At 70.1% G+C, this 57,671-nt stretch carries 45 protein-coding genes and 4 pseudogenes (1 of these 49 running past the window's edge); 21 read left to right on the top strand and 28 right to left on the bottom strand.

The features are described 5' to 3' along the window. A protein-coding gene (locus LPA42_RS19065) for an MFS transporter (RefSeq protein WP_077939616.1) crosses the window boundary here: on the top strand, positions 1-447 show its end. 1,002 nt of this gene lie to the left of the window's left edge; the window shows 447 of its 1,449 coding nt (coding positions 1,003-1,449); its start codon lies beyond the left edge, outside the window; its stop codon occupies positions 445-447. Between the two features lie 15 nt (positions 448-462). Here the strand turns inward: LPA42_RS19065 and LPA42_RS19060 are convergent, their stop codons facing one another. From LPA42_RS19060 to LPA42_RS19050, 3 genes are all read right to left on the bottom strand, one after another. Further along, positions 463-1,647: a hypothetical protein gene (locus LPA42_RS19060; protein WP_077939615.1), complete on the bottom strand. Its 1,185-nt coding sequence runs from the start codon at positions 1,645-1,647 to the stop codon at positions 463-465. Continuing rightward, entirely contained in the window at positions 1,644-3,071 is a 1,428-nt protein-coding gene (locus LPA42_RS19055; RefSeq protein ID WP_077939614.1) for a hypothetical protein, read from the bottom strand. Before LPA42_RS19055 ends, LPA42_RS19060 begins: the two co-directional genes overlap by 4 nt. Before the next feature lie 224 nt (positions 3,072-3,295). Next, a complete protein-coding gene (locus LPA42_RS19050; RefSeq protein WP_077939613.1) occupies positions 3,296-4,282 on the bottom strand; it encodes an aldo/keto reductase in 987 nt (328 codons plus the stop codon). A 129-nt stretch (positions 4,283-4,411) separates the two neighbouring features. Here LPA42_RS19050 and LPA42_RS19045 point away from each other — a divergent pair, with 129 nt between their 5' ends. The 3 genes from LPA42_RS19045 (at position 4,412) to LPA42_RS19035 (ending at position 6,899) form a co-directional block, all read left to right on the top strand. Further along, the gene (locus LPA42_RS19045) at positions 4,412-5,260 is read left to right on the top strand and encodes a helix-turn-helix transcriptional regulator (protein WP_077939612.1); all 849 of its coding nucleotides are present in this window, start codon (positions 4,412-4,414) and stop codon (positions 5,258-5,260) included. Between the two features lie 145 nt (positions 5,261-5,405). Next, positions 5,406-6,260 (top strand): SDR family NAD(P)-dependent oxidoreductase, encoded by an 855-nt coding sequence (locus LPA42_RS19040; protein ID WP_077939611.1) that lies wholly within the window; start codon positions 5,406-5,408, stop codon positions 6,258-6,260. A gap of 27 nt (positions 6,261-6,287) precedes the next feature. Then, on the top strand, positions 6,288-6,899 hold the full coding sequence (locus LPA42_RS19035; protein WP_077939610.1) for a TetR/AcrR family transcriptional regulator: 612 nt from the start codon (positions 6,288-6,290) through the stop codon (positions 6,897-6,899). Between the two features lie 107 nt (positions 6,900-7,006). On the opposite strand, the pseudogene LPA42_RS19030 reads toward LPA42_RS19035, so the two are convergent. Further along, a pseudogene (locus LPA42_RS19030) lies at positions 7,007-7,822 on the bottom strand (SMP-30/gluconolactonase/LRE family protein); the annotation flags it as partial. 148 nt (positions 7,823-7,970) lie between these two features. Next, on the bottom strand, positions 7,971-8,669 hold the full coding sequence (locus tag LPA42_RS19025) for a DUF4304 domain-containing protein (RefSeq protein ID WP_158229479.1): 699 nt from the start codon (positions 8,667-8,669) through the stop codon (positions 7,971-7,973). A 320-nt stretch (positions 8,670-8,989) separates the two neighbouring features. Here LPA42_RS19025 and LPA42_RS19020 point away from each other — a divergent pair. Further along, positions 8,990-9,292, top strand: a pseudogene (locus LPA42_RS19020) (AAA family ATPase); the annotation flags it as partial. A gap of 631 nt (positions 9,293-9,923) precedes the next feature. Here the strand turns inward: LPA42_RS19020 and LPA42_RS19015 are convergent. Beyond that, positions 9,924-11,582: a CocE/NonD family hydrolase gene (locus LPA42_RS19015; protein WP_198956727.1), complete on the bottom strand. Its 1,659-nt coding sequence runs from the start codon at positions 11,580-11,582 to the stop codon at positions 9,924-9,926. Positions 11,583-11,638: 56 nt separating this feature from the next. Continuing rightward, positions 11,639-12,619 carry a zinc-binding dehydrogenase gene (locus tag LPA42_RS19010; RefSeq protein ID WP_077939606.1) on the bottom strand — a complete coding sequence of 327 codons (981 nt, stop codon included), beginning with the start codon at positions 12,617-12,619 and terminating at the stop codon, positions 11,639-11,641. Between the two features lie 96 nt (positions 12,620-12,715). Here LPA42_RS19010 and LPA42_RS19005 point away from each other — a divergent pair, with 96 nt between their 5' ends. Beyond that, complete coding sequence (locus LPA42_RS19005) at positions 12,716-13,372, top strand: TetR family transcriptional regulator (protein WP_198956726.1); 657 nt, start codon at positions 12,716-12,718, stop codon at positions 13,370-13,372. Positions 13,373-13,407: 35 nt separating this feature from the next. Here LPA42_RS19005 and LPA42_RS19000 read toward each other — a convergent pair whose 3' ends face one another. Together LPA42_RS19000 and LPA42_RS18995 are read right to left on the bottom strand one after the other, a co-directional pair. Next, complete coding sequence (locus tag LPA42_RS19000; RefSeq protein WP_144082775.1) at positions 13,408-13,698, bottom strand: hypothetical protein; 291 nt, start codon at positions 13,696-13,698, stop codon at positions 13,408-13,410. Positions 13,699-13,739: 41 nt separating this feature from the next. After that, on the bottom strand, positions 13,740-14,558 hold the full coding sequence (locus LPA42_RS18995; protein WP_077939605.1) for a helix-turn-helix domain-containing protein: 819 nt from the start codon (positions 14,556-14,558) through the stop codon (positions 13,740-13,742). A gap of 197 nt (positions 14,559-14,755) precedes the next feature. Here LPA42_RS18995 and LPA42_RS18990 point away from each other — a divergent pair, with 197 nt between their 5' ends. Beyond that, positions 14,756-15,691 (top strand): SDR family NAD(P)-dependent oxidoreductase, encoded by a 936-nt coding sequence (locus LPA42_RS18990; protein WP_077939604.1) that lies wholly within the window; start codon positions 14,756-14,758, stop codon positions 15,689-15,691. Positions 15,692-15,698: 7 nt separating this feature from the next. Here LPA42_RS18990 and LPA42_RS18985 read toward each other — a convergent pair whose 3' ends face one another. Then, the gene (locus LPA42_RS18985; RefSeq protein ID WP_141722295.1) at positions 15,699-15,944 is read right to left on the bottom strand and encodes a hypothetical protein; all 246 of its coding nucleotides are present in this window, start codon (positions 15,942-15,944) and stop codon (positions 15,699-15,701) included. Between the two features lie 661 nt (positions 15,945-16,605). Here LPA42_RS18985 and LPA42_RS18980 point away from each other — a divergent pair. Beyond that, the gene (locus tag LPA42_RS18980; RefSeq protein WP_077939602.1) at positions 16,606-18,711 is read left to right on the top strand and encodes a UvrD-helicase domain-containing protein; all 2,106 of its coding nucleotides are present in this window, start codon (positions 16,606-16,608) and stop codon (positions 18,709-18,711) included. Between the two features lie 541 nt (positions 18,712-19,252). On the opposite strand, the gene LPA42_RS18975 is transcribed toward LPA42_RS18980, so the two are convergent. From LPA42_RS18975 to LPA42_RS18925, 11 genes and pseudogenes are all read right to left on the bottom strand, one after another. After that, on the bottom strand, positions 19,253-21,904 hold the full coding sequence (locus LPA42_RS18975) for a M14 family zinc carboxypeptidase (RefSeq protein ID WP_228986730.1): 2,652 nt from the start codon (positions 21,902-21,904) through the stop codon (positions 19,253-19,255). 390 nt (positions 21,905-22,294) lie between these two features. Then, on the bottom strand, positions 22,295-22,552 hold the full coding sequence (locus tag LPA42_RS18970) for a hypothetical protein (RefSeq protein ID WP_198956724.1): 258 nt from the start codon (positions 22,550-22,552) through the stop codon (positions 22,295-22,297). Then, entirely contained in the window at positions 22,549-23,058 is a 510-nt protein-coding gene (locus tag LPA42_RS18965; protein ID WP_198956723.1) for a hypothetical protein, read from the bottom strand. The genes LPA42_RS18970 and LPA42_RS18965 overlap by 4 nt, the downstream gene beginning before the upstream one ends. 447 nt (positions 23,059-23,505) lie before the next feature. Next, positions 23,506-24,312, bottom strand: a complete 807-nt coding sequence (locus LPA42_RS18960) for a metal-dependent hydrolase (RefSeq protein ID WP_228986729.1) — start codon at positions 24,310-24,312, stop codon at positions 23,506-23,508. Continuing rightward, entirely contained in the window at positions 24,243-24,539 is a 297-nt protein-coding gene (locus tag LPA42_RS18955; protein WP_228986728.1) for a hypothetical protein, read from the bottom strand. The genes LPA42_RS18960 and LPA42_RS18955 overlap by 70 nt, the downstream gene beginning before the upstream one ends. A 564-nt stretch (positions 24,540-25,103) precedes the next feature. After that, positions 25,104-28,775 carry a hypothetical protein gene (locus LPA42_RS18950; RefSeq protein ID WP_144082774.1) on the bottom strand — a complete coding sequence of 1,224 codons (3,672 nt, stop codon included), beginning with the start codon at positions 28,773-28,775 and terminating at the stop codon, positions 25,104-25,106. Between the two features lie 5 nt (positions 28,776-28,780). Beyond that, the gene (locus tag LPA42_RS18945; protein ID WP_228986727.1) at positions 28,781-31,534 is read right to left on the bottom strand and encodes a hypothetical protein; all 2,754 of its coding nucleotides are present in this window, start codon (positions 31,532-31,534) and stop codon (positions 28,781-28,783) included. A gap of 38 nt (positions 31,535-31,572) precedes the next feature. Next, positions 31,573-36,036 carry a DUF6603 domain-containing protein gene (locus LPA42_RS18940; protein WP_077940434.1) on the bottom strand — a complete coding sequence of 1,488 codons (4,464 nt, stop codon included), beginning with the start codon at positions 36,034-36,036 and terminating at the stop codon, positions 31,573-31,575. A gap of 10 nt (positions 36,037-36,046) precedes the next feature. Further along, positions 36,047-37,921, bottom strand: coding sequence for a ComEC/Rec2 family competence protein (locus LPA42_RS18935; protein WP_144082834.1), 1,875 nt, complete (start codon positions 37,919-37,921; stop codon positions 36,047-36,049). A gap of 1,234 nt (positions 37,922-39,155) precedes the next feature. Further along, positions 39,156-39,415: pseudogene (locus LPA42_RS34530) on the bottom strand (hypothetical protein); the annotation flags it as partial. A 74-nt stretch (positions 39,416-39,489) separates the two neighbouring features. Then, complete coding sequence (locus LPA42_RS18925) at positions 39,490-40,272, bottom strand: transposase family protein (RefSeq protein WP_077940432.1); 783 nt, start codon at positions 40,270-40,272, stop codon at positions 39,490-39,492. A 281-nt stretch (positions 40,273-40,553) separates the two neighbouring features. Here LPA42_RS18925 and LPA42_RS18920 point away from each other — a divergent pair, with 281 nt between their 5' ends. Then, positions 40,554-40,904: a nucleoside triphosphate pyrophosphohydrolase gene (locus LPA42_RS18920; RefSeq protein ID WP_077940431.1), complete on the top strand. Its 351-nt coding sequence runs from the start codon at positions 40,554-40,556 to the stop codon at positions 40,902-40,904. On the opposite strand, the gene LPA42_RS18915 is transcribed toward LPA42_RS18920, so the two are convergent. Further along, positions 40,877-42,217 carry a methyltransferase domain-containing protein gene (locus tag LPA42_RS18915; RefSeq protein ID WP_077940430.1) on the bottom strand — a complete coding sequence of 447 codons (1,341 nt, stop codon included), beginning with the start codon at positions 42,215-42,217 and terminating at the stop codon, positions 40,877-40,879. The genes LPA42_RS18920 and LPA42_RS18915 overlap by 28 nt on opposite strands. Before the next feature lie 18 nt (positions 42,218-42,235). Continuing rightward, a complete protein-coding gene (locus tag LPA42_RS18910) occupies positions 42,236-43,258 on the bottom strand; it encodes a LysR family transcriptional regulator (protein WP_198956792.1) in 1,023 nt (340 codons plus the stop codon). Between the two features lie 192 nt (positions 43,259-43,450). On the opposite strand from LPA42_RS18910, the gene LPA42_RS18905 reads away from it, so the two are divergent. The 4 genes from LPA42_RS18905 to LPA42_RS18890 are packed head-to-tail and all read left to right on the top strand — an operon-like array spanning position 43,451 to position 46,721. Beyond that, positions 43,451-44,011, top strand: a complete 561-nt coding sequence (locus tag LPA42_RS18905) for a hypothetical protein (protein ID WP_077940429.1) — start codon at positions 43,451-43,453, stop codon at positions 44,009-44,011. Positions 44,012-44,015: 4 nt separating this feature from the next. Next, positions 44,016-44,633 (top strand): HIT family protein, encoded by a 618-nt coding sequence (locus tag LPA42_RS18900; RefSeq protein ID WP_077940428.1) that lies wholly within the window; start codon positions 44,016-44,018, stop codon positions 44,631-44,633. 13 nt (positions 44,634-44,646) lie between these two features. Further along, positions 44,647-45,576: a hypothetical protein gene (locus LPA42_RS18895; RefSeq protein WP_077940427.1), complete on the top strand. Its 930-nt coding sequence runs from the start codon at positions 44,647-44,649 to the stop codon at positions 45,574-45,576. Beyond that, on the top strand, positions 45,573-46,721 hold the full coding sequence (locus tag LPA42_RS18890; protein ID WP_077940426.1) for a cysteine desulfurase family protein: 1,149 nt from the start codon (positions 45,573-45,575) through the stop codon (positions 46,719-46,721). Before LPA42_RS18895 ends, LPA42_RS18890 begins: the two co-directional genes overlap by 4 nt. 1,492 nt (positions 46,722-48,213) lie before the next feature. Here the strand turns inward: LPA42_RS18890 and LPA42_RS18885 are convergent. Continuing rightward, positions 48,214-48,408 (bottom strand): hypothetical protein, encoded by a 195-nt coding sequence (locus tag LPA42_RS18885; protein ID WP_077940425.1) that lies wholly within the window; start codon positions 48,406-48,408, stop codon positions 48,214-48,216. Then, on the bottom strand, positions 48,405-48,842 hold the full coding sequence (locus LPA42_RS18880; RefSeq protein ID WP_077940424.1) for a hypothetical protein: 438 nt from the start codon (positions 48,840-48,842) through the stop codon (positions 48,405-48,407). Before LPA42_RS18880 ends, LPA42_RS18885 begins: the two co-directional genes overlap by 4 nt. Positions 48,843-49,468: 626 nt before the next feature. Here LPA42_RS18880 and LPA42_RS18875 point away from each other — a divergent pair. The 6 genes and pseudogenes from LPA42_RS18875 (at position 49,469) to LPA42_RS18850 (ending at position 54,247) form a co-directional block, all read left to right on the top strand. Next, positions 49,469-49,957, top strand: coding sequence for a hypothetical protein (locus LPA42_RS18875; RefSeq protein WP_228986726.1), 489 nt, complete (start codon positions 49,469-49,471; stop codon positions 49,955-49,957). A gap of 625 nt (positions 49,958-50,582) precedes the next feature. Further along, positions 50,583-50,873 (top strand): hypothetical protein, encoded by a 291-nt coding sequence (locus LPA42_RS18870; protein ID WP_077939501.1) that lies wholly within the window; start codon positions 50,583-50,585, stop codon positions 50,871-50,873. A gap of 524 nt (positions 50,874-51,397) precedes the next feature. Then, positions 51,398-51,514 (top strand): annotated as a pseudogene (locus LPA42_RS18865) (DUF6244 family protein); the annotation flags it as partial. Between the two features lie 63 nt (positions 51,515-51,577). Beyond that, positions 51,578-52,612: a serine/threonine protein phosphatase gene (locus LPA42_RS18860; protein ID WP_228986739.1), complete on the top strand. Its 1,035-nt coding sequence runs from the start codon at positions 51,578-51,580 to the stop codon at positions 52,610-52,612. Between the two features lie 282 nt (positions 52,613-52,894). Further along, positions 52,895-53,440 carry a hypothetical protein gene (locus LPA42_RS18855; protein WP_144082763.1) on the top strand — a complete coding sequence of 182 codons (546 nt, stop codon included), beginning with the start codon at positions 52,895-52,897 and terminating at the stop codon, positions 53,438-53,440. A gap of 204 nt (positions 53,441-53,644) precedes the next feature. Beyond that, the gene (locus LPA42_RS18850) at positions 53,645-54,247 is read left to right on the top strand and encodes a hypothetical protein (RefSeq protein ID WP_077939499.1); all 603 of its coding nucleotides are present in this window, start codon (positions 53,645-53,647) and stop codon (positions 54,245-54,247) included. A gap of 262 nt (positions 54,248-54,509) precedes the next feature. Here the strand turns inward: LPA42_RS18850 and LPA42_RS18845 are convergent, their stop codons facing one another. The 3 genes from LPA42_RS18845 to LPA42_RS18835 all read right to left on the bottom strand — a co-directional run bounded on the left by LPA42_RS18845 (position 54,510) and on the right by LPA42_RS18835 (position 56,300). Further along, positions 54,510-54,827 (bottom strand): hypothetical protein, encoded by a 318-nt coding sequence (locus tag LPA42_RS18845; RefSeq protein WP_144082762.1) that lies wholly within the window; start codon positions 54,825-54,827, stop codon positions 54,510-54,512. Between the two features lie 574 nt (positions 54,828-55,401). After that, positions 55,402-55,896 carry a DDE-type integrase/transposase/recombinase gene (locus LPA42_RS18840; RefSeq protein ID WP_158229467.1) on the bottom strand — a complete coding sequence of 165 codons (495 nt, stop codon included), beginning with the start codon at positions 55,894-55,896 and terminating at the stop codon, positions 55,402-55,404. After that, the gene (locus tag LPA42_RS18835) at positions 55,812-56,300 is read right to left on the bottom strand and encodes an IS3 family transposase (RefSeq protein ID WP_158229466.1); all 489 of its coding nucleotides are present in this window, start codon (positions 56,298-56,300) and stop codon (positions 55,812-55,814) included. The genes LPA42_RS18840 and LPA42_RS18835 overlap by 85 nt, the downstream gene beginning before the upstream one ends. A gap of 205 nt (positions 56,301-56,505) precedes the next feature. On the opposite strand from LPA42_RS18835, the gene LPA42_RS34525 reads away from it, so the two are divergent. Both LPA42_RS34525 and LPA42_RS18825 read left to right on the top strand, forming a co-directional pair. Then, positions 56,506-56,760, top strand: a complete 255-nt coding sequence (locus LPA42_RS34525) for a helix-turn-helix domain-containing protein (RefSeq protein WP_077939497.1) — start codon at positions 56,506-56,508, stop codon at positions 56,758-56,760. Then, positions 56,753-57,556 (top strand): IS630 family transposase, encoded by an 804-nt coding sequence (locus LPA42_RS18825; RefSeq protein WP_308291153.1) that lies wholly within the window; start codon positions 56,753-56,755, stop codon positions 57,554-57,556. Before LPA42_RS34525 ends, LPA42_RS18825 begins: the two co-directional genes overlap by 8 nt. The last annotated feature ends 115 nt before the right edge of the window (positions 57,557-57,671 follow it).

The following is a 57,671-nucleotide window of genomic DNA, read 5'->3' as shown; positions in this document are numbered from 1 at the left end:
GCCGCCGGGGCCCTGGCGGGATCCCTGGCGCGCCCGGCGGTCGCCCGGCGCCTCGGGATGCCCCGGAGCCTGGTGGCCGGCAGTCTGCTCTCCGCCGCGCCGCTGACGGCCGTCGCGGTCGCGGCCGGTCCGACGGCGGTGGTCGTGAGCGTCGTGCTCGTCGCCTCGCTCCTGTCCGGGGTGGGCCGCTCGGTGCAGGACATCAGCGTGGCCGCCACCTTCGTCTCCACCGTGCCGGTGCCGCTGCGCACCCAGGTCCGGGGGGCCTACCAGACGATCAGCTTCGGGGTACGCCCGGTCGGCGCGGTGCTCGGCGGGCTGGTGGGGCAGTCGGTCGGGCTGCGGCCGGCGGTCGTCCTCGCGACGGCCGGTGGCCTGCTCGCGTTCCTCTGGGCGCTGCCGTCCCTGCGGTCCCCGCACGGGCCGCGAGGGACACCGGAAGCCTGACGGCGGCGCGACACGTCAGGCCCCGCCCCTGCCGGTGCCGCGCACCGGGACTTCACGCCGACGACTGGAATCGATGATGTCGCGGCGGAGCAGGCGGCCGAATCCGGCGCGGTCGAGTCGTCGGACCAGCCCGTCCCGGTCGGTGCGGAGCGCGACGGCGGTGGCGTCGAGGTCCCAGTCGGTGGCGGCGAGCTGAGACAGCAGGTGTCCACGGCGGGTCTGCGCGGCTGACAGCCGAAACGTCTTGAGGTACGCCAACGCGCCGGCCTCGTCGGTGATGGTCTCGCCGATGTGGTTCTCGGCGTCGGGGTCGAAGGCGGGCAGGAACCGGGACAGGGTGAAGCGGCCCATGCGCTGAACCGGGGTGCTGGTGAGTCGCTCGGCGGTGAGCAGCCCGTCGGCCATGAGGACGTGCGACGCCGCCCAGTCGGCGTTCACCCGGGCCAGTTGCGCGCGCAGGTCGGCGATGCTGGCGATGCGGGTGTCGTCGAGACGGAAGGTGAAGTCCGGTACGGCTGGATACAGCTGGGTGTAGTGGAACAGCAGTTCGCCGTAGAAGTCCTGCAACAGTGTGGGGTGCAGGGCGCGGTAGTCGTCCGGGTGCGGGACGACGAACGCGGCGGCGAGCGCGTCGGCGACGTAGAGCAGCATGCCGCACTGGTCGGGGTGGATCTCGAAGACGCGTAGTGCCTCGTCGAGGCCGGTGATGGTGGCGCCGGTGTAGCTGGCCTCCACGCGGGGGGACAGCCCCCGGGTGACGGCGTCGCGGGTCCATTCCTGCCAGGCGACGGGCGGGCCGCCGAACTGCAGCGTGAGGTACCCCTCCATGGCCAGGTGCAGCGGCAGGAACCGCAGCCGTTGCCTGTCCTCACGGCGAGCCATGCGGCGGCGCGACGCCAGCCGGATGCCGGTGGGAGCGCCGGTGTCGGCGGGGTCACGCAGCTGGGTGCCGTACGCGGCGGCCGGGGTGGCGTCGGTGGTCCAGGTGGCGACGAACGCGTGCGGGAGGTAGGAGAGGTACCCGGTGCGCGGCCCGGTGCGGACCATCGACAGTTCGTCGGGGTCGTAGAGGCGGGCGTGCAGACGCAGGTCGGTGATGGGGACCGCCCGCAGTAGCGGGACGAGGCGGACCGCACCCCACGTCTGGGCGGGGCCGGCGGCCAGCCCGGTCAGGTCGATTCCGCTGGCGACGGCCGTCACGACGCCGCCTGCCCGGCGTTGAGGAACCGTTCGACCCGGTCGGCGAGGTGGCGGCGCAGCTCGTCGAAGCCGGCGCTGCCGGTGGCGAAGCGGGCCAGCTCGACGAGCGCGGCGGCGTCCTCGGCGTCCCGGACACCGACCGTGGCCACGCCGGCGGCGAGACGACGCACGTCGAAGGTGTCGGCGTCGTAGACCGGGTTGAGGTGCACGACGCTCGTGGCCTGGTGGGGATCGAGGCGGGTACGCCAGACCCGCAGCACCTCGGCGGCCTGCCCGGGCGGGTCGTTGTCCCAGCCGTCGGAGACGATGACGAGCCGGTCGGGGCGACGCTCGAGGGCGTCGACGAGGCGCAGGCCCAGCCCGGTGGCGCCGACGGGATGTACCAGCAACGGTTCGCCGCGGTGGTGCAGCCACAGCCCGGCGTAGTCGGCGGCGAGGGCCTCCAGCAGATAGTGCGTGGCCAGGGCGACGGCCAGCGGCCGGCCGCGCTTCACGCCGGAGCCGGCGGCGGAGTAGCTGTCGTCGAGGACGGCCACCACCCGGCCCCAGGTGCCCGCCTGCCGGCGGGCGGCGCGGCGCGCGGCGGCCCGCAGCGCTCCGGTGAGCTCGTCCCGTCGCCGGGCGCGTTCCGGGCGAGGCAGCGACAGCGCGTAGATCGCGAGACGCGTCAGGGGCGCGGTGGCCAGGTCCGGGGCGACCGCCGCGACCTTGTGCCGTGCGGCGGCCCCCTGCAACCGCAACCGTTCGCCGTCGGTGAGCTTGGGCGCGATGCCGGACAGGAACCGGGCCCGGTCGATGCCGTGCTGGGCGGCCAGTCCCTCGGCGACGGTGTACGGCAGCTCGTACAGGGCGCGCTGGTCGTAGTGGGCGCGTCGCCACGCGTCCAGGATCGGTGTCTCGTAGCGCTTCGGGCGGCGCCAGTCGAACAACGCCGTACCGACCTCGCCGGGAAGTGGGAGGTGGGCGTGGCGGGCGGCGACCGACAACGATCGGCGGTACTTGACCGCGTCGAAGGCCGGGTCGGGCCGGGCCGCCACCCAGTCGCGCACGATGGCGCGGGTACGCCGGTTGTTGATCCCCAGCCGGCGCAGTTCGCGGAACACGCCGTACACCCGCTGCGGCGGCAACGTCCGCAGCCGTGCCGCGATCAGCCGCCCCTCCGTCGCGCGCTGCTGGCCGCTCGCCTCCCGGGCGGTGCGTAGCAGGTTCGTCACGACCATACCGGTGTTGAAGTGGTTGACGTCCAGGGCCAGGGTCGCGGCGTACAGGTCGCGGTAGTTGCCCAGCACGTACTCATGGAGGAACGCCAACGACAGGCGCTGCGTGGCGGCTCCGGAGCGGAACTCACGCTGGCCCGTCGAGGCGATCGCGGCGTTGACGAACATCACCACGTCCTCGCACGCGACCCGATCCGCCCGTGACATGACCGCGGACCGCCTTTCCACACGGTGCTGATGGGGCCGGTCGGGGATTGGGGGCACGAACTGCGAAGCATCGCTTCAGAGGCGGGTTCCGGAAGTCGCACCGAAGTCCCGCGACCGGCCCGGCCACGATACCCGCCGCGATCACCACGACGCGACGAGAAAATCGCCCCGAGACCCGGGGTGGGGACACTCACCACCGCCCCGGCGAACCCCGTGACGAAGCCCTAGTTGCCGACGCCGAGGCTCGACATGAACGCCGCCGGGTAACGGTCACCGCGCGCGGCGCCCTTCGGCACGGCCGCCTCGATCTCTTCGAGGTCATCGGCCGACAGCTTGACGTGCAGCGCCGGCAACGCCTCGGCCAGCCGCTGCCGGGTGCGCGCACCGACCAGCGGAACGATGGACGGGTCCTGCGCCGCCACCCACGCGATCGCCAGTTGCGCCACCGTGCACCCCTTCGCGTCGGCGACCCGGCGCAACGCCTCCACCAAGGCGAGGTTGTGCGACGCGTTCTCGGCGGAGAAGCGGGGGCTGTGGTTACGCGGATCGTCCGCCCGCCCCGGCACCCAGTTGCCCGAAAGCAGGCCGCGGCCCAGCACCCCGTACGCGGTCAGCCCGATGCCCAGTTCCCGCAGCGTGGGCAGCACGTCGGCCTCGACCGCCCGCGACAACAGCGAATACTCGATCTGAAGATCAGAAACCGGGTGTACGGCGTGCGCCCGGCGGACGGTCTCCGCGTCCACCTCGGAGAGTCCCACATACCGCACGTAACCGGCGTCGATCATCTCCTTGATCGCGCCGATCGTGTCCTCGATCGGCACCGACCGGTCGAGCCGGGCCGGCCGGTAGATGTCCACGTGGTCGACGCCGAGCCGGGTCAGCGAATAGCTCAGGAAGTTCCGCACCGAAGCCGGGCGGGAGTCCTGACCAGCGAACCGCATGCCCGGCCCCACCTGCTGCCCGAACTTCACACTCAGCAGATAGCTGTCCCGGTCGCGTCCCCGCAACGCCTCCGACAGCAGCAGCTCGTTGTGCCCCATGCCGTAGAAGTCACCGGTGTCGACCAGCGTGACCCCCGCGTCCAGCGCGGCCCGCACGGTGGCGATGCTCTCCCCGCGATCGGCCGGGCCATACGTCCCCGACATGCTCATCGCCCCCAGCCCCACCGCGGAAACCGTGGGACCCGTGTCGCCCAGAGTGCGTGTCTGCATCGAAACTCTCCCTCGTCGGTCGATCTCGGCTCCACCCTGCGCCGCTTCCCGGCCCGCTGGCAGCGGAGCGCTTGTCGTGGGAGCGCCGCTCCCTGGCTCCGTGCCCGGTCCCGGGGGCAGCATGGAGGCATGCAGCGCAAGCAGCTCGCCGACTTCCTGCGTCGCCGGCGCGAGGCCATCCGCCCCGCCGAGGCCGGCATCGCCGACGGCCCCCGCCGCCGCACCGCCGGCCTGCGCCGCGAGGAGGTCGCCATGCTCGCCGGCATGTCCGTCGACTACGTCGTCCGTCTCGAGCAGGGCCGCAGCAGCCAGCCGTCGGCCCAGCTGCTCGGTGCCCTGGCCCGGGCCCTGCGCCTGACCGACGACGAGCGGAGCCACCTGTTCCACCTGGCCGGTCACCAGCCGCCGCCCGCCGACGGCATCGCCCGCCTGGCCCGGGCCGGCCTGATCCGCCTGCTCGACCTGGTGGGCGACACCCCCGCCATGGTCCTGTCCGACCTCGGCGAGATCCTGGCGCAGAACCGCATGTCGATCCTGCTCGCCGGCGACCACACCGGGCTGACCGGCGACCGCCGCTACGTCGCCTACCGCTACTTCACCGACCCGGCCGTCCGCGACCTCCACGGCCCCGATGAATGGCAGCGACACGCCCGCCAGCAGGTCGCCGACCTGCGCGCGGTGGCCGGCCGGCGGGCCGGCGACCCGGCCGTGACCGGCCTGATCGAGCGGTTGCGGGCGGCGAGCGACGACTTCCGGCGGCTGTGGGCCGAGCACGAGGTGGCGGTGCGCCGGGCCGACCGCAAGACGTTCCTGCACCCGCGCGTGGGCCGCGTCACGATGGACTGCGAAACCCTGGTCACCCCCGACCTCGGCCAGCAGTTGCTGGTGCTGACCCCGGCCGACGCCGAGGCCCGGGAGAAACTCGAGCTGCTGCGCGTGCTGGGGGTCGAGGAGTTCCCGGCCGCCGTGCCCCACTGACGACGCCCGCAGTTCTCCACGCCGACCCGAAGCTGGCGCGGGTGATCCCGGACAGCGCGCCGCGTGGGCATGGACAGCGCGACACTGTTTGCGACACCATGTCGCAAACTTGACGACAGGGTGTCGCATAAGGCAGAGTGCGGCCATGCAGAAGCTGATCGTGGTCACCGGCGCCTCCACCGGCATGGGTGCCTCAACCGCCCGCGAACTGGCCCGCCAGGGGTTCCACGTCCTGGCCGGCGTGCGACGCGACCACGACGCCGACGCCATCCGCACGACCGGCATCGAGCCGGTCATCCTCGACATCACCAGCTCCGAGCAGGTCGCGGCACTCGCCGCGCGGGTCGCGGCCGACCCGCGCACGCTGCACGCCCTCGTCAACAACGCGGGAATCCAGGTGAACGCGCCGGTCGAAGCACTGCCGATGGCGCAGTGGCGGCGGGTGTTCGAGGTCAACCTGTTCGGCCACGTCGCCGTCACCCAGGCACTCCTGCCCGCGCTCCTGCACGACAAGGGCCGCGTGATCAACATCAGCTCGATAGGCGGCAAGGCCGCCATGCCCACCTACGGGGCGTACGCCGGCGCGAAGTTCGCCCTGGAGGCGGTGAGCGACTCGCTGCGGCGCGAGGTCGCGCCGCTGGGCGTACCCGTGGTCGTGGTCGAGCCCGGCGGCGTCCGCACGAAAATGGCCGCCCGTGGGATCGCCACGGCGAACCAACTGGCCGCCGAGATGACGCCGGAGCAGGACGCCCGGTACGGCAGCCTGGTCCAGGCGATCAACACGTTGATGCAGACCGGCACGGCGTCGGGCGTGACCGCCGACGCCGCCGCCCGGGTCGTCGCGAAGGCCGTGACGGCCCGCAGACCGCGTACCCGCTACACCATCGGCCGCGATGCCGCCCTGGTCATCGGCCTGACCCGGCTGCTCTCCGACCGGATGCTCGACCGCGTCATCGCCGCCAACCTACGCCGCCACCACCCGAAGGCAGCCACCGGATGACCCCCTGCCGTAGGGAAGGATGACCGAATGCCGCGGATCCGGGGAACCAGCATCGGGGAACACCACGAGATGGTCTGGGCCGATCTCGCCGAGGCGATGCGGCAGCTACTACTCGAACGCGACTACGACTCGATCAACATGGGCCACATCGCGACCCGGGCCGGGCTCGCGCGCAACACGCTGTACAACTACGCCCGCGACCAGACAGCGCTGGTCCTGGCACTGACCCAGCGGGTGGGCCAGCCCACGGTCGAACGGGTGGCCACGATCGCCACACGTTCCACCGAACCGGCTGCGGATCGGATGCGGGAGATCATCGAGACCGTCCTGACCGCGTTCCAGGACCAGATCCTGCAGCTGATGTTCCGGCCCGGCTCCGGTCCGCCGTTCGTCGACCTACCCAAGGGGCCGGACAGCCCGTTCCACGCGATCGTCGTCGAGGTCGAGAACGTCGTACAGGACGGCATCGAACGCGGCGAGTTCCGCGATGTCGGCGACGTGCACCTCACGGTGGAGCTGCTCTCCGGCGTCATGCGCGCGGGCGCAGAACGCATCGGCCGGGACCCGGCCACCTACTCGGCCACGGTCCACACCGCACGGGAACTCATCCTCGCCTCGCTCGAGTTCCCCCCGCTTTGAGAGAGCGGGTGGGCCCCGCTGGCAGCGAACATCCGGGCAGCGTGACCGGCTGACCGCAGGACTGCCGGAGACCTTCCGTCAGCCAACCGGTCGTCTCAATGCGGTCATCACGGTGTGCACCCTGGAACAGCGACCCGCACTGCCAGCATGCGGCCCTCGCGGGCCGACCTGCGAGCCTTCTCGTGGAAGTCAGGTGCCGCGCAGGCGAACAGTGTCATCCCTGCGGCACCGCCGAGGGCGCAGGCGTACACCGGCGAGCCGGGCCGGATCTCGTCGGTGATCGTGCCGCCCTCGACCACCCGCACGAGCCGGCTGCCGACCGCATCGGCGATCCACAGCCCGCCCGTCGCGTCGAGGCAGGCACCGTCGCCAGCGACCTGCAGCTCGGCCAGCACATGGTCGAGCCGGTGGCCGACCGGGAGGGGCCCGAACGTCGCCCACGGCCGCCGGCCGCTGAGGTCCCCGTCGTCGGAGATGTCGAAGGCGGTGACCCGGTTGCCGAACGTCTCCACCACGAGAAGCACGTTGTCGGGGGTGATGACGCTGCCGTTGGGAAACCACAGGTCGTCGGCCACCTGCGTGACGTAGCCGTCGGGATCCACGCGGTGCAGCCCGGCCGGTCGTAGCGGATCATCGGCCATGAGATCGAAGCCGAAGTTGCCGACGAACGCGCGGCCGTGGCTGTCCACGACCAGGTCGTTGGCGTGCCCGGTGGCGTGACCGGCCAGATCGGCATGCACGACCAGCGTTCCGCCCGGCTCCTTGCGGAGCACCTTGCGGTCGCGCATCGATACGACCAACATGCGTCCGTCGGGGAGCCAGCCCAGTCCGGAGGGTTGCCCTGGCACGTCGGCCTCGGCCCGCAGATCAGCGCCGTCCTCCCGCATGGACCAGACCTGAGGGCCGTAGAAGTCGACGAACCAGAGCCGCGCAGACGACGGTGGGCGCGGTGGTCACCTCTTCCACGACGGCGGCCCCGAAGGCGCCAACACCAAAGCCGATCCTCCCCGCAGCCCGGGGGCGGTCATCGTGGCGCAGGGGCGCGGCCTGCAAGCCGCGCCCCTGCCTCCATCACCGAGACTCGGCTCTGGCTGCGTACCGTCGTACCCAGTCGACGAAGGACGAGAAGTCGGGGTCGCCCAAGCGGCTCAGCACACCATCCAACTCTGCGCTGGGCCCTTCATCGGCGAGCAGGACAGCGAGCGCTGCATCGCGGGGACAGTCACCTGGCAGCGTGGCGCCCGACCGGAGCCGCTCCTTGAGAACGCCGCGGTCCAGCAGCGGAGCGAACTCCGCGACCTTCTCCGCCAACAAGGTGCGCAGCGTCGCCCCCTTCTCCACCACCGCCTGAGGGGAATCGATCGACCACAGGGAGTGATCGCCGGAGTCGATCCCCGCGGGGACCCTGCCACTGGTCAGGATGCGGAGCATCTCCTCACGCGGCAACGCCCAGAGCGAGTTCGGCTTGGCCAACCGGGTGCGGACCAAGCCCTCCGTCACTTCCGGCAATTCGGCGTCGGTCGCCGTCGAATCGCCTCGCCTGTGCAGCAACCACGGATACGGCACGACAGCCACGTTGACGTAGAAGAGATACGCGTTCCTCGTCGACGATGAGGAACGCTGGAACTCCACGACGAGAGCATCCCCGTCGTCTTCGACCCGGCGGTAGACGTGTCCCGCCCCGCTTACCAGGCGATGCTCTGCCATAACCGGATCGACGAACTCCCGGCAGAGCGTTCGGCTCAGATTGCGCGCCAGGTGCCCAGACATCGCCCCTCCCACTCTCGTGGCAGTTGGTGCCTCGCCAAGCTGATCTCCCTCAGAATGCCTTCGTCCACATCTTGCGGCTCCTGCCGGTCGAGCCGGAATTCCGCCAACGCGGTAAGTGCATGGCATGCCCAGTCGAGTTCCTCGACCAAGGCACCGTCGAGGAACTCGTTGGTCGCGGCCATCCCGCCCGACAAGCACCGGGCCACCTCCGGCCGTAGCGACCGGATGCTCCGCCTCGACATCGTCGTGCCGGTACGAAGGTTCAACCGTGCTGCTGCGAGCCTATGATCGCCGAGATTCGTCGAAGGGTGGTAGCGCGGATGAGGGTCGCGATCTCCGGGACGCATGGGATCGGAAAGACCACCCTGGCCGAAGCGCTGTGTGCGCGCCTGCCGGGCCACGTCATGGTCGACGAGCCGTATTACCTCCTGGAAGAGCAGGGGTACGACTTCGCTCTCCCACCGTCATCGGAGGATTACCGGGCGATGTTGGCCTGCTCGATTCGGAGCCTGCAGTCGCCGTCAACATCCAGGGCCGTCTTCGACCGGACACCGCTCGACTATCTCGCATACCTGGCCGCCAACGGAGCGGACCCGGCGGAGCAGGCCGATGCCTCCACGTTGCGCGACACGCGGCACTCCGAGCGGTGGCGGACCGAACTCGGGTGGCCGGTGTTCCGCCTGGCCTCCAGCTGACGGCGACGAACTCCGTGGTGTACGTGTACTCACTTCCCCCGTTGACCAGCCAGTTCCGGATCTCCGCCGCACCCCGGTGGCTACGGCCCTCATCCGTCACCACCGCGTCCGCGGCGAACGCGCCGACGGCGGCGTCCGCCTCCCGGGCCTCATGCGTGGGAAGGAACCCCGTGATCGCCGCCGGCAGATCGTCCCAGTTCAACGCCGTTGCCCGCTTCGAGCGCATCTCCATGCCCCAACCATCAGGTCTCCCTCCGGGGGAGGGTCAAGGAGGCCGGTCGGAGTCACGCCGACCCCTGACGCGGGGGTCTGGGGACTGGCGGAGCAACCGCGCCGCGGAGTCCGCACGGCCCCGCATCAGTTCCGCACCGGCGAGGCTGCGGGCCGTGTGGGCGCGACCGAGATCGTCGCCTACGGCGGTGGCCGTCACGGTCCGCAGTCTTTTCCCGCCGGGGCTGCGGACGCCTGCCACGCCGGTGCGGACGGTGAACGCGAGCCCGGCGCGTCCGACCGGTCCGTGCGCGAGCCAGGCACGCGAGACCACCGGCTGAGGGCCGGGTCAGGCCTTCGCCGGCAACAGGATCGCGGAGGGGTGAACGCCATCGTGCAGGATCTCGAGGTGGGTGACGTGGGCGGTCGTGGCGGTCGCGACCGGCTCGTCCCCGCCGAGGTTGCGGGCGAACCGGGGAAACGCCCCGGCGGACACCTGAACGCGCAGGCGGTGACCGCGCCGGAAGACGTACGCGGTGGGGGACAGCTCCACGGTCACCTCGGTCGTGCCGTCGGGCCGAACGGTGACCAGGTCGTCGCACACGTTGATCGACTTGCCGCGCTCGTCGACGTCGCACAGCCGGACGAACAGGTCATTGCTGGGCCGGTCGGCGCGCAGCCACACCTGCGCCGTGACCTGCCCGACAACCTCCAGGTCGGACTCGAGCACCGGTGAGGTGAAGGTCAGCACGTCCGCCCGCTTCTCCAGCGACCGGTTGTCCTTGGGGCCGGGACCGTTACCGTCCAGCTTCGGCCCGCCCACCGACGGGGTCGGGTCGTTCGGGTCGTAGGTGAAGGTGCTCGGCGGCGAGGCCGGGTTCACACCCCGCTCCAGCGCGCCGCCGGAGCGCAGGTGCCAGCGCTGCCGCGGGTACCCCGCCGGCGGCCACTGGTCGAAGTCACGCCACTGGCCGACACCCATCACGAACAACCGCACCGGCGCCCGGTCGGCTGGCTGCTCTCCCCGCGCGAGCGCGGCCCCCCAATCGACCACCTGCTCGATCGCGGCGCCCATGCCGACGGGGTCGGCATGCCACCACGGGCCGACGGTCAGCCGGGGGTTGCGGCCGGCGGCGGCCAGGGCCTGGAAGTCGCGCAGCTGGTCGGTCAGGAAGATGTCGTACCACCCGGTGATCGAACTGACCGGCACGGTCACGTCACCGACGGCGCCGCTGTGGTCCTCGTCCTTCCAGTACGGGTCGTTCTGGTCGTAACGCACCGTCTCCTGGAAGAACGGCGACTCGCGACCGAGCAGCGCCTTGTCCACACCGGTCAACGGGAGCGTGTTCATCGCCGCGGCGACGCGCTTGCGGTCCAGGCCCAGCATGGACCGCAGCAACGCCCGCGGTCGCTCCTGCGTCTCGGTGTTCCACACCCAGTTGGTCAGCGTGTCGAGCTCGAAACGACCGGGACGTAGCAGGGTCAGCGCCAGCCGCGACGACGTGATGTGCGGAACCATCGCCTTGACCTGCACCGGCGCCTCAGCGGCGACCGCCCACTGGGTGTAACCGAAGTAGCTGGAGCCGGCCAGTACCACGCCGCCCCTGGCCCACGGCTGGTCCGCCAGCCAGCGCAAGGTGGCCAGCCCGTCCTCCCGCTCGTGCCGCATGGCCAGGAACGTGCCACCGGAGCCGAACGTGCCCCGGCTGCGCACCATCAGCACATGCATGCCGCGCTCGGCGATGGCCCGGCCGTACATCCACCCCAGAGGACCACCCGGCCCGTACGCGGTCCGCACCACCACGGTGGGCAGCTGCTCCAGCGGAATGCCGGCGGAGCCCGCGGGCGCCCAGTGGTCGGCGAGCAGGGTGACGCCGTCCTCGACCGTGATCGGGATGTCCCGTTCCACCGTCACCTCGCGGGTGACGGCCGGCGGAAGCTTCAGCATCCGCTGTCCGAGCCGACCGGCCAGTTTCGTGACGAAATCATTCTTGGGGCGGGTGCTCACGATGGTCTCCTGTTGATTCGGACGAGGCGGTGCGGGGGCCGAGGCGTGCAGCGGTCTTACGGGACGAGGACGACGCGGCCCTGGGCCGTGTGCTCTTGCAGCCGCTGGTGAGCGGTCGCCGCCTCCGCGAGGGGCAGCAACTCGATCTCGGTGTCGGCGAGCCCGGAGGACGCGGCGGTCAGGGCGGCGGCTGCGGCGGCGGGGACGGCTTCCGGGTGCGCCGGCAGGTAGCCACCGGCGTTGAAGCCGGCCACGATGACGTTGCCCTGCCAGATCGTGTTGCCGTTGACGCCGTGCTCCCACTCGCCGCTGGCGTTGCCGACCAGCAGCAGCCGGCCGCCCGGGGCGAGCAGTTGCAGGCTCTCGGTGCGGACCTGCCCGCCGACCGGGTCGACGATCACGTCGAACTTCTCGTCGTCGAGGACGCTCAGCATGGCGGCCGAGTCGACGATCTGGTCGTACGGCAGCCTGCTGGCGGTCGCCGCGGCCACCCGATCACCGCGCACGGTGCCGACCACCCGGGACGCCCCGAGCTGCTTGGCGACACCGGGGAACGCCGCCGCGAGCGCGCCGAACGCCCCGTGCACCAGGACCCGCTCCCCCGGGTGCAGCTGGATCGGGCCGGTGAGGGCGACATGGGCCATCAGCGCGTTGGGCACGACGGCCACCGCCAGCGCGGGGTCGAGGTCGTAGGCCTGGGTCGACAGCACCCTGGCCCGGTCGCTGACATACACCGATGCGTAGCCGCCGGTGGCCGACGCCGACAGGGTAACCACCTTCTCCCCGATCGTCAGATCGGTGACGCCCTCGCCGAGGGCCCGGACCGTACCGGCGACCTCGAGGCCAGGAACGTACGGCGGCTGCGGCAGGCCAGGCACACCGTCGTACAGGCCCTGCCGGAGGTAGACGTCGATCAGCCCGACCGCGGCGTGGGTCACGTCGATCGCCACCTGGCCGGGCCCGGGCTCGGGGTCCGGCAGCTCCGTGAGCGCCAGGACCTTCGCGTCGCCGAACTCAGTGACCTGTACGACCCTCATGATGACCCTCCCTGCTTAACGCACCTTGTGATGCGTTAAGCGGTGTCAGCATATGCACCTGGCGTAGCGCAGCGCAAGGTGCGTTATGGTGGGGTCATGCGTCAGCGGGCACGGTCGATCGACGACAAGCAGCGTCGTTCCGAGGATTTGCTGGTGGCCGCCGAAGCGGTGGCCCTCGAGCGGGGTGGCGTCCGGTTCGTGACGCTGGCCCCGGTCACCGAGCGAGCCGGCCTGCACCGCACGGGTGTGCGGCGCTACTACGCCAGCAAGGAGGAGTTGCTTCTCGAGCTGGCCGAACGCGGCTGGCAGCAGTGGAGCGCCGCGATCACCGACAAGGTGCGCGACAGCGACGGCCTCGGGCCGCGCGAGGTGGCTCTGGTGCTGGCCGACACCATCGCGTCCCTGCCGGTGTTCTGCGACCTGCTGACCCACGTGACGCTGAGCCTGGAAGGCGACGTCGACATCGAGCGCGCCCGGCAGTACAAGACCAGGGCCTTCGCCGCCTACGACGAGATCGTGGCCGCCCTGGACCGGGCGAGCAGCATGACCGTCGACCAGATCCAGGCGCTGCTGGCGGCCACACTCGCCTTCGCCGCCAACTTCTGGCAGGTGTCGCACCCCACTCCCACCCTCGCAGCGCTGTACGAGCAGGTGCCGGAATGGGGCCACGTCGCCTTCGACTTCCGTCCCCGGCTCCAACTGCTGCTGCAGTCGACCGCTGTCGGACTGGCCGAGACGCTCACTGCCACCTGATGAGGACGGCCGCGCGGCCTACCCGGCGTTGCCCTTCAATGCGCCCACACTGCGCCACACGTCCGATGACGTCGTCGAGGCGTCACACCCACCTGCAGCTGTCGGCCACCAGCGGCCGGATCGCCGATCCGATCGAACCGGGAGATCACCGGAGTCATCGCGGCGCGCCCGTGGACGTCGGTGCCCTGCGGAGCGATCCCGCTCCCGCGCTGGCCGATCTCGTCATGCATACCGCGCAGTTGGCGAACCTCGGCGGAGGCGATCTGGCCGACACACTCGCCGACCGCCACCGGGCCGACGCCGCGCGATACGCGCCGGATCCGCATTCGCGCAGCGGTAGACCACCAGCGGTACGAGCGGGCCACGCCTATCTTGCTCCCGGCTCCTCCAAGCGGCGGAGCGCGGCGTGTGACGGAGAGCCGGGTTCGGCGTGGTACATCACCATGAGCTGGCCGTCGGCGCCGTTCACCGTGAACTTCTCGTGTCGCAGCTTCAGCGGCCCCACGACCGGGTGGAGCATGTGGCTGAAGCCGCCGACCTTGGGCCGCACATCCTGTCGGGCCCACAGCCGGCGAAACCGGTCGCTTCGCCGGCACAGCTCGTCGACGAGTTCGTCGAGCCGTGGATCGTCGAGGTCGACGCCGGCCGCAGCCCGCAGCCCGGCCACCGATTCCGCCGTCGCCCTGTCCCAGTCCTGGTGCAATTGCCTGTCCCGGGGATCGAGGAACACCGCCCGGAGCAGGTTCACGCCGGGCCGGTACTGCGGAGACAACGCCCGGGCCAGGGGGTTCGCGGCGAGGACGTCCATGAAGCGCCCCTGAACGAAGGTCGGCACGGTCAGCTGTTCAATCAGCTCGGCCACCCCGGGCGGCACTCGTTCCTCCGTCTCCCGGCGGGCGGGGCGAGCGGCGGTGGCCCGGGCGAGCTGGTGCAGGTAACCGGTGGCGTCGGCGTCGAGGCGGAGGACCGAGGCGAGCGCGTCCAGCACTTGCGGGGACGGGTTGTGGTCGCGGCCCTGCTCAAGGCGGAGGTAGTAGTCCGGGCTGATCCCGGCAAGCAGGGCCAGTTCCTCGCGTCGCAGGCCGGGCACCCGGCGCCGGCTGCCCCGGGGCAGATCCACCTCCTCCGGCGTGACGAGCTGGCGACGCGCTTTCAGGTATGCCCCGAGCCGTTTCCTACCGTCCACCCACCGACCGTAGTCCGCTGCGCGGCGTGACCGCCGACTTCCCACCGCAGCAGGCACTCGGACCCGGATCCTCATCCTGGTCCTGACAGGGCCCTGCCTCACGGGGGCCTCCGATCAGGTCCCGGACCCGTTGCACCATGTGATCGGCGCCGCTCCCGGAGTGGCCGGAATCCGTCGGCGCCACCAGGAGGGAACTCGTGAGCACGTCCATCATCAGCCCTTTCACCAGGGAGAATACCGCCGACGAGGTCAGCGCGGGCATCGACCTCACCGGCAGGCGGGCGATCGTCACCGGGGGCGCGTCCGGCATCGGCGTCGAGACGGTCCGCACCCTCGCCCGGCGAGGCGCCGAGGTCACGATCGCGGCTCGGCGGCTCGACGCCGCGACCAGGATCGCGGAGGACATCAAGGCCGACACCGGCCACCCGAACGTGCACGCCGCCGAGCTCGAGCTCACCGACCGCGCGTCCGTGGCCGCCTTCGCCGATGCCTGGACCGGGCCGCTCGACCTACTGATCAACAACGCCGGAGTCATGATGATCCAGGAACTCACCCGCAACGCCGACGGCCGCGAGATGCAGTTCGCGACGAACCATCTCGGCCACTTCGATCTCACCACGCGTCTGCATGCCGCCCTGGCCGCCGCGCCGGACGGCGCCCGCGTCGTCAATGTCAGCTCCTCCGGCCATCTGTTCGGCCCGGTCGTCTTCGACGACATCGACTACCGGTTCCGGGTCTACGACCCGTTGTCGGCGTACGCACAGTCGAAGACCGCCGGGATCCTGTTCGCCGTCGGCGCCACCCAACGCTGGGCCGGTGACGGCATCCTCGTCAACGCCGTCAATCCCGGCGCGATCAGAACCGGTCTGCAGCGGCACATCGGCGGCAAGCTGGCCACCCCGCAGGATCAGCAGAAGGACGTTCATCAGGGCGCGGCGACCAGCATCTTCGCCGCGGTGTCCCCCCTGCTGGAAGGCATCGGCGGGCGGTACTTCAACGACAACACCGAGGCCGTCCCCGTCGACGAGCGTCCCGCCGACGCCCGGGTTCTCGTCACCACGGTCGCGAGATACGCCCTTGACCCCGAGGCGGCCGACCGGCTCTGGACGGCCTCCGAGCAGTACCTGAGCTGATCGGCCGTCAGACCGCGAAGTCAGGGAGGAGAATCCTGAACCGGCACACCGTTTCCACCGTCGGCTGGGTCGGCCTCGGCGACCAGGGCGCACCCACCACCTTGTCGCCGGTGTTGAGCGCGGAGATGGGGCGGCCGCTGCCGTCGGCGAGCAGCACCCGGGTCGACGGGTCGAAGCTGTGGCAGTTCTCCTGCCGACGACCCGAACCCGCCGACGGCGAGCCACCACCTGAGGACCGATCGACCGTACGCACCGACGAACCACCGCCACCGCTCCCGCCCCGGCCCCCGCCGCTCCTGGTCGCGGCGGCACGGGCCGAAGAGCCCCCAACAGCCTTCACCCCGCTGCCGCCAGGCATCCGACTGCCCAGGCTCGGCAGCCGGCCGGCCGCCCTGCCGAGCGCCCGGGTCCCGAGCGCTCCCCCGAGCCGCCCGAGACCAGCCGACGCGGCACCGTCGAGACCACCCTCGATCATCGTTCCGGCCAGGCCGCTCCAGGAGAACTCCTGATCACCCCGGGAGACGTCGACCATGTAGCCGGTTCCTGACGCGAGGGCCCCCGCGGCGGCGCCGGCAAGGATCAAGCATCCGACGCCGGTGGCGCAGAGGGCGCCGACGGCGAGGGCGCTCGCACGCTCATGGGACCTTCCATTGCTGTCTCCGGCAATAACGATTGGACGGCTCAATCCTCGACAGATGATTCACGTGATCGGTATACCGATCGAGTGGCTACAACGTCAGCCCGATCGGGGTATACGTGCGGCGCACCACGATTATCGAGGCCACAACCAGGCGTCGATCGCAAGGCAGTGAGACTCTTGCCTCCGTCGGCAGTGATCATGGGCGGCCCGGAAAAACTGCCCCTATGCTGGCCGCGAAATACCGACGATCCGATGCCAACACGAGGATTCGCGAATGCGCCGGGATTCTGCTCTGGACAACAACACGGCGTCCGCCGCGATCGCCGAGGAACAGGTGTTTCTCGACCAGGCCACGGCCCGGCGCGACAAGCTTGCCGACCACCTGCTGGCCGGGCTCTCGGTGGAGGCTCTGGACGCGCTGGAGCAGGCGCGGCTGCGCATGCTCCGCCAGCAGTACGACGATCTGCGCCGCGCAACCGAAGGGCTGGTCTTCGGCCGCCTAGACGGGCTGGACGGCACCGTGCGGCACATCGGTCGGGTTGGCCTCCGCGACGACGAGGGCGGCGAGGACGACGAGCCACTGCTGGTGGACTGGCGCGCCCCGGCGGCGCGGCCGTTCTACACCGCGACCGCCGTCGACCCGCAAGGCCTGGCCCGGCGCCGGCACATCCGTACGACGGGATCGGCCGTCGTCGGCGTGGACGACGAGCCCCTCGACGGGACCATCACGACGGATCTCGTCGGCGAGGGCGCCCTCCTGGCGGCCCTGGACCAGCGGCGCACCGGCCGCATGTCCACGGCGATCTCCACGCTGCAACGCGAGCAGGACGACATCATCCGGGCCGAGGCGAGCGGCCCGCTGGTCGTGCAGGGCGGCCCCGGCACCGGCAAGACCGTGGTGGCCCTGCACCGCGTCGCCTACCTGCTCTTCGCCCATCCGACGATGGCCGAGCAGGCGGTCCTGGTCCTCGGCCCCTCCCCGCGGTTCCTGGAGTACATCGGCCAGGTGCTGCCCGCGCTCGGTGAGACAGCTGTCGTCGCGGCGACCTGCGACACCCTGCTGCCCGGGGTCAGCGTGGGCCGCGACGAGAGCCGGGCGCTCGCCGAGATCAAGGGCCGCGCCCTCTGGCAGCCCGCGCTCGAGGACTATGTCGCGTCGCTGCTGCCCCGGGCCCGCGACCTCAAGCTGCGCTGGGAGGGCGAGTTCTACGTCATTCCCGCCGCGACGGTGGCACAGGCGCTCGCCGCGGTGCGCGGACGCCCGTACCATCCGGCTCGCCGGGTCTTCGCCGAGCAGCTGCACCACATCCTGGCCGAAGCCGTCGTCGATCAGCGTGCGGCGCTGATGAACGAGATGGAGGAGGGCTTCGAGGACATCCTGGCCCGCGTCGACCGGAGCATGCACTACGACCCCGGTGCCGCCGCCGGCAGCGACGTCGACGGCCTGCTCTCCGATGAGGAGGTGGACAGCCTTCGCCAGCGCATCGCGGAGAACGCGGCCATCGCCCGGTTCGTCGAGGCCTGGTGGCCCACCCTGGACGCCGAGACCCTGCTGCGCGACCTCCTGGCCGACGGTGACCTGCTGGCCCGGTTCGCCCCGCAGCTGTCCGCGGCGGAGATCGCCGCCGTCGTGGTCGAGCCCGCGCCGTGGGCGTCGAGCGACATCCCCCTGCTCGACGCTGTCGCCGACCTGCTCGGCGACAGCGACGCCCCGCAGCAACAGGGCGAGTTCGTCGCCGACCGCGCCCGCCGGCAGCGCGGCTGGGTGTACGGCCACGTCGCCGTCGACGAGGCGCAGGAGCTGTCCGAGATGCAGTGGCACATGGTCGTGCGGCGGTGTCCCAGCCGCTCCATCACCGCGGTCGGCGACATCGACCAGGCGGAGGCGGCGCACCGGCACACCAGCTGGGCCCAGGCGGTGCAGGCCGTTCTCGGCGACCGCTGGACCCCTGCGGAGCTCACCATCTGCTACCGGACGCCGCGCGAGGTCATGGAGCTCACCGCACCGGTCCTGCAGCGAGCCGGCAGCCACCATGCGCCGCCCCGGGCCGTACGCGCCTCCGGCATCTCGCCCTGGGAGCGCACGGTGATGCCCGCCGAGCTCAGCGACGCGGTCGCCGAAGCCGTGCGCGAACTGCGCGAGCGATGGCGCGGTGGCACGGTCGGCGTCGTCGCGCCGGTCGGTCGCATCGCCGAACTGCAGGCCACGGTGGATGACGACGTGCCGGTGCTGTCCGCGGCCCAGTCCAAGGGCCTCGAATGGGACGCGACCCTCCTCGTCGACCCCGACGGCATCACCGCCGAACCACGCGGCTGGAACGGCCTCTACGTGGCACTCACCCGCTGCACCCAGGAACTCGGCCAACTGGTGCTTGCGTAGCCACACTGCTTCTCAGATGGTGATGACGTCCCGCACGCGCGAGGGCCTCCCGCAGTCCGGCGTGGTGTGGGCGTGCCTGGCGGTGTCGTCCCCGCAGACGCGGGGGTCTCTCGCGCGACGTGGCCACCAGCAAGGACCTGGCCGCGTCATCCCCCGCACGGGCGGGTGGCTGGCACGGCTGCGCGGTGGGCGCGCGGCTGTCCGGCGGCGTGCGGCAAGCCGCCCCCGGCCCGAGAAGCCGGGGGCGGCGGTGTTCTCGTGGTTGGCCGAGGTGACCGCCCAGACCACCGTCTCCTCATCGCCGGAGGTGGCGGTCGGCCCGCCGTCGGGGGTGGCGCGGTCGGCCCGCCGTCCGGCGCGTCGTGGTGACCGGCGGTGGCGAGCCGGTGCAGATAGTCGGCCTGGAACCGGGTCAGCAGGTGATGTCGGCCGGGAACAGCAGGTAGCGGGGCATGCACCGTTCCTAGCCGACGCAGCCCGCCCGGCTCCGCGCGGGGTGGGTGGGGGCGGCACCCGCCGGTGCCGCCCCCACCCGCCGGTGTCAGCCCACCACGGAACGCAGCGGGATCTGTTCGGCCCGCAGGGTCCGCACCAGGTCACCCAGGAACGGGTGCTCGTCGATCTGGAGACCCTCCGGGTTCGGGATCACCAGGTACGCCGAGCCGTGTGCCACCGAGACCCGCGCGGTGTCGGTGTACCGGTCGACGACCGCCTCGGTGCGGGCCAGGTCGTCGGCCGCCACCTGGATGGTGAACGGCCGCCACTCGCCGCCGAGGTTCTCGGCGACCGGGGTGGCCGCCGCGGCGGCGCGGTCCGGGTCGACCTGGACCGGCGCGGTCCGGGCGGCCGTGCCGCTGCTCGGGTACAGCAGCGCGTTGGCCACCAGGTGCAGGCCACTCTCGTTGTACGCCCGGAACAGCGGGTTGAACGCGAACAGCACCGCCCGACCGGCGCCGGTCGGCTCGTCCACCACCGCGACCGTGTCCTTGAGCGCGTCACCCTGCACCGTGTAACCGTTGGCCCAGAAGGTGTCCCCGCTCGGGTAGCGCAGCACGTTGCGGCCGGTGCTGCTCGGGGTGAGGATCGGGTCGTTGTTGTTGAACTCGAAGTCCTCCGCCGGCCGGCCCAGCCCGACCGGGCTGTCGGCGTCCACGTCGACCCGCAGGTGCGAGCCGATCACCGTGTAGCCGGTCGGCTTCGGCTTCTCGGTGGTCGAGGTGAGACCGGCGGCGCGGGCCATCCGGGTGCCCTCGTTGCGCAGGCCCAGGTAGGTGTGGCCCTGGGCGATCCAGTTGCGCAGGTTGGCCTGCCCGGTCGCGGTCAGCCCACCTGTCGCGTTGCTGCCGTCCGGCACCAGCAGCACCGTCCGGCCGGTGAAGGCGGGAGTGTTGTCGTTGATGTCGGCGGTGGTGACCGGGGTGAGATCCAGGCCCCACCGCTTACCCAGCACGTACCGGGCCTCGCCGTGCGAGCCGGAGGTGGTGGAGATGCCGGTGCCCTGGAACAGGCCGACGTCCGGCCGGCTGATCGGGGTGCCGACGGCCGCCGTGGTGTACGGGGTGAGGGTCACCCCCAACTTCTTGGCCGTGGTGTTCAGCTCCGGCGTCAACGCGCCGGCCGGCATCCCCACCTGGCCGTCGTCGAGGTCCCGGACCAGGTTCACGCCCCGGCCCAGCAGGGTGAAGGTGAACTCGGCCGCGGCGGCGGAGTCCAGCTCGTAGGTGTAGGAGCCCTTCAACGGCGGCGCGGCCAGGATCTTGCCGCCACCGGTGTTCTGGATCTTGTCGATCAGCTCCGCGTTGGGCTTGACGTCCGCGCCGGTGTAGACGGCGTTCACGCCCATCAGCAGCGGGTTGCTCCACGACGACACGTCATAGAAGTACGGGAACGGCGTGTACGGGTCCTCACCCATGATCGCCTGGATCCAGTGCTTCTGGGGCTGGTTCATCGGAATCCAGTACGACCCGACCGGCACGGTCAGGTTGGTCGCCGACCGGCCACCGAAGAGCTTCGCGCTGGGCAGCTTGACGGCCTTGCGGACCTGGTAGACCTCGACGTCCATCCGGCGCAGCCGCTCGACGAGCTGCCGGGCGTCGGCGAGCTGCCGGTCGGGCAGCAGGAAGTACGACCGGACGGTCTGCGCCGGCACCGGGAACTGGACGGTGTTGGTCGGCTGGACCACCTCGTTGGGCTCCAGCGTGCCGGCCCGCCCCTGGGCGAGGGCGTCCTTCCAGACCTTGAACCAGCCGTTGAGCACCTCACGCTTGTGCGCCGCAGCCCAGCCCAGCGTCGACCACTGGGTGTGGAACTGCTGCTGCACCCGGTCGGCCACGGCCGACGAGCTGCCCTTCTCGAAGGTCATGCCGGCGGCCCCGAAGCCGGCGGCCGGCACCGTGTCGCCGTACCCCATGAAGAACAGGTCGTAGGTGGAGTAGTTGAAGTAGCACTCGGTGGTCACCGCGCCGCCGCACGCGCCGTTGTAGCCGAAGCCGGCCTTGTTGGCCTCACCGATCCGGTTGATCCAGTCGACCGCCTCGCCGGAGATCTCGTGGTGGATCGGGTCGGCGTTGGGCGGGAAGAAGTACTGCCTGCCGCCCATCTCGTGCGCGTCGATGAAGACCTGCGGCGGATACCTGCGCATCAGTTCGAGCTTGCCGTCGGTCTCCTGCTGGGTCCGGGCGAACCAGTCCCGGTTCATGTCGAAGCCGTACTCGTTCTGCCGGCGGCTGGCGTCGCGGCCGTCCGGGTTCTGCGTCGGCACGATGATCGTGATCAGATTGTCGTTGCGCTGCTGGACCTCGCAGGAGAGCCCGGCGGCCAGCTCGTACAGCGTCTTGAGGGCGGCGTCGGTGCCGCTCTTCTCGCCGCCGTGCACGTTGGCGGTGACCCAGACGATCGCCGGCGCCGCCTCGGCGATCTCCCCGGCCTGCTGCTGGTTAACCACCCGGGGGTCGCGCAGCGAGCGGACGTCCTCGGCGATGCCCTTGAGCACGGCCGGCCGCACGTTGCGCTCGTTCGACACGATCGCGTACGGCAGCGGCTGGCCGAGCACGCTGGTGCCCATCACGCCGGTGACGACCCGCTTGGAAGCGGTGTCCACGGCGTCGAGGTAGCCCCGCACCTCCTCGTTGGTGACCACCCGTTCCTGGCCGGTGCCGAGCGGGAAGCCGAGGTAGCTCTCCGGACTGGGCACCGAGGCCAACCGGTCGGTGGGATCGGTACTACAGGTTGTCGGGGGCGCGGCGGCGGCCGAGGGGCCGACCACCAGAGGGGTCATTCCGGCCAGTAGTACGATTGCGGTGGCGCTCGCCAGCCGTTTACGGGAATGCAATGTGGAGCGGAATGGGGCAGTTCGCATGGTGTCCCGTTTCCCTTCCCGGGAAATGAATCAAGGGTGCCCGGAGCGTATGACCTGCGCTTTCGGGTGGTCAAGATTCACAACCGGCGGCCGGTACACGATTCGTCAACTGCCACACACCCGGCCTAATGTGGGCGTTTGGTGGCGAGTCTGCGCGTCCACCGTGGACCCGGCTTCCCGGTGCCGGCGGTCCCGGCCCACCGACGGCGGGCCGGGACCGGTCGATCAGCGCACCCGGACGAACACCGGGTTGGAGTAGAACCACAGATCGCTCCACGGGCTCTCCAGCCCGTCGGCCAGCGGCTCGGCCTCGTCGGTGCTGGTGCCACGTACCCGCAGGTAGCTGTCGGCCCCGACGTCGCGCAGGGTGTGCCGGATGACGTACTGGGCACCCTGCTGCCGCCAGTCGCGCGGACCGAAGCGGGCCACCGCGGCGGTGGTCGGGTTGGTGTCGGCGTCCCGGTCGGCGCTCGGGCCGGTCACAGCACGTAGGTCTTGCTGTACTCACCCGGCCGGAAGTCGCTGCCGCCCCGGGTCCAGTGCACGTGCGAGTCGGAGATCGCGGTGTTCCACCAGCGCCGCCCCTCGCCGAGCAGCGCGTCCCACAGCCCGCCGACCCGGGCGGTTGCCTGGTCGTAGCCGCCGTAGGTGGGGTGGTTGCCGTAACCGCCCCGCGCGCTGCCGTTGAGCGGGCCCGCCTGGTGGCCCGGGGCGCACTCGAAACCGACGTACACGTCCGGGGCCGCGTCGTTGCCGTTGCGGAACTCGTGCGGGAGATCCTGCCCGTACACCCCGAGCCCGGTCGCCGAGCGGGAGGTGTGGTGGGCGATCACCAGCGGCTTGTGCGGCATGTTCCGGGCCACCCGGAGGAACTCCACCATCTTGGCCTCGGTGTCGCGGCCCGGGTCCGCCGGGAACGGGTCCCGCTTGGCGAACCGGCTCTCCAGCTCGAAGAGCTGCTTCGCCTCGTCGGTGTGCCGGGGAATCATCAGGGCATGAGCAGGTCTGGATCCGGGAACGCCCAAACGTCGGCGGCGCGACCCCGAGTCGGCGAGATCGGTCGGGACAAGAGCGTCGGCCGACGCCTGCGGGTCGGGGACGTCGACGAGAGCAACGTGTGGGCCCACGTCTTCCACGTCCGAGCCCACGCCAATACCTCCGACAGTTGGAGACACAGCGTCACCGGAACCGGACAAGACAGCGAGCTGCAGTTCTTCTGCCGGTTCGTCGCCCTGCCCCTACTGACACACCTCGCAGACCACCAGGACGCCCAACTCCACCGCATCAACCCCGGCTGGACCACAGGATCCCCTCACAAACCGTAACGACGATCGCGCGCGGAATCGCGATTACAAGCCGGTTGCATCACCCGACCCTGCCAGTCGGGCAGGCCAGTTCGAAGCGTGTCTCGGGCCAGTGGCGCGGAGCGGCAGTGGCTACGGCGCGATCAGGGTCCAGGCGCTGATTCCGCCCAACACGATCAGGGCGGGCACGACCAGGAGCAGTTCGGCGGCCGAGCCGGTGCGGAAGCGCAGCGGGGCCCACATGCCCAGCGGCGCCCACCGGCAGCCCCGGATCCGGATCGGCCACAGCAGCGGCACCCGGCTGAAGGTCAACGCGTCACCGAGGGAGTGCACCAGACAGCCCAAGCCCAGTGGCAGACCGACCCACCACCATCCGGCGACCGGGCCAGGCAGCGCAGCGGCCATCACCCCGACGAACAGCCCGGCCGCCGCCGCCCCGTACGCGCCACGGGTGCGCCTGCGCAGGACCCCACGCGCGGCCAGCGCCGCGGCCAGCCCGGCGACCACCGCCGCGGCGACGTCCCCGCCGACCCAACACGCCAGCGACACCAGCAGGCCGGCGGCAACCGCGAACAGCAGCGTGTGCGTGACCGCTCGGTGCCCGCCCCTGCCCACGCAGCAGCGGCAGGAGGCCCCGCGCAGCGCCGCCGCGCCCGCCGCCGCGCCCTGGGCGACCAGCCGGGTCACCGGACCCAGCGACCGGGCGACGACCGAACCGGGATGGTCGACGTCCGGCAGCAGCGCCCCACCAGCGGTGACAGCCGCGCCGACTACCACAGTGCCCACCGCCGGCCGCGCCTCCAGCCCGGCCGCCACCGCGCAGCCGCCCAGCCACACCACCGCCCCGGACAACGCGTGAGAACGCCCCATCACCGCCGCGCCACCACCCTCCACCATCGACACGAAACGCGAACGAAGCATCGCAGAGAGCAGCGACACGCAGAAGCCCGCGCCGTCGTCTCGTCGACACCGGCCTCGTCGAGATGGGCGTCCAGTTCGGCGTCGAGGGCCGATTCGAGCACGGTGCGGGTGGTCCCCGCGAGGAGCCCACCCGGCCCGACCAACGACACCCCGTCGGCCTTGGCCCGCTCCACCAACTGCTGCGCGAACTCCGCTTCGGCCGCCGAGGGCTGCGGACGTGAAACCGTGTTCTTCTTGTCTGCCATGACGTGGTCCTTCCCGGACAGGATCGACGTCCTGTCCAACGGACCACACCCAGGCCACTACGCAGTCCCAGCACCGGACGTCTCCGACGTCCTCGAACGCCTTGGCGCCGACCGGAACGGACGCCCCACGCCCGGGGCTCACCACGATGACCATGGATGACAAACCTGGTTGCCGCCCCGGGTAATCGGGGGGTTTTCGGGGGGCGGTTCAAAACTCCATAGACGAAAGCAAAATCCCTGACCAGGGTTTCCGCTGGTCAGGGATTTCGTTTGTCGGGACGGCCGGATTCGAACCGACGACCCCTTGACCCCCAGAGATCCAGCCGATCTGTCGGCACCTGCCAGACGATGCCACACCGTGACGGATGTGCAGGTCAATGGCCAGGTGACTCCTGACCTATGCCAGCCCGTCCCCGACCGTCCGTGAGCCGGTTGTGAGAAATCTCGGCAGGTGAGGGCGCTGGGCAGCAAGGTCCAGCGCCCTCAGGCCAGCAGTCACCGATCGTCCGCAGACTCAGTCCTCCCCGCTCGGTTCCAGGAAGAGCCGAGAGGCCGTGCCCGTCGCTACTGCGGCGGGCGTCTCCCGCCGTGCAGCCGCAGCCAGCCACTGCGTACTGCCGGCGGGGTGCCGGGGAAGCGGGCGGCGCCGTCGGCCGGGGCGATGTCGAAGGTGGTGACGTCGGCGCCGTCGCGTTCCGACCAGGACCAGGTGCCGCCGACCTGCGGAGGCCGGGGAAGCACGATCGCGGGCCCTGCGGCAGAGGCTTGCAGGTCGGTCAGCAGCGGGCCGAAGCGAACGGTCAGCGCCATCGCCGCCAGCGCGTCGGCGACCAGGCGTTGCGGCAGGGTCAGGGTCGTCACCGGCAGGATGTCGGTGACCAGGTGGACGGGCAGCCGGGGATCCATCAGCACGATGAGGTCGGTGCGCTCCGCGTCATCGAACCTGACCGCCGGGAACGAGTCCGGGTCGATCGGCCGGACGTAGTCGGTGGTCAGGCCGGACGGTCGGTAGGCCGCCTGGAAGTATCCGCCGTCCGGGTAGGAAAGGTAGCCGATCAGGCCGTCGCCGCGCAGCGCGGCGTCGCCGACCCGCACCGGGAAGACGTGGGCGGACACCGGCGACGGGACCGGGTCGAAAGTGCGCGGCCACTGCGGGTCGGTGCGCGGCGGCCGGGCCGACCTGCCGTGCAGCGTGGCGCAGACCAGTGCCAGCGGACGGCCGGCCAGGGCCGCCAGGTAGGTCTCGTCGCCGCCGCCGGGCGGGTCGATGGTCCACAGCGTGGCGTCGACCGTGCGCAGCAGGTCGGCGAAGGCCGCCGGGCCGGCGACGGTCAGGCCGCGCAGGAAACCGCCCAGCACCGGGAAGTCCCCGGTGAGCAAGTCGAGGGTGGGGCAGGCCGAGCCCGGGGCGGGCAGCCACGAGATCTGCGGCCCGGTCAGGCCGGCCGTCTCGGTCAGCTCGCCCAGGGCGGTGCCGTCCGGGGCATAGCAGGCGAGGGCCTCGTCGAGCGGGCTGGGCACGATCCAGGCGCACACCACGTCGCCGGCGACCCGGGCGTCCCCGCCCGGCCGGCTAGGTTGACCCGGTCCGGCCGGTGCGAAGCCGACGTCGAGCCGCGCCGGCTCCAGCAGCCGTGGCGGCAGCTGGATGAACGTCGCCACCCCGGTGTCGATCGACTGCTGCGGCACCATCCCCTCCGCGATCGTCGGGGTGAGCGCGTCGGCAAGCCTCCCGTCGTACACGTCGATGCTTTGCCCGAACCGGTCGACCACCCTGACCTGCGCGAAGGCGAACTGACCGGCGCGCAGGGCCTGGAATCCGCCGGGCTCGGGCGGGCCGTAGGTCACCGGCCCGTCGACCATCGGCATCGCGACACCGCCGCCGCCGATCAGCTCGGCGATGCTCAGGCCGGTCGCCGGGTCCACGTCGGCGGCGTCCGGGGTGCGCAGGCTCGCCGGACTACGCAGGGCCAGCTGCTCGTTGAAGCCGCTCAGGGCCTGGGACAGCAGGTCCCACGAGTCGACGGAGGCGGCGAAGGACGACAGCGCGGTCCGCGTGGGCTCCGGCAGCGTGGTCAGGTAGGTGTCCAGGCGGGCCTTGAAGGTGGCCGAGGGCTGCGGTGTCAGCAGGCTGCGGCCGCTGATGCTGAACGGGCGCCCGGGCTTCTGCCCCGGTCCAGGTCCGGGGTACGTCCAGCCGGTGGGCCAGCTCGCGTCGTACGAGGTCCCGTCGAAGGTCCACAGGGTGTCCAGCGGCAGTGGGTAGTAGGTCGTCTGCCATTCCAGGAACAGCGGTGCCCAGGGCTGCGACCAGCGCTGCGGCAGGATCGCCGGCAGTGTCCCGGTCACACCGGAGCCGGCCGCCATGAGCTGCTCGGCGGCGGTGGTCAGCTCGGCCGTCGCCCATGGCAGCCCTACACGCTCGGCGGCGATGGCGGCGACCTCGGCGGCGTGGGCCGGGTCGAGGAGGTACGCCTCCGCTTGGAGGGCGACGAACGCCGCCGCCACCGGGACCCCGCCGTGTTGGTCGGTGAGGGGCACGATCCCCGGCGCGCCCGCGACGTCGCTCGCGTTCACCGGGATCTGCACCCCGGGCGGCGGGATCGGACCGGGCGCCGAGCCGTCCGGCAGCCGGCCGTCCGGACCGACCAGCCCGGCCAGCGGCAGGGTCAGCGCCGTGACCAGCTGACCGGCGAAGCGGCACGGCAGTAGCCCGTCCGCGCCGGTGCCGAGGTTCTCGTCGAACGTGCCCGCCCGCACGCCCGCGATCACCACTACCGGGTCGGCCGCGCTGCGGAACGACGGCAGGTCGGCGCGCTTGAGCACGGTGTGCGGGGGCAGTGGGTGCCGCGCGGTGTAGGCGTCCATCGCGGCCGCCAACTCCTGCTGCGAGGCGCCCCACGGCACGTCCGTCCGGGCCCGTTCGACCTCCCGGCGCAACGCCGCGACGCGGCCAGCCAGGCTCTCCGGCCGGCCAGGGTCGAGCTCTGCGGCGAACCGGTCGTCGGTCAGGCCCTCGGGACGGTATTGCAGGGCGTTGTACCGGCCGCGCTTCCACCACAGCTCGTACAGCTCGCGTTGCAGCGCGGCCAGCCGGCGGGCGGCAAGATCGTAGCGGGCCTGCGCCCGGTTCAGCTCGGCGAGCCAGTCCGGGTCGGCGGTGCTCGGCTCTGCCGGCGGCCCGGCGCCGTCGGGCTGCGCCGCGACCACCTGCCACACCGATCCGCCGGGGCGCGCCGTGAACCAGGCGTCGTGGATGCGGGTGGCGAGCAGCGCTGGGCCGTCCGGCTCGTCGAGGGTGTGCAACAGGTCGTACTGGAAGGCTTCGAGCAGGTCCGGGTCGAGTCCGGCGTCGGGTTGCCGGGCGGCCCGGTCGCGGATGAGGGCGGACACGGCGTCGACGGAGGTGTTGCCGACGGCCAGCGCGGCCGGGGCCGGGCGCGGCGCGGCGAACGTCCGCGAGTAGGTCAGGGCGCGGATCGCGCCGTGGCAGACGGTCGTGTCGGCGACGCGCCCGGCCGGGTCCGGGCCGACGGACCAGCCCAGCTCGGCCAGCCGGGCGGCGAGGCCGGCGGGCTGCCGTGCCGGGGCCAGTACGTCCGACGCGGGGTCGGCGTACCAGCCGACGACCACATAGGACAGCGTCGACCCGTCCTCGACGTCGTCGGCCGGGTCGTGCAGCGAGAACACCCCGACGGCGTGCGGCTGATAGGCGGCGAACGTGATGTTGCCGGGCGCGACCGCGGTCAGGAACGGCGCCGGACGCTCGGCCGGCTCGCGCCAGCCGGCCAGGGGCAGCACCCGGCCGATCCGGGTCGGCGTCGGCGTCCGGGCGGCCGGGTCGAGGTACGGCGAGGCTCCGTCCGGGCCGAGGTAGTCGCTCTCGACGACCCACCCTCGGGTCCGGACCCGGTCGCCGGGCGCCCGATCCACTCGCGTCGCGCTGCGGGCCACCATCCAGCGGTTCGGCGCCAGCGGATAGGCCGTCGTGCCGTCCGCCGCGTCGTGGTGCCCGGTGCGCATCGCGGCGGGCAGGACCCACTGCAGGTGAACCCCGTCGCTGTCGGCGTCACCGGCCCAGTCCAGCCGGGGCTCGGCGAACGCGTCGGGTTCGGGCGAGCCGAAGCCGGGCAGCTGGGTGTAGTCCATCCGCCACCGCCGGAAGCCCTGGGCGCGTACGCCGGGGTTGACCTGGAGGGCCTGAAGCTGGATCGGGACCAGCAGGGTGGTGTCCACCGGGCTCACGTCTCTCTCGGCGCTGGGGCGGTGTGGTGGAGGGTGAGCTGATGCGCCGACGCGAGGAGTTCGGTGGCGAACAGAGCGGGGCCCATCGGTACCTCGGTGCCGGGCAGCAGTTCCGCCAGCCGGGCCTGCAGGGCGTCGGCGAGGTCGTGCACCCGCAGGACCGACGGATCGCCCGGGCGGGTGAAGGCGGCGTGCAGGCCGGGCTGCCCGGCGGCCGGGAACCGGGCGTTCAGCTCGGTGCCGTCGGGCCGGCGCAGGACCAGCCCGCCACCGCCACCCTCGCCACTGCCTTCGCCACCGCCAGCTTCGCCACCGCCGTCGCTGAAGCCGAAGTGCAGGCCGTGCCAGGGTTCGGTCAGCGTCACCGTGTCCGGCACGCTGTCGAAGAGCGCCAGCAGCACGGTGTCGGAGAGCCGGTCCAGCCGCAGCAGCGGCACCGGCCGGCCGCCGGCGCTGGCCTCGACGGCCAGGCCGGGCCAGCCGGCGACCACGGCCGAGCGCAGCAGAAGTCCGGTGCGCTGCTGTGGCAGGGGGATGGCGTCGGGGCCGGGGTCGGGACGGTCCGGCCTGCCGGGGATGTCCGGCAGGCCCCCGGAGCCGGGCGGCCCCTGCGGTGTGGTCGGGGTGGGGGGCGTGGGCGGGGTGGCCAGGCCGGCCGCCGTGGAGGCACCGGTTCCGGCGGCCTCTGCCCCGCCGGTGGGTACCGCCAGGTCCGGCCGGTTCCGGTGGTCCGCGCGTACCGCACCCACCTTCGCCGCGACGATCTCGACCAGCGGCCGGCTCATCGCCTGGTGCAGCTCCAAGTCGCGGCTGCCTTCGACGCCGATGCTCAGCGCACCGTCGATCAGGGCCGCGATCCAGCCGCTGTCGAGGTAGAAGAACCGCATCGACTCGACCGGGAGCATGCGTTCGTCCGGGATCAGGTGCCGGAACGGGATCCGGTGCAGCAGTGCCAGTTCGGCCAGCCAGCCGGTGGCCGGGTCGGCGGCCGGGCCGCGCGCGTGGTCGGCGAGCAGGTCCTGGACGTCGGTGCGGGAGAGCAGGTATCGCAGCTGCTCGACCGGGTCGAGCCCGTCCCGGCCGGGCCAGCCGGGTCGGCCGGGGATGAAGCCGGTCGGCAGATCCGGGTCGGACGGTCGCGGCGGGGCTGGCGGCTCGGCCGGCTCGACCGGCTCGGCCGAAGACAGGTGTGCCGCATCGAAGCCCTCATCGAAGCCACCGCCGCCGAGGTACAGCGCCGACGGTGGTGGCAGCAGGCCCGCGATGACCGCTGCGGCGGCGGTGCCCGGCGACACCACCATCGGCGGGCTCGGCGGTGCGGGTGGGCCGGTGAGTACCGAGGTCAGCTGGTCGCCCATGCCACCGGCCAGCAGTTCCCCGAACGCGTTGCGGCTGTGGACGGCGAGCAGGTCGGCGGCGCTCACCTCCGGACCGGGTGGCGGCGTGGGAGCAGGCGGCACCGGCAGCACCGGCCTGAGGTTGGCGAACAGCGGCGAGCCCGCCCGCGCCTGGAGCTTGGCCACGATCTGGAACGCCGAGCGGCGGGCGTTGACCATCGCCACGGCGAAGCCACGGTCGGCCAGCGCCGCGAGCCGGCCGGCCTCGAACGCCACCGCGTAGGAGACGTCGAAGACGCCGTCGGACTGCGAGTAGACGGTCACCTCGGAGGCGGTCGCGTAGTGCGGGGTGCCGTCGGTCGGACCGGGCAGCGGCTGTGCCGGGTACGGCGTGAACGGCCCCCGGTACCAGGCGAAGGTCTGCTCACCGGTGGGTAGCCGGTAGTCCAACGCCGCGAAGCCCTGCCGAAGCCGGGTCAGCGCCGCGGACGGCGGTGCGGACGGCGGCACCGGGATCCGCGGCAGGAGCGCCTCGGGCCCGGCGGACACGGCAGGGGCCAGCCCGGCCAGCAGCCGGCCGATGTCACCGCCGCCGGCCGGGTTCGAGGTGAACGACCACGAGGCAAGCACCGCCAGCCGCAGCCGGACGTCCCCACCGTCCCCACCGTCCGCCGGGGCGCCGCCAACACCCGGCAGGTCGACGGCGTGGCCTTCGAGCGAGACCAGGCAGGCGAGGTGGGCTGAACCGGTGCCGCCGCTGCCGGGCGGCGGGGCGGGCCGGCGGTTGGCGACGACGACGGCGTGCCAGCCGTCCCGGTCCGCCTGCCCGGCCGCGCGGGACGCGGTGTCCGTGCGCCGCACGTGTGCCAGCAGCCGCGCCTCACCGGCGGCCGGTGCGATGGCGGTGAACAGCCGCCGGTGCAGGCTCAGGCTGGTCATCTGCGTCGCGAGGACCTGCGCCGACAGCTTGTCGGCGGCGATGGCCGGCGGACGTTCGTGGGGGTCGGAGGCGTCCAGGAACTGCGCGACGGTCCCCGTGTGCAGCGCCGGGCCGGGCGGCAGCTCGTCGGAGCGCAGCAGCAGCAGCGCCAGCCAGGGCTCGGCAGGGTCGCTCGAGTCGGCGCCGAGGTGCCGCTCCCAGGGCAGGGTGCGCCGGTTGAGGACGATCGAGGGCAGGGTGGCGCCGAAGTCGCCGGAGCTGTTCGCCGGTGGGTACATCTCGCCGACATCACCGGCGTCGAGCACGAAGCGCGGGGCATCGACGGTGAACGTCTGGGTGCGCGGTCCGAAGTACGCTCCGGTGTCCACGCCGTCGACGCTCTGCACGGCGGACAGCTCGTAGGTCCCCGCGTCCAGGCCCGGGCGGTACCCGTCGTAGAACTGCACGGAGCCCGGCGGCAGCGGCTCGCTCATCGACGTTCCTCTCTCACTGGGTCGCCGTGCCGGCCCGTTCAGGGCGCGGTCCCGGTCAGCATCGGCTCATCGGTGAACAGCGACCCGGCGGCTGCCGCGAAGGCGTCGACCGGCCCGTCGGCCGATGGCGCGGCGCCGAGGACGCCGAGCGCGGCGAACAGCGCGGCGCGCGCCGCCGTCGCGGCCGGGCCGGCGATCTGCGCCGCGATCGCGCCGACCGCGCCGGAGTGCGTCGCCACTGCGCCGACCGGCTCGGCGGCGGCGGTCAGTGGCAGCGCGTCGTCGGCCGTGATCCGCGCTACGCCGAGGGTGCCGGCCGCGTCGACCGGGCCGCCGGTCCACCCCGCGACCGCAGGCGGTGCGGTGAGGGTCAGGCCGGTGAGCCGATCAGGGACCAACTGGGCGTTGCCGGGGTCGAGTGTCGAACCGTCGCCGGCGCCCCACAGCGCCGTGGGGACGTCCGAGGTGACGCCGGCAGCGTGCCAGCCGGTCGCGGTCAGGTCGATCTCGCCGGCCGTGCCGCCGGTCGTGCGCCGCAGTGTCACCCGCTGCCGCACCGTCAGGCCGGTGCGGCCCAGGGGTCGGACGTCCACCGGCGGGCCGGACACGGCAGCGGTCTGCGTCGTGGCGCCGAGCAGCACCTGGCTGACCGGTACCGCGTTGCGCAGGGTCACGGCGAAGCCGTCGGCGCGTACCGGCCAGGACTCCGGCCCGGCCGAACCTGTCGCGCCGACTGAGTCAGCCGAGCCGACTGAGCCGGTCTGCGGCGCGGCCAGTCCGGCCGCCGCGGTGAAGGTCGTGCTCGCCGTGGCGGCCGGCAGCAGTTCCTGGAACCCGGCCCAGTCCAGCCGGGTCTCCGCCGGATCGGCGGTGTCGGCCGCAGCACCGAAGGCCACCGTGAAGGTGACGATCCACAGCCGGACGGTGACCGTCCCGCCGGTGGGCGGACCCCACAGCTTCAGCTCCGCGCCCGCCTCCAGGTGCAGGGTCTTCGCCGTGAACAGCAGGTTGGCCGTGTACTCGATCCCGACGCTGACCCCGATCCGGGTCCGGAACCGGAACGGCGCCCACGCGACCAGCAGATCGGCCTGGGCCGTGAACCAGGCGGTCAGGCTGCCGTCGTGGTAGCGCACGTCCAGCGTCCCGCCGGCCATGATCGCCGACGGGGTGAGCGCGAAGTAGGCGGTGCCGGAGATGCGTACCGCCGCATCCAGCGACCAGGTGAAGCCGACCCGTGGTACGACCGGGTAGTGCTTCGGCGCGTCGAACGCGGGGTGGTAGCCGCCGATGGTGACCGCGAAGTCGCCGGCGTTGCGGTGCTCGCCGAACCAGGCGTAGAACGCGAAGCCGCCGGTGAGGACGCAGGCCGGGTCGAGCAGGTACGAGTTTCGGGTCAGCCCCGCGGACAGGGCGAAGATCCCCTCGCCGGGCCGCAGCACACTGCGGAGTTCGAGCTGCAGCTGCGCGTACGGGCGGGCCGCGCCGGTCGACGGGAAGCGGGCCGTGGTCACGCCGAGCAGTAGGACCGTCAGCGTGTTGCCGAACTCGACGGCCAGCAGGGCGGTCGTGTCGAACTGCCGGTACGTGTGGAAGCGCACCCCGACGGCCAGCCAGGTCTGCCCCGGCGCGGGGCTGAGCCAGGGCTGCGGCCCGCCGGTGAGGGCGGCCAGCGCCTGCGCCGGTGAGCCGTCCGCATCCTGTTCGCCGAGCCCGGCGACCAGCGGAAAGCCGGCCACCTCGGTGACCGCGGGAAGCCGGATCGTGGAGTTGTAGCCGAAGCCCGCCGCCAGCGCGGTAACCGAGAACGCGGGCGGACCCCCGAACCCTCCGGCGGCCCGCAGGAACAGGAACATCGACGGTTCGCCGTCGACCTCGGTGTACGAGCCGTAGGCCAGCGCACCCCAGGACGGCATCGAGACTGCGGCGCCGCCGTCGTACCGGAACGCGGCACCGTCCGTCGGCGGGACCGAGGTGAACCCGCCGAGGATCGCCAGCGGCGCGTTCACGTAGGACAGTGCCAGGCCGCGCACGTCGAACCGCGGCACGAAGCCGGCCACCGGCACCCCGATCGAGGCGCCCTGCAGGGCCAGGGACAGGCCGTCGGCCTCCAGCGAGCCGTCCAGGACGAACCAGAGGGCCGCGTCGCGGTACCGGGCGCCGACCCGGGCGATGGTGACCGGTCCGAAGGCCTTCTGCACGGTGAACCACACGGTGCCGTCCGCGTCGGTCGGCGCGGCGGCGACCACGCCACCCTGCCCGGACGACGGTCCGACGGTCGAGCCGGGCGGGGACGCCGTCCCGGCCGCCGGAACGGCACCGAGGGCGATCGGGATGCGTTGCGCGCCGAAGCGCAACACGGTCGAGAAGGCAAGGCCCGAGGTGGTGCCCTGCTCCGGGAACCGAGGCGAGCCCTCCCGGACGAGCGCGTTCGCCGCCTCGGCGAGGCGCGGGCCGATCGGCGCGCTGGACACGATCGCCTGGATCTCCTCGACCGCGCAGGTCTCGGCGCCGCCGAGAGCGCCGCCGACCAGCGGCAGGTCCGACAGCCCGATGGCATCGCGGACCCGCAGCGCGGCCAGGTAGTGCGGCACCGCGGGCCCGCCGTCATCCCCGGCCATGGGCAGGGCGACGAAGACCGCCGCGCCGTGCGCCGCCGACCGGGCCGCCACCATCAGCTGCCCGGCGGCCGAGTCGTACGCCAGGTCCGCGGCCACCAGGGTCAGGTCCAGGCCCGGCGGCAGCTCCGGCACCGGCAGGCCGAGGCCCTCGGCCAGCTCGACCAGGGAGATCGGGCGGTCGCCGGGGCCGGCCGCCCAGTGCGCGTCGATGCTCGTGTCGCTGCGGCTGTCGCGCTGGTCGAGCGCCACCGTACAGGTCATCGGGCCGACCGTCAGTGTCGCGCTACAGCGGACGGCGGTGTCGGCGACGTCGACGGTCAGCCGCAGGTCGAGGTCGGTGGTGTCGCCGACCGGGCACCGCAGGTGGGCGGTGAAGCTGAACGTCTGCTCGGTGTCGAACCGCACCAGCAGGTCGTCAACGACCAGGCCGGTCACCGCCGCCGGCAGCGTGAACGCACCGAACCGCGCGGCCAGGTCGGCGACGAGGTCGCCGACCCGCAACCGTTGCCCCCGGCCCGTGGTGCCGGTGAAGACCCAGACGTCGCCGTCGCCAGGGTGCCGCGCCTCGATGGAAAGGTAGGCGCCGGCGAACTCCAGCCCGCCGCGGATCGACCCGGAGTACCCGTCGGCGTCCTTGGCCACTGCGATGCTCAGGTCACGGAACCCGACCGGTCCGATCGCGAAGTCGTCGTCGGCGGCGGCGATCTCGAATTCATAGGCGCCTTCGGCCGGGTGCGCGGCCAGCGCCAGCTCGGTGATGACGATGTCGGGGAAACCGGTGGAGGCGCCGAAGCAGTGCTCGAACAGCGCCTTCAGGCGGATGCTCGCGCCGTCGGCGAGGGAGCCGGCGAACCGGAAGCCGGGTAGGAGCACGTCGACGTCGACGCGGACACCGGCGAGCGTGACGTGGCCGGTGATCGTGGCATTACGCAGCGCGCCGGCATCCGGGTCAAAGCCGACCCGGACGCCGTCGATGCCGATCTCGCCGAGGCCGACGGCCTGCGTACCGGTGTCGACCGCTGCCCGCAGGTCCGCGCCGCCGACGAACCCGGCGAGGTCGGCCAGGCTCGGCAGCGTCCCGTCAGCCGGGATGACAAGCAGCTGCCACGGCCGGAGCAGGCCGACGTCGACGGCGACCGTGTAGTCGCGCCCGATGGTGAGCGCGGCGTGCACGCGCGCGGCGAACCCCTCGGTCGAGACGCCGTTCGCGCTCGAGTGGGTCCGGGTGAGCATGACGCCGACGGAGCGCAGGACGAGCCGGTCCGGCACCACCACCCAGTCGACGGCCGCGCCCAGCTCCAGCACCACGGTCGTCAACGGTGCCGCGCCGTTGCGGGTCAGCAGGCTGAGCCCGTCGATGGTAAGGCCGGTGCCGAACGGCCCGCCGGCGGGCAGCCGGAAGGGCGAGGGTGCCCCGGTCAGCAGCGCGACGAGGTCGGCGAGGTCCTGCGGCGGGTGCCCGCCACCGCTCAGGGCACAGCGCAGCCCGCCGTCGTCGGTGAGCTGCCCGGTGACCGGCAGAGCCAGCGGACCGGCGTGCAGGACGCCGGCGATACCGGCGTCGACCACCGGAGGACGGCCAGCGGCGCTGCGGCTGACGATCAGCGTGACCGTACCGGGCTCGAGCGCGTCCGGGCCGAAGGCACTCACCGGCCACGTCATGCCCACCGGGCCGGTGACGGTCAGGCGCTGCGGCCAGGTCGCGGTGTCGCTGAGCGCGAAAGACGCATCGGCCAGCTCCAGCCGGGCGCCGGGCAGGCCACGCAGGAACGCGGCCAGCCGGGCGTCGTCGATGGTGCCCGGTTCAAGGACCAGGCGTCCCTGGGCTACCTGGGACTCCAGCCGGGTCTTGAGGTCCTCCAGCGGGAGGTGCGCGATGTCCATCCGTGTCCCCTCAGAAGGCTGTGACGGTGCGATTCATTGGGGGATGCAGGCCTCTGTCCCAATAGGTGACCGTGAACCGGCCGGTGGCCGGGACGGCGGCGGTGACCGCCACTATGGCGTTGTTCCCGGCGGCGACAGCCGGGGCGGCGGCGACACCGGCCAGCAGCGCGGCGTCGTGCACCGCCTGCCCGACGGCGGCCGGCACGGCCCCCGCTGGGGCCGTGCCCAGGAAGGAGGCGATACCGGCTGCAGCCGCAGCGACCGCGGCGGCAGCGGGCGGCGCGGCAGCCGCGGTCGCCGCCGCGTAGACGGCCGGGACGACGGCCGCCACGCCGCCGGCGACGACAGCCGTGCCGGCCGCGATGGCCGGCGCCGCCGCAGCCGCTGTGCCGAGCCCGGGTGGCGCGGCGAACACACTGCCGATAACCGCCCCGATCGCGTCCACAAGCGATCCGGCCTGGATCATCACGTCGTTCATGTCGTCCAGCAGACCTGCGGGCAACGGGGCGGCACCCGTCGCGTTGGCAATCTCGGTGACGGTGGCCGTCAGAGCGGCGCTACGCAGGCCGCTGGCGTCGTACTGCGACTGGACCGCCGAGACCTCCAACAGCACGTGGCCCCGTGCGACGAGGGGCGGCCCCGGTTCGCCCGCGGTCTGCCCGAGAATGCCACTCAGCGACGCCGGCGGGTTCACGTCCTGGTATCCGGTCAGGTAATGCGGGATCTTCCGCACCGGCGGCCCTCCGGGCATGGCCGGTCTGATGCCGTTGAGGGTATCGATGGTCCCGGCGGACGGGTGCCCATACTGGTTTTTCGTTCCGCACGAGATGATGACGGTCTCCGGCCGCATCCGGTCGATGAACGCAGGCCTCGACGCGGTGTCGGCACCGTGATGGCTGGCCTTCACGACGTGCACCCGGCCGCCGACTGTGTCGTTGGGGTTGAGGTACCGGCCGATCGTCCTCTCCTGGACGTGCTCGATGTCGCCGCCGATGTAGTACCTGAAGGTGCCGAACTGCACCAGGAAGGCAAGGCTCTTCTCGTTCTTGAGCTGCTCGGTCCCGGTCAGCGCGGCACCAGCCCGGAAGCGTGCGGTCCCCGCCGCGTCGCGCACGTACCGGTTCGCCGCGATACAGGTGACGGTGGGCGGCACGCCCGGCCGGAGCTCCGTGATCGGCTCCCCGGCCTCATCGGTCCAGAGGATCTCCCGGCCGACCAGCCAGTACGGGTGCCACCAGTGAGCGAGCGTTCCGGCGGCGATGACGGCACCGGCAGGAACGGCGAGCGGCGCCGGTGCGGGGATCGCCGGATTGCCCGGAACGACGACGCCGCCGCCGAACATCGCCGGCGGGGTCCGGACGTTGGCCACCGGTCCCGGGACCACCTGGTGGACCCCGCGCTGCTTGTTGACCGGCTGCGGGTCGCTGGCCACGTTGCGCGTCACCCTGACCCGCCCGGGTCGGCGCGCGATCGCCTGCACGTACCGCAGGTATTGGTCGTCGTCGGCGGACGTCTCGCCCTGGTCGTAGATATAGGTGTCGTCGTAGATCATGGGTGTCGCGAGCGGGCCCCTGTTCAGCAGGTAAGTGATGCCGAACAGGTGGTCCGCGTCGTAGTGCGTCACCGCGATCACGTCGAGCTGCCGTTCACCGAACCCGGTGCCGAGACCGTTCACGTTGTTGGTCAGGTAGCTGTCAACGATGGGGCCACTCTTCTGTCGACCGCCGTCGATGAGGCAGGTGCGGATGGTCGCGCCGTGTGCGTGGCCGACGCCGTCGTCGCGGGCCACGATCAGCGTCGAGTCACCGGAGGCCTTGACGTCGATATGATGGATCTCCAGGCTCCACGTCATCGGTGTTTCGCCGCCGCGGCGAACCTCGGGCACCTGCGTAAGCCGATCATGGCGAGCAGCCTAGGACATAGTGGATCGAGGAGTCGTCACCCTATCGGCTAGTGCTCGTCATGGTTCTAAGTAGACTTGACACCCGCCTACCAGCCCAGGACGAGCGGACGGGCTAGCACCACAACGGGTGGTCGCAGCCTGTCGGACGCCGGGCGTCTCTGCGGGTCATGGCTCTGGATGACCTCGGCAGCGGCGTCAGTCCCTGGCTGACTGCACCCCGATACCTGCGGTGATCACCTGCCGGCAAGGTCGACCACGGCTCCGACCTGCCTGTTCAAACGGGCCGTGCGGCGTTGGTATCGCTCCAGCACGCCTGGAAAACCTGCTCGCGGAAGGTGCGGCGGCAACCGCGCGCGGAACGCGCACGTGAGACGGAACAGTGAAAGAGCCCTAATCCGAGTAGACGGATCAAGGCTCTGACCTGCTAAAACTCTGTCGGGACGGCCGGATTCGAACCGACGACCCCTTGTTACGGAACGTAGCCAAATCGAACTTGTCATCGCTTGTCGTGAACTGCCGCTGAGCTGCACAAACACGGCCAGCCGCTAGTCATCCGTTGTTACTGATCGGCATCCTTGGACCGGGGTTTTCGAGGGGTAAACGGGGGCCCGGGTCGGCCATCACGACGGGCATGGGGTTCGTGTCGGTTGATTGACACGAACCGATGCCCAACTTGGATTGGGCCTGATTGGCGTCATCCCGCTCAACCGAGCTCAGCCTACTGGACTGGAGCGGGGCTCGAGCCGGTCGGCCCGAGCCCCGCCTCGAAACCAGGAAGGTCTTCTCGACGGCGATCGCTGGCAGGTCGGTTGACCTCGCGGCTGTGTCGGGTCGCTCAGCCCATCGGGGTGGCCTGCGCGCCTGGTGCTATGTGCCGGCGGAGTGCGGGGCTACAGCGAGTTGACGGTGCTGGTGAGCGCGTTCCGGCACCTACCGGTACGGCCAGCCAGGCGGCGGCGGGTCGTGAGGGTCCGTACCCGAGTACATGTGCTGCTTCCCCCGGTTGAAGCAGTCCAAGCACACCTCCCGGCCCGAGGCGGCACGGTACCCGCCCTTGGTACGAATGACTTCCTCTCCCAAAGACGACATGGCGGCGCATTCCCTCGTCTTGTGGGTGACACCGCTGTAGGTGTAGGTCGCGGTTCCGGTCGGCCGAGGCGCGTCGGCGGGGCCGCATACAGGGCACAACGTCATGCCGATGATCTTAAAGACCATCCACTGCGTCGTCGTGGCCGAGATGCTCGACGACGTAGCCAAACAGGTCGTCACGGACCGCGTCAGCGTCCCACAACAAACGGTTGAGCAGCTATTGCATCCGGTCTGGGGTCGCGTCACCGGCAGCCTCCGCAAGCGTCCAGCCATTCTTCGCCGCCAACGGCGGGGTCTGCTGCGCCGCCGGGTAGCTGCGGGCTGCCGACACGGCTCCGCACACCCGTGGCGATGCGCACGCCCGGCTACGGCTGGAGCACTAGTAATACTTGATTAAATTGTTGCGGGGTGTCGCATATAGCATGCTTTGGGGTTTCGGGCTGCTAGACATCGAGCCATTTTCATCCTGGGTAGCGGTTGGCTTCGACGTGGTGCAGCACGAGGATGGCCTGCACGATCGGGGTTGTTCGTCGTGGGCAGCAGCGCAGCTTGGCCAGGATCTTCCAGGCCTTGAGGGTGGCGATCGCGCGTTCGCCCCGGGCGCGGATCGTCGCGTGGGCGCGGTTGACGGCCTTCTGCCGGCGTGACAGCTTCGGCCCGAAGCGGCGCCGCTTGAACGGGGTGCGGACGCTGCCGCGGGCGCCCTGGTAGCCCTTGTCGGCGAAGGTCATCGCGTTCGCGTTGGTCAGCGCGTCGATGATGCCGTGGGTTCTGGCTGCGGTCAGGTCATGGACTGAGCCGGGTAGCGCCGGCGAAGCCCAGATCAGGCGGCCGGCGGCGTCGGCGATAACCTGGACGTTCATGCCGTGGTGCTTGTGTTTCCCGGAGTAGTACGGCTTCTGGTCGGCGACTCGGCCGATCGGAATCAGGGTGCCGTCGAGAATGGCGTACGCCAGTCGGCGGATCCGGTCCATGGCGGTGGTCAGGTCATCGGCGGTCGCCGCGAGTAGGGCTATCGCTTCCTGCACGTACCGCCATGCGGTGCTCACACCGACAGCGAACCCGGCAGCCAGCCGGGTGTAGGTGTCACCGTTACGCAGGTGAGCCAGGGCGAGCAGTGCCTGCCGTCCCGCGTCGAGGCGCCGCCACCTGGATCGGCGCTGGTTGCGGTGGCTGCGGATGCGGTCGGCCAGGTGGTGCAGGGTCCGGCTGGACAACGAGATCGTGGACGGGTAAGACAGCACAGGCGAGGCTCCCGGTCGGGGCATCGGGTTTGGTCGATTTGCTGTCTTGCCTGGAACCTCGCCCTCATCGATCGACGGCCCCCCAGCCGCCAGCGTGACCTGCAAGATCAGGTTGAAAATGGCTCAAAGTGCGTTGGGTTTCACGCGCTGCATGTCCGCTTAAGCGGGCGTGTCTGGCCGTTGAACTGCCGCCCGGCTACCTAGACTCTCGCCCGGTGGCCCAACTCGCGGACGGTGTCGGGACATGAGGGCCTGTCATAGCGCTGGGGGGGCTGGGGTCGATGAGTCATGCCAAGCTGGTCCGGGACAAGATTCCGGAGATCGTCCGCGAGCGGGGGGCGGAGCCGGTAACCAGGATCGCTGGCGCTGATGAATACCGTGGCTTGTTGCGGGACAAGCTGGTCGAAGAGGTCGATGAGTTCTTGGACTCGGAGGACCCCCATGAGTTGGCAGACGTTCTGGAAGTTCTGCTGGCACTGGCGAGTGATCTTGGCGTTGATCGAGACCAGCTAGAGAAGTTACGTATGGCGAAGGTGTCCGAGCGTGGAGGGTTCTCCCGTCGGATCGTGTGGTCAGGTAACACGCCCGCAGACGGTCAGGTAGCTCACGTGGGCTTGACCAGCAACGCTTGACCGGCGGTGGGTGAGGTCTTCAGCGGAATTTGCTGCGTGGTGGGTCGCAGTCCGGCCTGGTGCCCGAGGGCGATGATCTCCTCAGTTGGTATGCCCTTCTGGAACGTGCCTTTGGCCTCACTAGACCAGTATCCGTCGTGATGCGTTCGCCAGTTCGCCGAGATGGCCCGAGGATCGATGTCGGCTGGCGAGCGGGTGACGACGAACAGGTGGCCTCTTGGGCGCACGAATCGGGCGGCATGTTGGATCGCCTGGATGCGTTGCCAGGGGTCGGGTAGGACGTTGAGTACGAAGATGTTCGTGACCAGGTCGTACTGGCGTTCGGGTTCGATGGCCTGACCGAAGCCGGGGTGAGGGTCCCACCCGTCGGCGTCCAGTCCCGAAGCCCGGTAGTGATGGACGTCGCTACCACGCCCGCAGCCGTGGTCAAGGATGGTGGCGATGCCCAACTGAGGTGCGATGACGTCGACGACTATGCGGGCGAAGGGGGACGAGTGGGCGCGTGTCATGGCGGTCTTGTGGGGTTGGTAGTCGCTGCGCGTGTATAACGATTCGTCGATGGGTTCTGGTAGCAGTGCGAACAGGGTTTCCTGCTCTTCGTCGGTAGCTGGGGGGAGAGTGACCGGAGCGTCGATGAGGATGCCCGAGTGGTCGGTGAATGACTGCTCGCCCTTGCGGGTGGTGTGGTCGTAGCGCACGGTGATTGCCGGGTGTAGGTGAGCGGGGACTAGGGCCAGGTCGCAGCGGAACTGGCTAGGTGCCCCGGCGTGTTGTCGTTCGATGGTGAATTGGGGCGGGTCTGTCGCGGTGCTGTCGACGAGGTTGAGGTCTGCCAGCAGCGCGGACAGTGGTGCCCGGTCCGTGCTGTTGTTGAAGTTGCTGGCCTGGCCGTTGTGGAGTCCGTCTATCGGGCGTGGGGCGATGTTGAAGTCGCCGCAGGCGATCGTGGGGCGTCCTTGTTCGGCAGTGATGATCTTCTGTAGCTGGTCGAGCTGACTGCTACGGGTGGTGGTCGACCCGCTATCGAGGTAGGTGTTGTAGATAACGAGCCAGGCTAGTTCGAGGCGTTGGGCGAAGCGGTCGGGCCGGGAGGTAGGTGGGGTGGCGAAGCGTTCGGCGATCCAGCAGAACAGGTCTCCGTCTCCGGCGACCGGTCGGAAGCCGGCGAGATCGATCGGTGTCCGGTGGAGTGGCTTCCACGGTTCCTGGGCGATGAGCACGTCAACACGGTGGTGGTATAGCCAGGCCGTGATTTCGGCACGGGCGGCGGGGTTGCCGAGACGCTTGTTCAGGTTGATTGATGCCAGGCGCACGTGAGTTCTCCTGCGGGGTCACGAGTTTGCTGATCGGGTCTCTTCGGCGAAGGCGTGCCACAGCATGTTGAGGGGATGCGTGGGTGCGTACTGCTGTCGTTCGCCTTTGCGGGCGAACACGCCGGTGACTAGTTCGAGCATCGGGTTGAAGTCTTCGGCGAAGGCGACAAGCCGGAAGTCGGGGCCGCCGGGCAGGCGTCCTTCGATGGCGTCCTGCCCGATCGCCTCGGAGACGATCATGCAGCCGTGGGCCATGCCGGAGCGTAGTAGCGCTAGGCCGTAGTAGATGTCGTCGATGCTCGCGACGATGGTGAGGTGGTTGCGGTAGTCCGCGCCGTACCAACGTTTGAGGAACTCCACGATTACGCCGCCGGAGGGGATGACCAGCGGTACCGACGGTAGCCGGTCGACGCCGACCGCTTTTCCTGGCAGTTCGCGGCGGGGCAGATCGGTCAGCAGTGTGAGGCCTTCGCGATGCCATTCGAGGAAGTCGTACTGGTCGGGTACTTCGGCGTGTCCGGCGGCGGAGGCGAGTCCGCCGCACATCAGGTCGACCTCGTTGGTGTCCAGCCGCGTGAACGCGTCCTTCGTGCGTACGTGCAGGACTTTGAGTTCGATCTCGCGGGTGGTGAACTCGTCGCTGACGCGCTGCCACACCCGGCCCAGGAGTCCGAGGGTGAATTCGGTGGTTCCGACGGCGATCGTCTGGCCGAGTCGCCGGCGGGCGTCGTTGACCGATGCTTGCCAGGTTTCCAGCGTTTCGCGGGCCAGGTCGATGAACTGCTGTCCGGAGGGGGTGAACAGGAATGGCTGGCCACGGCCCTGTTTGATCACTAACAGCTCGCCGCACATCTGCTGGAAGTTGCGGTTGAGTGTGTCCAGTTGCTTCTGCACGCTGGACTGTTCCCGCCCCAACGCACGGGCGGCGCCCAGCGCCGAGCCGGTCTCGGCCACCAGCATCAAGGTACGTAGCTGGTCGAACGTGGTATCCAGCAGCCCAGGTCCGACTGCCATGAACCCGTCAGAGCCCGGCACGCTCACCCGACCGGTCCTGTCCTCCACGCCTCACCGCCGTTCACGCATCGGCGAACTGTTCCTTCGTGCAGTTGAAGTGCACCACATCGCAGTTGTAGCCGAAACCATCTCCGGATGTTCGGTAGTACATCTAGACGCATCGAAACGAACCAGGGAACATCTAACCATCAGTGCTCGTCCTATAACAGGAGGGAGCTGGTGGTGTTAACAGCAGGCGAGATCACGAGACTAATTGAGGCGGATGAGGTCGGCTGGCCCGGCAAGCTGCGCGGAGACGGCCTCCTCCTGTGCTTGGGCGCACCCGTGCAGTTGCTGGTAGCGACAGCGCCGGGTGCCATCGTCGACCTGGCAGACCAGGCCAGCATCAACCAGCTCTACCAGCCGCCCCGAAAGCGTTGGGACAGTTGTGAGATCCCGCCCGGAGGCATGGTGCTCTGCCAGGTGGACCAGCCCCTGCGACTCGGCCCGGGTCAGGCTGGCGCGATCGGTACGCTCTCGCATCTGGCCCGCGTCGGCCTGGCCACGCACGTCACCAGCCCCTGGGTGCTACCTGGTTGGAACGGCCACCTCACTCTCGAACTACACAACGTCAGTCCTGCCACGCTGCGCATTCGCTGCGGCATGCCGGTGGCCAGGCTGGTGCTGTTCAACATGGATGGTCCAATCACGCATGCCTCCGCCCATCCCTTCTACGGCGGTGGTGGGCACCTGGGCAGCCGCTATGCCGACGAGTTTCCCGCCCACGACTATCAGGGGTGACCGCATGGACTGCGTCTTCTGCGCCGAGTTCGCCAGCACCGGTGACGGCAGCCGGATCATCGTCGAGGACGGCGGTTGGCTACTCCTGCCCACTGTCGGCTGCTTCGCCCCGGGCTACTGCCTGTTCATGCCCCTCGACCATGTCGATGCCGCAGCGGACCTGCACCCGAACGAACTGGTGAGGGTCGAGCCGGCCGTCGAGCGGATGCGGGCGCGCATCGAGTCGGTGTTCGGTCCGACCATCCTCGCCGAGCACGGCTCACGCGACTGTCAGCTCGGGGCGAGCTGCTGCACCCATTGCCACCTGCACCTGGTCCCGGTTCCCGACCCGGACGCCGTCACCGCCGTGTACCAGGCCACGGGCGGAGACGGAAAGGCGTTGCAGGGATTAGCAGACCTGGCTTCCACCGCAGAAGGCCCGTACCTCGACCTGTCGCCCCGACCGGGCCAACACCTGTTCTGGCCCGCCGACAGCCGCTTCGCCCGCCAGTACGTCCGCCGCGTCTGCGCCCAACTTCACGGCGTCGCGGATCAGTACGACTGGCGCGGCCACCCGTTCAGCCACAACCAACGCCTCACGGCCGACATCCTGCGCGGTGTCTTCGAACAGCAGACTGCCTGAACGGGAGGCAGCGATGCGTCTCGGCCGGCACCCACTGCTGCACAGCCTCGACCGCGATCAACTGACCGCCGCAGCCGCCGACCAACGCTGGCCGAAGTGGTCGACCATGTGCCAACTACGCCTGCTCGGCAACCCCGTCCTCAATGGCGTCTGCGTCACCCCCGATGCCGACGCCACCGCCCTGCCCGCAGCGGTTGAAGCTCTCGCTGCAGCGACTGGCGCGACGAAGCTGATGGTCCGGTCCGATGGCGGCGTCGAGACCCGCGCCTACTACCGCGGCGGCAACAGCCTCCCGATCGACCAGATCGAACCCCATGCCGCCGACCTGCTCGCCGCAGGCCGAGCGGTCATCCTCCTCGAACCCACCAACCGATTCACCAACCAACTCTCCGCCCTACTCCGCATGGACCGACCCGCACCCGGCAAACCCGGAACCTTCGCAGTCGAGGTCCTAGGGGCCGGCTACGACGTCGGCGACCTCACCCGTGGCGGCATCCGCCCCCAGGTTTCCGTCTCAATAGCCGGCGTCACCTGGCACCACTACGACGAACCATGGTGGGCGGACCTACACGTCACCCGCGACCTGTCACCCAAGGCCGAACACGCCCGCCGGCAAGCCCGGCTGGCTCGCCTCGCCCCTCACATCCGCACCATCACCGGGCCAGGCTCCCTCAGCGACTCGGACGAAGCGTCCGCAGCCGCCGAGTGGCTACGCACCCAGGGACACGTCGACCTCTGGCGCGACTCCGATCCCACACAGCGGGTGATTCGGTCAGTCCGGGAGTGGTTCGAGGTGGCGTTCCTGATCGCCCTTCACCATCCCAACCGCAACTGGCGCTGCCTGGCCACTTCACTGTCGGACCTCGGCGCACGACGAACCGTCTACTGGGATGTCGTCGACGCTGCCCGCAAGTACGCGACCCCGGATCGGAGAATCGTGTGAGCCACAACGTCGTGTATCTCGACTACCAGGCCACCACCCCGGTCGACCAGCGTGTCCTCGACGCCATGCTGCCGTTCCTCACACAGCAGTACGCCAACCCGTCCAGCCCACACCAGCCGGGCCGCCGGGCCGCCTCGGCCCTTCGAGCCGCACGCCGGCAGGTGAAGACATCCCTGGGCGCCGAGTACGACACAGAGATCGTATTCACCTCCGGCGCCACCGAGGCCAACCACCTCGCCATCCTCGGCACCGCTACCTCCAACCCGCGACCCGACGCCGACCACATCATCACCACCCCCATCGAGCACCAGTCGGTTCTGGCCACCTGCGACCACCTCAGCCGCGCGGGATACTCCGTCACCACCGTCCCAGTGGATCACCATGGGCGCGTGAACCCAGCCGATGTCGCCGTAGCCATCACCCCGCACACCGTTCTGGTGTCAGTGATGTACGCCAACAATGAAATCGGCACCATCCAACCAATCGCCGACATAGCCGCCATCACCCGCCGCCACAACGTGCTACTACACACCGACGCCGCCCAAGCCATCGGCGCACTCGACATCGACGTCAACCGGCTCGGCGTCGACCTGCTCACCATCTCCGCACACAAAATCTACGGCCCCAAAGGCATCGGCGCCCTCTACATCCGCCGCGGAACGCCCTTACGGCCCCAATACGCCGGCAGCCAGGAGCATGGCTTCAGGGCCGGCACCATCAATCTCCCCGGCACCATCGCCCTCGCCGAAGCCCTACGCATCCTCGCCACCGAACGCGAACACGAAACCCCACGCATCGCGCAGCTACGTGACAGCCTCGCCGACCGACTACTCGCCGCCCTTCCACACGCTCACATCAACGGCAGCCCCGAACACCGGCTACCCGGCAACCTCAGCCTCACCATCCCCGGCATCGACGCCGCCGATCTCATCGACGCCCTACCCGACCTCGCCATCTCCAATGGATCAGCTTGCGCCAGCGGACACGCCAAACCGTCCCACGTCCTCACCGCCATCGGCCTGCCCGATTCCGACGCGCGAGCTACCATCCGCCTCAGCCTCGGCCGTGAAACCCGGGAGAGCGACATCGAACACGCCGCCCACCGGATCGGCAGCTCAGTCGCCACGACACCACCGCCGGGGTAAGCGTTGGCTACCATGCTCTCTGCATCAACTGCAGTCCATCAGCAGAAGCAAGACGCCACATGAACGGACTGTCAGCCAAAGTGAACAAAAACAGTGCAGTCGATCTTTAGCATCCCAGGTCAAGGAGTCTGCTCCCCGCCCATGCCGGGGGATCCGTCCGCGAGCCGGGGCGCGCCCTCCCACGGGCGCCGCTCCCCGCGCACGCGGGGATGATCCCCGGTTGCCGCGCGTCGCGACGAAGACCTAACCCTGCTCCCCGCGCATGCGGGGGTGATCCGGAGCAGCCGTGGCCGACGACCCGCAATCCCGCCACGTTGCACCTGCTCCTCGCCACTCACGGTGCTCCGGACCAGATCCCGCTGTTCCTGGCACCACTGACCGACCTACTGAACCTGCACGAAGGACACCCGCAGTTCCCGGCCCGCCGGAAACGCGGGCAGGCCGTACCTGATCTAACGGGCGGTCCCCGAAGTGCTGCAACCGATCCTGGTGGGCCTCGACGGCCAACAGGCTGGCGCGCTGTCTGCGTCACAACGCGACGCCCTGAAAGGTCACCTCACCGCCGCCGTATCCACACCAGCCGACCGTGCGGGGATACTCCTGTCGTGGCTCGGGAGACTATCCGTCCCCACCGAAGCATACTGAGGCGGAGGAGCGCTCATCCGGCACCTACTCGCGGACATTCCCCGGCAAGACATCACCACCGCAGCCAGTCACGCACCCACCGCATACACCACAATGGGCGTGGTCAAACTCGCCCGACACGCCAGCGACGACGGCACCCTCGCCACCGCCCTCGGCCCGACCCTACGGCGGCTGCTCCCGCCCACACACTGAACATCGAACACTTCGATACGCAAGCCGATCATCCCACGCTCCAATCAAACAACTACCCCGCCTGCGTCGACAACTCGAAGAGTCCACTTGATCATTGGAGCTCCGGCAAGGACTCGAACCCCGAACCCGCGGTTACCGAAAGTAGCGATCCGAACCTCGTCGCCGCCTGTCGAATGTTGGCGCTGAGCTGCACAGACACGCCCGTGCTGTGATCACTTCTTGTCAACGCCTATCACTCACAAACGTGGGTTTTCGGGGGGTAAAAGAGGGAGAAGCCGACAGCGCGTTGCCAGGTTCCACCGACCCTCGCCCGGGGCCCGGGCACTATCGGCACGAGTACAACGAGCGCCAGCCCCCATCGTGACCCGCCCGCCGCCGCCGACAGGGGTTCGCGTTGGCGGATTGACACGAACCGATACCCAACTTGGATTGGGCCTGATCGGCGTCATCCCGCTTAGCCGACCTCACCCTTCTGGACTGGAGCGGGGCTCGAGCGTCGGCTCGCGCCCCGCTCACTCGGGATGCAGGGAAGGTTCTCTCGACGACGATGGCGAACAGGCCAACTGACCTCGCAACTTCGGGGCGTCGGTCGGCTACCCGCGAGATCGACTTGCCCGTCTGGCCAGCGAAGGATCGACGCCCAGAAGCGGCCTGGTCAGGCCGCCCGCTCACGGGCGGCACTGACGCGGAACGGGTGGGTGAACTCGACACCGCAGCCGGCGCACCAGCCCCGAAACAGCAGGCTGATTGCGGTGTCGACGGGACTCGGGACTACTTCGTAGCGGACGCCTTCGATGATGGCGTAGAGGCACCGCCAGCGGATCGGGCAGGTGCACGTCGCTGCGCTCATGCCGTTGCCCTTCGGTCATCGGAGTCGAGGGCTCGCCACTCGCGGGGCTTGCCGCCGGTGGCATCGGCCACCTGGGCGACGTCGCGATGGCCGTAGGCGGTGCGCACGCCGGAGATGGACATGCCGGCGGCTGCGGCCAGGTCGCCCAACGTGTAGGGGCGGGGTTGGACGAACTCGCGGCCATAGGCGAGCAACTCGCGGATCCGCTGCTCCGCCTCCTCCTTCGCGCGGCGAGCGGTGGCCAACGCCCCGATCAACGGATCCTGGTCGCCTCCCTCCCACGCGGCCCGCAGGTTTTCGACGATGCGCTCCTGGTCTTCGACAGCTTGGTCGCGCGCGGCGAGGAAGCCGTCGAAGTCTTCCTCGCCAGGTTCGGGTCGCGGGATCGGGCACAGGATCGCGGCCACGTCCGTGAAGATGTCCCATTGACTCATGCCTTGCATTCTGCACACTCTTTTACGATGAACGCAACTCTTCGCACTGAACGCAGTCGAGCGCGCCAGGCGAGGACGGCATCCCGCCGGCGGTCACAGACCAGCGACAGACGCCGCGCGGGGCGGCTGGGCCGTCCTCCGGACGAGCACCACCAGATGCCCGGTCACCTGCAAGGCAGGCCATGGGGCAGTTTGCACCTGCACTTGACTTGGAGTTTCTCCGCTTTGATGAAGCGGGGTCTGCGCCGCTTCCGGGAAGGCCAAACGATCCGGGGCAGTACCGCGCGCGATGAAGATGCAAGCCTGTTGAGGCTCGACAGTTTCGGGGAGGGCGGCCGGTGATGCTCATCCCGGACGCGTCCACGCCCTTGCCGGGGCCCTGCCGCAGCCGGCCCCCTGCGGTACATGCCATCACAGGTTCTGCCCGCGCCCGCAACGGCCAAGGGACCGTAGGATGAGGCAACGACCGACCTCCATCGCGCGGCTGCCCCGCGAACCCGAATCGACCCGATGAGCCGACCGAACTTTTTCGCATTCCCCGCTCGATAAAGCCCCAGGTCAGCAAGTGTCGTCCCCGCACGCGCGGGGGTCTTCCCAGCGTTTCGTTCTCGCCCTGGCCCAGCGCGGTGTCGTCCCCGCACGCGCGGGGGTCTTCCTGCGGCTTCCACGCCCTCGCCGAACTCGCCTGGACGGCCAACCCCCACATACCTCTGCTCCCCACCGTCAACCACGGCATCGACGTCGGCGGCGGCCTGCTCATCGACTGGCTCCTCGCCAACGACGCCATGCGCCCCCACGTCGACCCCGACAGCTACCGCGTCCACGTCCCGGCACGGCAGCCCTACCCCTCCGACCACCGGCTCGTCACCGCCACCCTGGTCTTCGACACCCCACCACCGACACCATGTCACCACCCCCACGACCGACTCCCCTCATCCGGCAGCAACCGGGAGCCGGCCCCCGCCCATGCGCTCCCCGCCACTGAACCGATATACGCGCGGGTCGGCCGCCGACGCTCGCCGCACGCGCAGCCGGTTGCGTCAGGCGCCGGCGAAATGTTTCCCCAGAATGACACCTACCACCCCCACCTTTCCCACCTTGAGGAATATGACTAGACACCACCAGGACAAGCTGATAAGAGAAAGGCGAATTAGCCAGATTCGCGCGATTGATTCCGATTACATCCTCGCGGGAGCAGGCGTTGAGTCGCACACGGTGTGCGACCGGGAATGGAGAAACGGCGGCACGATGATCCACATGTTCCACATAGTGATTAATCAGACCACTCCCAATTTCCCTTAACACTCCTCCGCCGAATGCAACCAAAGGACCCTCCACGCAACCCCTCGAACCCGCCCTCGTTGGTACAGGGGAAGCCCCAGGGAGGAAGACTTTGTCGCGGCTTGACGGATACCCCAACCACCCTTCGATCGAAGTCCAGAAAGCATTGGAAGATCTCTACCTCCGCAGGTTCAGAGGCTGGCGGGAAGAAATGGAACGAGGCATCGTGTGCCCGTCCCCGTGCGGCCAGCACTCCCGACAGGTGCACCCGAACCCATCCAAGCCTCAGAGGTACGCGAACCAGCTGCTGAAGTGGGCTGAATCCCGCCCATGTCAAGGTGACATCATTAGGGGGATGGCGCAGGAATGGAGGCCAGGGTCGTCTTACGAGTCGCAGCCCGAAGACGGGATGGGTGGCTCCCATCCGCAGCCGAACTGCACGATGAAGCCGAGCGATTCATGGAAGAGATGCTCGCGGCCGAGGACCCACCCCGAGTCACTGACGTCGCGACCTCCAGCGACGCTCAGGGGGGCACCATCGAGGTCGAAGCCTTCGTTGAGGCAGAGAAGGAAGGCAACGCGGTCGACTGGCTCGTAGACGCCTTCACCTCAGCGCGCGCCTCCATCGAAAACCGGCGACCAACGAACCAGAGGTACCTCGAATACCAGAAGCAGATCCTGTACATCGAGTACCTCAACGATGGCCAGCCGAGCCCACCGGAGGAGACACCCGGCGACCGAGGCGAGTGACACGCAACATCGGCTACCCCAAGGCCCCTGACCACCCTGCCCTCCGGCGCGGAGGACTGACGTCGACCAGCCATCGAGGATGAACGCCGGCCGGCCCACGCCGCCCGTCGGGAATCCTCCCGGCCGATGCACTCGCACCCGGACCGGTCGAGAGGTCAGTCAGACCACCTGATAGTTCCGTGGCGTAGGCGGCGGCCGGGCGCCCAGACGCAAGAAGGCCGCAGTGCGTGTGTGGTGGTGGAGCAAGCTCCACCACCACACCGACGCCCAGCTACTGGCCGGTACACCGCGTCCGGTCATCACCTCGGCTACCGAGGGCATGGACGGTGGTACTGAGTTTGATCGGTAGACCCTCGTCTCCCTTGAGGAAGGGTGCGATCTCGATGGTGCGGTGGAGGCTGCGCCCGGGGCCGCACGGCTGTTGACGGTCGGACCGGCAGGCCCAGGAGATCGCTCTACGGGCCGCCGCCGCAGCGGTTCCCCGGCAGGCCGCCGCGCAGGAGACCATCGCCGCTCTCGCGCCGGTGCGGCAGCGCGTCGCCGCCGCCCGCGAGTCCGCCACCGCGACGATCAGCCACCTCGACGACGCCCGACAACTGGTCAGCGTCGTCATGCAGGGCGGACAACCGTGCCCGCTCCTACAGGCCCTCGACGGCGTCAAACAGTGCAGGACTGGCACTGTTAATGGACCACGATGCGCTGGCATGATGGCGGCGATGCTCACCGCCCGACGCCGCCGTCATGAGGTCACTGCGGCCTCGCTCGCCGGCATCAGCGACGCCGAGTTGGCAGGGCTGCTGCAGGCCGCGCCCACCGGCGTCACGGGGGTGGGCGGCGATTCCTCGGTGCTCGACGTCCACGGCGTGCCGGTCTTCGCCAAGCGGATCCCGATAACCGATCGGGAGTTGGCCCGTCCGCACGGCACCGCGAACCTGTTCGACCTGCCGACCTACTGCCAGTACGGCATGTACCGCCTCGCCGGCCCGGGCTTCGGCGCCTGGCGCGAACTGGCCGCCAACATGATCGTCACAGAGGGCGTCCTCGCCGGCGAGACGGAGTCGTTCCCGCTGCTGCACCACTGGCGGGTGCTACCCGGCCGCCCACCCATCGCGGCGGAACACCGCGACATCGACGCCGTCGTCGCCCAGTTCGACGGCTCCCCGGCCGTGCGCACCCGCTTCGAGGAACTCGCCCGAGCGACGTCCAGCCTCGTGCTGTTCTGCGAACACATCCCCACACCGCTGCGCGACTGGCTCACCGAGCCGGTCGACAGGGCCGAGGCCCTCGAGCGGCAACTGTTCGATGTCGTGGCGTTCCTGCGCCGCCGCGAGCTGCTGCACATGGACGGGCACTTCGGCAACATCCGGGCCGACGGTGACCAGATCCACCTCGTCGACTTCGGGCTGGCCACCTCGCCCCGGTTCGACCTTTCCGCCGCCGAGCGTGACTTCGTCGCGCGCCATCTCCACCACGACGCCGACTACGCGGCTATGCGGCTGGTCAACTGGCTGGTCACCACGGCCTGCGGGATGACGGTGCCGGCCAACGGCCGCCCGACCGCCCGCGACGCGTACGTGCGCCGCTGCGCGACCCGCGACATCCCGCCCGGCGTGCCGGCGGCCGTGGCGGGAATCCTCGCCCGGCACGCCCCCGCCGCAGCGCGAATGAACGCCTTCTGCTGGCGGCTGTACGACGGCGACATCCACGCGGAGTATCCCAGCCCGCAGTCGACGACCTGACTTTCAAGATCACCGATAGCCAGCCGCGCCTGTCGCCGACAGAGCCGGGCAGGAACGACCGAGGACTACCCACGAGACAACGCCGCGTTGCTGCCATGCCGTGCGCGTATCGCAGGCCACAGTCTGCGATGAACCGCTCGGCATACGGCAGCGCAGGGTGCGAGCCGATCTTGCTTACGGCCTCGCCGCAGACGGGTGACGCTGGAGTGCTGCCGTCGGCTGTAACGGTTACCGCCGTACGTCTGCAAGGCGCGGGCGACGAGGCGCCGACGGACAAAAAGGATGTTGAGCGGACAGATGCCGGCGGGGTTCATTTTGGGCAGGAAGCGGTGTCCCCAGCCCAAGCGATCGGGGCTCCGGGAGCAGTTCCGGGTTCAGACGCCACCCGACGAGATGGTGACGGTCGCCCTCCAGCCGCACGATCCCGACCCGGTCGAGGGCTTGCCAGGAAACCAGGAGGTCCACCACGGCTGTAGATCTGGATTCCGTTCATGCCGATCTCCAAGCGGGTCGTCACCGACGCGGGCGGGCATCCCCCTCGCCAGCGCCCTGACCGGCGGCAACCGCCACGACGTCACCCAGCTCATGCTCCTGACGCCGGTCATCGCCCGACACGGCGTCGTCGAGCAGACCATCGCCCTGCTGCTGCACTGGTTCCGTCGCCTGCGCCATCATTTGCTGGCGCAGACTCCAACGCTCAAGGAGTTGGGAGTTGTCAGCGCTCGCCTGAAGGCCCGCCGACCCCAAGCGGTCCCCGGCTACGCGCCGTCTAGATCACCGCTCCAATACGAGTTAGCGGCCGCTCACCAGGGCGCAAGCCCCGGTTGACGGCCTCTCTTCGTGCTGTCGGGACGGCCGGATTCGAACCGACGACCCCTTGACACCCAGGACGCTTCGCCACACGTTCACGCACGCTAGCGGTCTGCGGAAGCGGTGCGGCCGAGGTCTCATCGCCTACCCTCGTGCATGACGTGTGGTCCCTGCCTGGTCCCCGGGGAACGCCGCTCGCTGGACGTAGGGTACAACAACCCGGTGACATCGAGCCACGAGCTGAAACCGCCGGCCTTGACCGCGCTATGGGAACAGCATTGGCCCGAGTGCCCGCCGTTCGCCCACCGGCTCCGGGGCCAATACCCGGACCAGTGGGTGAGGTTCCACAGCCTGCCGGAATCGAAGCGGTACCCAGACAACGAGAGCGAGTATGCGATCGTGCTCGACCGGCACTATACAGTGCTGTCGGAGCTTGCCCCGGGTGCAGTCCTTCTCGTTGTCACCAGCGAATGGACAGAGGGCCCGAGACTCACCCCTCAGATGTGGCCGAGGCGTTCAGAGATCGCGCCGTTCGCATGGTACTGGCGGACCCTCCTAGAGCACCCCGAGGAAGAACCGGAGTGTCGGAGCTACACGCAGCTCTACGCCGACACGATCCTTTGGCGGCCGGGCGCGATTGACGTTCTGTTGAGGGCTGTCGCCGACGACGAGTTGGCGAACGTGATCCTCGCGCCGACCGACCTCAGATGGCTGTACCTCCCCTACGACGGTGGGGCCGATGTCGTTCTGCCGACGCGAGAGCAGCGCGACGCCCTGAAGGCACAGCATCGAGATTGGCTTTCTCAGCAGTCATCCGGGTTCTAGTGCTGCAACGGCGGTCGGTTAGGGGTAGCCGCGTCGGCGGTAGTGGCAGGTTCGGCCTGGTGTCGGGCGGCTTCGTCGCCATCGGGACCAGGCCCAGACGCGCTGGGGTTCATGGACGTGTCGCACTACGAGTGCGGTGAGGAGTCTTGGGATCTCCGGTACCAATTATCGATCGGTGATCAGACTGAGCCGGCAGCCGGACAATGCAGGCATTGGCCCGCCTGGCAGATCCAGAGGCGAGCGAGGCGATCACTTGGGCCGGTTATGGTCTCAAGGTCTCGAGGCACATGATCAGCACTCGGCTGCCCTCGAAGGTCTTCCAGAGGACGTAGTCGGCTGTCGGGGAGCCGGAGCACGTCTCATAGAGGACCTCCTCTGTCACCGGGCTCGGCCTTATCTCGCGGTACACCACTCGCCTGCGCGCAGCCGCATCCTCACAGGAGACGATGCGCGTGTCGTCTACCGCCTCGTCGGCTACGCAGTCCCCAATCTCGGCGTTGAACTGCACTACATCGCGTACGCTGCGGACGAAGCCGAGGACGCAACTGATCACGCCAACGACCGCAAGAATCGCGGCCACGAACGCTCGTAGGCCCGGCGCCCGAGCCCCCTGTCCAGTGGGCAACGACATCAGCACTCCAGCGACGTGGTGGCAGGGTCGATGGCACCCAAGGTAGGGCTTGCCGTCAACCGCTGCCACACGATTCCTGTTGATGTGGGTGCCCCCCGGACATCTTCAGATCGGCCAATGCACATCCGGCCGAGGTGGCGGTCCACGAACCACAATCAGGCGAGCGGGCTGACCGAAACCCGGACGGCGCCCGGAGCCGCCGCTGAACATTGAGCCCCGCCAACGGCCTCCTCGACCTGCCGAACGCGCCCACACTTGCAGATCAACAACTCTCGACAAGCATGATCAGACACACGCATCTCGGCAGAAGGGATACGCGGAGGCGCCTGAACCCTCCTGCATCACGCACCCCCGTGGGATCACCCTTCAATGCACCCAGGCCATCGGCCTGTTGCGGGGCGGGTGAGACCGCCGGCCCGGCACGTGCTGTTGGCCAATGCGGCCTGTCCGGCTCCGACGCAGTGCCCTCTATTGGTCGCGGTGTCGGTGGTTGAGGTTCCCCCCGGTTCGCCGGAGGGGTTGGTTACCTGGCGCCAGTGGGCTCAGGCTGAACGATAGCGGTCTGGTCCTGTCGGGCCTGGTGGGTCTGCCAGGCGGTTTCGTACTCGTCTGTGGATCGCCAGCCGAGGTCTTTCTGGATGTCGCGGGTGTTGTACCAGCCGTCGATGTAGCTGAAGATCGCGTTCTCCGCCTCCCCACGGGTCCGCCACGAGTTGCGGTAGACCAGTTCGATCTTCAACGTCGACCAGAATTTCTCCATCAGGGCGTTGTCATAGCTGTCCCCAACCGACCCCATCGACGGCAGGATCCCGTTGTCCGCCAAGCGTTGCGCGAAGCGGAACGACGTGTAGTTCGGCCCCCCGTCCGAGTGGTGGATCAGTTGGCCGTCGCGGAGGTCGCGCGACCAGATGCCGTATTCCAGAGCGCCGAGGATCAGGTCGGTGTCGCAGCGGTCGGAACACCGCCAGCCCACGATGCGGTTGGAGAACACATCCCGGACGGCGGCCAGCCAGAACACGCCCTCGCCGCAGGGGATACGCCGCGGCCGTGAACTGCCGGTTGGCCAGGTCCGGAGCGGGTGTTGTCGCCTTCGGCTTCGACCGGATGGGACGGGATGCGCCACTTCTTGCGCGGGAACGCGCCTTGCAGGCCGGCGTCACGCAGCAACCGCTCGACCCGCTTGCGACCGACGTGCCGGCCTTGGCGGCGCAGCATCGCGTGCGCTCTCGGGCTGCCGTAGGTGCCGCCGGAGACGTGGTGGATCTCGGCGATCTCCACTGCCAGTTCCGCGTCCTCGCGTCGCCGCGGTGACGGGTTGGCGGCCTGGGTGAGCCAGCCGTAGTAGGTGGAGACGGCCACGCCGATGACCCGGAGGACGGGCTCGACCCCGAAGCGGTCGCGTAGCTCGTCGACGAGCGTCACGACCACGCCGGGTCGGGTCGAGTTCCGAGGCAAAGAAAGCCGAGGCGGCCTTCAGGATCTCATTGGCCCGCTTCAACTCCGCGTTCTCCCGCCGCAGCGTCTTTGAAGGTTGATCGTGTAATCCGTCGGTTCTGAGGATGGATCGGGCAGGCTGTCTCCCAGCACTCGTGGTGGGAGGTGAGGGCCGGGGGGCAGACGGCCGGAAGTGTTCGTCCGGCAGGTGTCGATGGCCGAGGGCCAACGGTTGCAGCGGATCACCCGGACCGCGAAGGACCCGGTGAAGCTGCGCAGGGCGATCGTGGTGCTGATGTCCGCCCAGGGCCAGCCGGCCCCGGACATCGCTCACCTGCTCAAGGCCAGCGAGGACTACGTGCGGGACGTGATCCACGCGTTCAACGAGCGGGGGCTCGACGCGCTGAACCCAAAACGGGTGCGGGGGCGCACCGAGACGGATCGATGAGCAGACCAGAGACTGGATCTGTGTCATCGCCCGGTGCGACCCCCGCTTCCTCGGCCAACCGTTCTCCTGCTGGTCGCTGACCAAGCTGCGCGACTACCTCGTAGCCGCTGGTCACGTCACCACGATCAGCGTCGAGACCGTCCGCCGGATCCTGCACGAACGCGGAATCTCGTGGCAGGCCACCAAGACGTGGAAGGCCAGCACCAACCCCGACTTCACCTCGAAGATGCGCCGCATCCTCGACCTCTACGACCACCCACCCGCCGACGGCAGGGTGCTCTGCGTCGACGAGTTCGGGCCACTCAACCTGCAACCCCGCCCCGGACGGACCTGGCGACCCGTCGCACACCCGGTGCGACTACGCGCCACCTACCGGCGTGACCAGGGCGTACGGCACATGATCGCCGCCCTCGACCTGACCACCGGCAAGCTGCACTACCGCATCCGCGACCGGAAACGGTGGTGCGAGTTCCTGGCCTTCCTCAAGACCCTGCGCCGCCACTGGCCCGGACAGAAGCTGTACCTGATCTGCGACAACTTTTCCCCGCACAAGCACCCCGAGGTCCGCGCCTGGTGCACCGCCAACGAGATAGATCTGGTGTTCCTACCGACCTACGCGTCCTGGCTGAACTGGATCGAGGCCGAATTCGCCGCGGTCCGCTACTTCGCCCTCAACGGCACCGACCACCGCACCCACGCCGAGCAGGACACCGCCATCGGCGCCTACATCCGCTGGCGCAACCAACGAGCACACCCGAAAGCCGGATTCGCTACCGGATCCAAGGGGACTGCGTAGTTTTCCGTGTTTGGCCTGGGTGTGGTCCGTTGGACAGGACGTTGATCCTGTCCGGGAAGGACCACGTCATGGCAGACAAGAAGAACGCTGCTCCACTTCCGCAGCCCTCGGCGGC

The sequence above is a fragment of the Micromonospora sp. DH13 genome (genome assembly GCF_020873825.1).
Taxonomy (GTDB): Bacteria; Actinomycetota; Actinomycetes; order Mycobacteriales; family Micromonosporaceae; genus Micromonospora; species Micromonospora haikouensis.
Note: the sequence above shows the minus strand (reverse complement) of the source record. Positions and strands in the feature narration are given on the sequence as shown.

What these genes read in the sequence shown, in the direction of transcription:
- LPA42_RS18885 (WP_077940425.1), bottom strand. Translation starts at nt 48,408, where the DNA reads ATGAGCGCAGCGACGTGCACCTGCCCGATCCGCTGGCGGTGCCTCTAC.
- LPA42_RS18855 (WP_144082763.1), top strand. Translation starts at nt 52,895, where the DNA reads ATGTTGAGCGGACAGATGCCGGCGGGGTTCATTTTGGGCAGGAAGCGG.
- LPA42_RS18895 (WP_077940427.1), top strand. Translation starts at nt 44,647, where the DNA reads ATGCGTCTCGGCCGGCACCCACTGCTGCACAGCCTCGACCGCGATCAA.
- LPA42_RS19055 (WP_077939614.1), bottom strand. Translation starts at nt 3,071, where the DNA reads ATGTCACGGGCGGATCGGGTCGCGTGCGAGGACGTGGTGATGTTCGTC.
- LPA42_RS18920 (WP_077940431.1), top strand. Translation starts at nt 40,554, where the DNA reads ATGAGTCATGCCAAGCTGGTCCGGGACAAGATTCCGGAGATCGTCCGC.
- LPA42_RS18900 (WP_077940428.1), top strand. Translation starts at nt 44,016, where the DNA reads ATGGACTGCGTCTTCTGCGCCGAGTTCGCCAGCACCGGTGACGGCAGC.
- LPA42_RS18955 (WP_228986728.1), bottom strand. Translation starts at nt 24,539, where the DNA reads ATGGCAGACAAGAAGAACACGGTTTCACGTCCGCAGCCCTCGGCGGCC.
- LPA42_RS19050 (WP_077939613.1), bottom strand. Translation starts at nt 4,282, where the DNA reads ATGCAGACACGCACTCTGGGCGACACGGGTCCCACGGTTTCCGCGGTG.
- LPA42_RS19005 (WP_198956726.1), top strand. Translation starts at nt 12,716, where the DNA reads ATGCGTCAGCGGGCACGGTCGATCGACGACAAGCAGCGTCGTTCCGAG.
- LPA42_RS19025 (WP_158229479.1), bottom strand. Translation starts at nt 8,669, where the DNA reads ATGTCTGGGCACCTGGCGCGCAATCTGAGCCGAACGCTCTGCCGGGAG.
- LPA42_RS18880 (WP_077940424.1), bottom strand. Translation starts at nt 48,842, where the DNA reads ATGAGTCAATGGGACATCTTCACGGACGTGGCCGCGATCCTGTGCCCG.
- LPA42_RS18860 (WP_228986739.1), top strand. Translation starts at nt 51,578, where the DNA reads ATGATGGCGGCGATGCTCACCGCCCGACGCCGCCGTCATGAGGTCACT.
- LPA42_RS19010 (WP_077939606.1), bottom strand. Translation starts at nt 12,619, where the DNA reads ATGAGGGTCGTACAGGTCACTGAGTTCGGCGACGCGAAGGTCCTGGCG.
- LPA42_RS19045 (WP_077939612.1), top strand. Translation starts at nt 4,412, where the DNA reads ATGCAGCGCAAGCAGCTCGCCGACTTCCTGCGTCGCCGGCGCGAGGCC.
- LPA42_RS18940 (WP_077940434.1), bottom strand. Translation starts at nt 36,036, where the DNA reads ATGGACATCGCGCACCTCCCGCTGGAGGACCTCAAGACCCGGCTGGAG.
- LPA42_RS18965 (WP_198956723.1), bottom strand. Translation starts at nt 23,058, where the DNA reads ATGATTCCCCGGCACACCGACGAGGCGAAGCAGCTCTTCGAGCTGGAG.
- LPA42_RS18870 (WP_077939501.1), top strand. Translation starts at nt 50,583, where the DNA reads ATGGAAGAGATGCTCGCGGCCGAGGACCCACCCCGAGTCACTGACGTC.
- LPA42_RS19000 (WP_144082775.1), bottom strand. Translation starts at nt 13,698, where the DNA reads ATGCGGATCCGGCGCGTATCGCGCGGCGTCGGCCCGGTGGCGGTCGGC.
- LPA42_RS18945 (WP_228986727.1), bottom strand. Translation starts at nt 31,534, where the DNA reads ATGAGCGAGCCGCTGCCGCCGGGCTCCGTGCAGTTCTACGACGGGTAC.
- LPA42_RS19035 (WP_077939610.1), top strand. Translation starts at nt 6,288, where the DNA reads ATGCCGCGGATCCGGGGAACCAGCATCGGGGAACACCACGAGATGGTC.
- LPA42_RS19040 (WP_077939611.1), top strand. Translation starts at nt 5,406, where the DNA reads ATGCAGAAGCTGATCGTGGTCACCGGCGCCTCCACCGGCATGGGTGCC.
- LPA42_RS18980 (WP_077939602.1), top strand. Translation starts at nt 16,606, where the DNA reads ATGCGCCGGGATTCTGCTCTGGACAACAACACGGCGTCCGCCGCGATC.